The organism is Herbaspirillum sp. C7C2 (assembly GCF_022627865.1).
GTDB classification, from domain to species: Bacteria; Pseudomonadota; Gammaproteobacteria; order Burkholderiales; family Burkholderiaceae_D; genus Herbaspirillum; species Herbaspirillum frisingense.
On the sequence record NZ_JABXGI010000008.1, the window covers coordinates 113147 to 170817 of the forward strand.

Genomic DNA, 57671 nt, shown 5'->3' on the forward strand with positions numbered 1-57671 from the left:
TGTTGCGCTGGTATTGTCCATGGCTGGCACCGCAGCCCATGCAGACGTCACCACACTGACTCTGGTCCACGATCAGGTCGGCTTCAGCGCCTCCCATACTGGCGCTTTCAGCGATACCTACAACTTCACGATCAGCAACCTGTCGGATCTGTCGTCTTCGGTGACGGCTTCCATCGTTACCCGTTCGAACACTGCTCCGACCACGCTGACCAGCTTCTTGCTGACCAGCATTGCAACTGGCGCCACCTACACCAGCTCTGCCAGCACCAGCATCACCACCACCAACGGCGTGAAGAAGTACGAGACGACTTACGGCATTTTGGCCACTTCGCTGGCGGCCGGCCTCTACAAGCTGACCGTCACCGGCAACGGCTCCTATGGCGGCAACCTGACCCTGATCTCCTCGGTTCCCGAAGCATCCACCACCAGCATGATGCTGGGCGGCCTGGCCTTCGTGGGCATGATGGCGTGGCGTCGTCGCCGCGGCGACCAGAAGCTGTCCATGCCCATGGGCATGACTGCCGCCTGATCAGCAGCAAGGCAATACGTAGAGAAAACGCCCGAGCAATCGGGCGTTTTGTCATTTGGGAGCGAGCTTCGCGCAGGTCTGAAGCAAAGGAAATGACGCGTTCCATGCCGGCGGGTCAAAAAGATGCCCCGCATTATCTGCAGGCCAGGCTGAAAGAGCCGCAAGCGAGCGCAGGATCAGACTTCGTCGATCCTTGCAGCAGCTGAAACCACACGGGCCGGGGCCCCCACCACCGTGGCGCCGGCAGGTACGTCGTGCAACACCACCGACATAGCCCCGATCTTGCACCCATCTCCTAGACGGATGCCACCGAGCACCTGCGCATAGGCGCCGAACTCCACATCATCGCCGATCACCGGAGATGGACCACCGGCATGACGATTGCCGATGGTCACGCCCTGTCGCAAGGTGCAGCCTGCGCCAATGACAGCCTGTTCATTGACGAAGATGTTGCCGAAGTGCCAGATACGCAGGCCGGGACCGATCCTGGCGCCACGTGGAAGGCTGATGCCGAAAGCGGTCTCGGTCAGCCGGAACAGCGGCCAATACAGCGCGTTCTGCAGCTTGCGGGCAAGACCGGGCGGTCTTGCCTCGATACGCCGACCCCAGCGATAGACCCAGATGGCCCAGATCGATTGTTCTTTCAGAAACGGACGGCGCAAGTTATAGCGCTCCAGATCGGCCAGCCAGTCAGGGTCCCGCGACATCTTTTTTCCTCTCAAAATCACTGATTATTCAATCTTCTCTCGGCATCAATCAGCATCAAACGCTATCTTGACGTCTTGTCATTATTTGCGAATAAAAGTTCACTCAATGACAACAAAAAGTATGCACCTATTCAGCGCGGCATTTCGGGCAAAAATGCGACTGTGCAGCGCAACAATATGATAAATTTGTCGAACAAGCCAGTAACTGCAAGCAAATGCCGGGAAATTTCCACTCAGCAAATTTTTGCGGAACTTTTTCTTTCGTATTTGAATCTTTGCACCTGGCCAGATAAGAACATCACAGTTCCTCGCCTTGCCTGCCAGGCGGACGTCGGGAACACGTGACCCCGACGTCGCAACGTCCACCATGACAAGAGCAAATGCCGCCAGCTGAAACTGTCGTATCGATGTCACCGACCTGCCCGCCTCTGCGGTTACCGAAATCACGAGCAGTGGCCGCGATCGGCGCACCTGAGCGGCAAGCGAAGCGTCGTTGCTAACCAGGATGACCTCCCTGCGCGGCAGGCACCCAGCCATGGCGCACCGAACTCCCTCACATGAAAGCACTTCCATGACCACCGTATCACACCGCCCCGACATGACGAACACGCTGGCGCCTCGGCCGGCGGCGCTGGGCTGAGGTCCCGCATGCGCTGTATCGCTGTCATTCCGGCACGCTTTGGCTCCAGCCGCCTGCCCGGCAAACCGCTGGCCGACATCCTGGGCAAGCCCATGATCCAGCATGTCTACGAACGCGTGAAGACTCTCGAAGAACTGGCCGATGTGGTGGTGGCCACCGACGATGAACGCATCGTGGCTGCGGTCAACGCCTTCGGTGGCAAGGCCGTCCTGACTTCGCCTGACCATCCTTCCGGTACCGATCGTCTGCGCGAGGTCATGCAACACCATCCGGCCGACCTCTATCTCAACGTGCAAGGTGACGAACCGCTGGTCAATCCGGCGCACCTGCGCAGCCTGCTGCAAGCCATGCTGGGCGCACCGCAGGTGCAGGTCGGCACCCTTTGTCATCCGATCAGTGCCAGCGAGGCGGAGAACCCCAATACCGTCAAGGTCGTACGCAATCGTGCGGGCGACGCGCTGTATTTCAGCCGCGCACGCATTCCCTTTGAACGCGAGTCCACCGGCAAGACGCGCTACTTCAAGCACATCGGGGTCTACGCCTATCGTGCCGAGCTGCTGGCGGCTTTCCCCGAATTGCCGGCCAGCGAGCTGGAGCGCGCGGAAATGCTGGAACAACTGCGCATCATGGATGCCGGCTGGCAGATCCGCGTCATCGAAGTCGATCACGCCGCCACTGGCGTGGATACGCCGGCCTGCCTGGAGCGCGTACGTGCCCTGATGGCTGGCCTGCCCGATCCGGCGCTCAAAGCCGGCAGCCTGGCGGACCTGAAGCTGGTGATCACCGATATCGACGGAGTTCTCACCGACGGCGGCATCTGGTACGACGACAGCGGCGAATGCCTCAAGCGCTTCCACGTGCGTGATGGCATGGGCATCAAGATGCTGCAGGAAGCCGGTGTCAACGTGGCCGTCATCTCCGGCCGCGATTCGGCCACGCTGCGCCGTCGGCTGGCCGATCTGGGCATCACCGTATTCCACCTCGGCGCCAAGGACAAGGCCGCCGCCTGCCAGGACATCATGGCGCAATACGGCGTCGGTCGCGAAGCCACGGCCATGATCGGCGATGACAGCATCGACCTGCCCGGCTTCGCCGCCTGCGACTGGCCGGTGGCCGTCGGCGACGCAGCTGACTACGTCAAGCGCCATGCCCGCATCGTGCTGGCCAAGCCCGGCGGCCACGGCGCTTTCCGGGAATTTTCCGACAGTGTATTGAACGCCCAGAACCGTTCCGCCATCTATGACAGCGTTGCTGGTTATGCCCAGGCCATGAGCCGCATGACGCAGTGACCCGCCCCAACAGAAACAAGTGAGCACACCATGAGAAAAACCGGTATCCGGGTATTCCAGGAACAGGCGCAAGCCCTGAACATGATCGCCGAGCGCCTGGCCGACGAATTCGAACAGGCCGTCGAGCTGATGTACAACACCCGCGGTCGCGTGATCGTCTCAGGCATGGGCAAGTCGGGCATCATCGGCAGCAAGATCGCCGCTACCCTCGCCTCCACCGGCACATCGTCCTTCTTCGTGCACCCGGGTGAGGCCTATCACGGCGACCTGGGCATGTTCACCGAGGCCGATACCGCGATCCTCATCTCCTACAGCGGCGAGACCGAAGAGGTGATCCGCCTGATTCCCTCCCTGCGCCACTTCGGCCTGCGCATCATCGCCATCGTCGGCAAGCGCAATTCGACCCTGGGCAAGAATGCGGATGTGGTCCTGGATGTGTCGGTACCGCGTGAAGCCTGCCCCAACAACCTGGCCCCGACCACGTCCACCACCGCCACCCTGGTGATGGGCGATGCCCTGGCCGTGGCACTGATCGAAAAGCGTGATTTCAAACCCAACGACTTCGCCCGCTTCCACCCGGGCGGCAGCCTGGGCAAGCGCCTGCTCACCCGCGTCAAGGATGTGATGCACACCCAGGTGCCCTGGGTCATGCAAGACACCCCCCTCATCGAGGTGATCGGCCAGATGACCGAAGGTGGCCTTGGTATGGCCCTGGTCAGCGATGACGGCAAGCGCCAGACCCTGAGTGGCGTGATCACCGACGGCGACTTGCGCCGCGCCCTGGCCGCCCGCAAGGACATCTATCACATCACCGCCGCTGACCTGATGAACCGCTCGCCCAAGACCGTCCCGGAAAGCGAAATGTTCGTTGACGCCGAAGCCAAGATGCTGGAACTGAACATCACCGCCCTGGTGGCACTGAACCAGGAACAGCACGTGGTGGGCGTACTCAAGCTGCTGGACGCCAAGCGTCTGTGATTTCGGTGCAAACCGAAGTATTCTCCCCCTCCAGGCGCGACCCGGTCGACGCCGTAATTTGAACAATCACCTCCTGCATGAGGAAACGGAACATGATCAAGATCTTTGATATCGAGGTTGGAAACGAACTGCCCTTCGTCCTTTTTGGCGGCATCAACGTGCTGGAATCCGAACAATTCGCCGTCGATGTCTGCGGTGAATACGTGCGCGTCACCAAGGAACTAGGCATCCCCTATGTGTTCAAGGCCTCCTTCGACAAGGCCAATCGTTCCTCCATCAAGAGCTACCGCGGCCCTGGCCTGGACGCCGGCCTGAAGATCTTCGAAGCCGTCAAAAAGGCACACGGCGTGGCGGTGCTGACCGATGTGCACGAGCCCTACCAGGCCGCCGAAGTGGCCAGCGTCTGCGACGTGCTGCAGCTGCCCGCCTTCCTGGCACGCCAGACCGATCTGGTGATCGCGCTGGCCAAGACCGGCAAGGTGATCAACATCAAGAAGCCGCAATTCGTCAGCCCGCCGCAGATGAAGAACATCGTCGAGAAGTTCGAAGAAGGCGGCAACACCAACGTCATGCTGTGTGACCGCGGCGCCCAGTTCGGCTACGACAACCTGGTGGTGGACATGCTGGGCTTTGGTGTGATGAAGCAGGTCAGCGGCAACAAGCCGGTGATCTTCGACGTGACCCACGCCCTGCAACAGCGCGAATCCGGCGCAGCTGCCTCGGGCGGTCGTCGCGGCCAGGTCACCGAACTGGCCCGCGCGGGCATGGCACTGGGTCTGGCGGGTCTGTTCCTGGAGGCGCATCCCGATCCGTCCAAGGCCCTGTGCGACGGCCCCAGCGCGTTGAAGCTGTCGCAGCTGAAGCCCTTCCTGGAGCAGGTCAAGGCAGTGGACGATCTGATCAAGGGCCTGCCTGAGCTGGATACGCATTGAGCATGGCCGCTCCCATTGAGGCTGCCAAGCCTTCACCGGGCGCGGCGTTGTCGGCGTCCATCGCTGGCCTGCGGGCTTGCCACCTGGCGTTCCGGGGAGCGGCATGAGCGCTGCTTCCAATGTCCGCTGGATCGCGATAACGCAGTTCGTCAAGATTGGCTCCCAGCTGGTCAACATGTTCGTGTTGACGCGGCTGATACCCCCTTCCGAGTACGGCCTCATGGCCATGGCCGGCATCGCGACCAATCTGGCGTTCATCCTGCGCGATATGGGTACCGCCGCCGCCATCATCCAGAAGGCCGAGCTGCACGATAACGACAGCTCGTCGGTGTTCTGGTTGAACATGATCGGCGGAATGGTGCTGATGCTATTGCTGTGGCTGGCGGCGCCTTTCATGTCGTCCACCTTCGGTGAGCCACGCTTGACCCATGTGCTGTGGATACTGGCCATTACCTTCCCGGTGGCGGCCAGTTCGATGGTGCATCAGGCTCTGCTGGAGCGGGTGTCGCGCTTCCGGCTCATTGCCGGGATCGAATCGGCGGCCTCGCTGCTGTCGCTGGCCATCGCGCTGGTCCTGGCCTTCCAGGGCGCCGGCGTATGGAGCCTGACGGCGCAGGCGGTGATCACGGCAGTCTGCACGACCCTGCTGCTATGGCGCTATTCACCGTGGCGACCGAAGATGATCTTCGACCGCGCATCGATTCGCAGCGTCTTTTCCTTCAGCGGGGCAATGGCTGGCAACCAGATGGCAGCCTACGTTTTTCGCAATGCCGACAGCTTCGTGGTCGGCAAGATGCTGGGCGCCTCCGTCCTGGGCAATTACTCGCTGGCCTACAAACTCATGCTGTTCCCGGTACAGAACATCTCCTGGGTGGCGGTGCGCTCGCTGTTCCCGGTCATGAGCCGGCGCCAGGACGATCGCGCCTATCTGTCCAGTCTGTCGCTGCGCTCCCTGAGCCTGATTTCCTTCGTAGCCGCGCCGATGATGTTCGGGGTAGCCAGTCTGTCGCACCTGTTCGTAGCGGTCTTCCTCGGCCCCAAATGGGCACTGGTGGGCGACATCCTGCTGTTCCTGGGCCTGGTCGGTTATCTGCAGGTCATCACCAGTGTGGCTGCTCCGGTCTTCATGGCCCTGGGCAAGACCGGCTGGATGCTTCGCCTGTCGCTGATCGGCACGCCGCTGTATGTACTGGCGTTCGTGCTTGGTGCGCGCCAGGATGGCGTTCAAGGCCTGGCGCTGGCTTACCTTGCGGTGTCGGTGGTGATGGCCTTCCCCACCTTCTATTTCGCATGCCGGCTTATTGCCGTGGGTCTCAAGGATTTTCTGGTTGCGCTGCTGCCGTCGCTGCTTTCCGGCGTGGGCATGATGCTCTTTGTCATGTTCTGCCGCGACCGCATCCCGGCCACGGGAACGCTGCTCTTTACGTTGCTGGCTGGGGCCGGCGCGCTCTTCTGGCTGATCACGGTAGCCCTGTTCCAGCGGGCCGCGGCCAAGGAGTTCTTCCGCCTGGCCTTCAAACGAATCAAGAAATGATCCAACTTCCGAACGGGTATCCTCGATGAAAATTGCCATCTTTGTCCTGGCCGACATGTTCGTGCCGCTGATGCTCAGCACCGGCAACTGCCTGGAACAGCGCCATGGCCACCAGGTACGCTACCTGAATTTCCTGCCGCATGACCACAAGCTGCTATCCAAGAACACGGAGCAGCTCTTCCCGCGCGATCTGGAAACACTCGACGGCAGCGCCCAGGAGCAGAACATTCTGTTCCAGCAGGACGACGTGAAGGACATGGTCAACTTCATGCAACTCAAGCACGGTGGCAGCCTGACCGAGTGGCATGGGCGGGTCAATGCGGTGGCACGTTACGTCCAGCGCTTCATCGATGCAGAGGCGCCTGATCTGTTCGTGGTCTGGAATGGCCAGGATCACATCGGCCAGGTCATCAGCGTCCTGTGCCGACGCAAAGATATTCCGGTGGTCTACCTGGAGAACGGTTACTTCGCCAACACACTGCAAGCCGACCTGGCCGGCGTGAATGCCTCCGCCACCCTGGCGGCGCTGGACTACGATGCCGTTCTTGCACAAGCCCAGTCCCAGCCACCTTCCAGCGCCGATGTCCAGTCGGCTCCGGCGCTCGAGATCCGCCCTCTGACCCGCACGCAACTGGCGGCCATCGCGCTGGCCCATCGCGCCAATCTCGGCTACTACACCCAGTATCCGGAACAACGCGGTTCCAGCCGCATCAAGACCTGGCAGATCAAGCGTGAACGCGCTGCCATCCCGAACGACCAGGTCACGTTGCCCGAACACTTTGCTTTCGTCCCCCTGCAGGTCCACGACGATACCCAGGTGCTGCTCAACTCCAGGCTGGTACATTCGGTGGAGGAGTTCTTCGAGACCGTTCATGCCGCCATTCGCCGGACCTGCGGACCGGACTATCCCATCATCGTCAAGGAGCACCCGGAAGACCTGGGGCGCTACGACTACAGTGAACTACGCCAGAAATACCCGGATGTGATCTGGCTGCGCAAGTTCGACATCGAATTGCTGCTGGATCGTGCCACCATGGTGTTCGTGATCAACTCGTCGGTGGGCTTGCAGGCCGTACGCCGCAAGAAGCCGACCGTGGTGCTGGGGGAGTCCTTCTATTCCAAGCCGGAGATCGCTTTCGTGGTCAAGGACCTGGCCCAGCTTGATGCCAACGTGCAGCGCGCCGCCACCGGCGTGGATGAGATGATGTCGATGCGTATCGATCACTTCCTGGAGGCACTGGATCGCACCCTTTTCGTAAAAGGTACATGGAAGTACCCAGCCTGCATCCAGGCCGGACCAGCGCTGGCTGAGCGACTTGTGGCCCTGCACGCGAGCAGTGCAAGCGCAGAGACCATATCCACCAGGTCCGTTGCCAACAGTTGAATCGGCCCCCTACAGACAACACGGATAGCGAGAACAAAAAAAGGAGAGCACGAATGCTCTCCTTTTTTCATTGCGCGACCGCTACCTCAGGCGCGCTTGTAGACGTCATCGAAGCGCACGATATCATCCTCGCCCAGATAACTGCCTGATTGCACCTCGATCAGGTGCAGCGGCAGCTTGCCCGGGTTTTCCAGACGATGGGTGACGCCGATGGGCAGGTAGATCGATTCGTTTTCGCTGAGCAGCGTCACTTCCTCGCCGCGTGTAACCAGAGCTGATCCACTGACCACCACCCAGTGCTCGGCGCGATGGTAGTGCATCTGCAGCGACAGCTTCTCGCCCGGCTTGACGATGATGCGCTTGACCTGGAAGCGCTCGCCCGAATCGACGCTTTCGTAGCTACCCCAGGGGCGGAAGACGCGCTTGTGATGGACGTGTTCGGTGCGCTTGGCACTCTTGAGCGTGTCCACGAAGGACTTGACGTCCTGTACCTTGTCACGATGCGCCACCAGCACGGCATCGTCGGTCTCCACCACGACCAGGTCTTCCACGCCCAGCACCGCGACCATGCGACTCTCAGCACGCACCAGGGTATTTTTGACCTGGTTCAGGTGCACGTCACCGCGCACCACGTTGCCCTCGGCGTCCGCCGGCAGCACTTCATGCAATGCGCTCCAGGAACCCACATCGCTCCAGCCAATGCTGGCCGGCACCACCACCGCGCGCGAGGTATTTTCCATCACGGCATAGTCGATGGACTCCGAGGGGGATGCAGCAAATGCGGCCTCGTCCAGACGGCAGAAATCGAGATCATTGTAGGCCTTGGCAACGGCGTCCTTGACGGCAGCGCCGATGAGCGGACGGTGCACTTCCAGTTCCGCCAGGTAATCACGGGCCTTGAAGAGGAACATGCCGCTGTTCCAGTAGTACCCACCTTGTTGCAGGAAGCCGGTGGCGGTGGCCAGATCCGGCTTCTCGACGAAACGATCCACCATGAAGTTGCTACTCTCGGCAGCATGCGCAGCACCGCGCAAAATATAGCCGTAACCGGTTTCCGGCTGGGTCGGCTCGATGCCGAAGGTCGCCAGCGCGCCTTGCTGCACCGACACCAGCGCGCGTCGTACAGCTTCGTGGAAAGATAGGACATCGGTAATGACGTGGTCGGCCGGCAGCACCAGCATGACCGCCTCAGGGTCCTGGCGTTGCAGATGCAGTGCCGCGGCAGCGACCGCCGGCGCAGTATTGCGGCCTTGCGGTTCCAGCATGATGCTCAGGGGACGTACCCCGATCTCGCGCATCTGCTCGGCGATCATGAAACGATGTTCGTTGCCGCAGACGATCAGCGGCGCCTGTACTTCGGCCCAACTGCCCACGCGGGCCACGGTCTCCTGCAGCATGGTCTGCTCGCTCACCAGCGGCAGCAATTGCTTGGGGTAAGCCGCGCGCGAAAGCGGCCACAACCGGGTACCCGAACCACCGGACAAAATGACGGGATAGATTTTGGTATTAGACATTAGGCACTCCTTGTTTCCTTGATTTCACTGCGCGGTTTGAGGCGGCGGTCCCGTGCATCGTTCCATTGTTCGTCCGGCTGATCGGACGTATGTTTCATTTCGCCGTCGTGGGTGACACTGTAGGCACCGTAGACGACGCTATTTTCAAACCTGGTGCCGCTGGCTACGCGAGTATATTCGAAGAGCACGCTGCGAATCACTTCCGCGCCACTGCAGATGTGGCTGCCGTGACCGATCCAGGCCGGGCCGACAATCCTGGAGCCGGCCTCGACATGGGAGCCGGCGCCGATGTAGACGGGCCCCTCAATGGTCGTGCCTTCCCAGTCGATGCGGGTATTCAAGCCCACCCAGACGCCTTCCTGGATCTGGGTACCGGGGACGTACATCTGCGCGACTTCGCCCTTGAGCACGCTTTGCAGCACCGACCAGAAGTCGGTGACATTGCCAATATCGATCCAGTTGAAGAAACGCTTCTGGGCGTAGAACGGTAATTTCTTCTCCACCAGCAGCGGGAACAGGTCGGCGCCGATGTCAAAGAACTTGTCCTTGGGGATCAGGTCCAGTGCCGCCGGTTCCATGATGTAGATACCGGTACTGGCGAGATTGGACAGCGCCTCTTCCTGGGTGGGCTTTTCCTGGAAGGACTTGACCTTGCCGTCCGGCTCGGCCACCACGATGCCATAGCTGGACACCTGTTCCATCGGTACTTCCTTGGTGATCACACTCACCAGCGCGCCCTTGCGGCGATGCTCGAACAATGCCGAATGCAGGTCGAGGTCGATCAGGGCATCGCCGCAGATGACCAGGGTGGTTTCGTCGAAGAAGCCACCGAATTCCTGGATCTTCTTCATGCCACCGGCCGAGCCGATCGGATTGGGGAAGACCTGGCCGTCGTCGTCCACATAGCCTTCGAAGGAATAGCCGATGCGCGCACCAAAACGCTGCCCTTCGCCGAAATAATTTTCGATGCGGTCGTGCAGGTAGCTGACATTGACCATGATGTCCTGGACGCCGAACTTCACCAGGTGTTCGATCAGGTATTCCATCACCGGCTTGCCCAGGATGGGGATCATCGGCTTGGGCAGCGCATAGGTCAGGGGGCGAACCCGGGTTCCCTTGCCGGCTGCCAGAATCATTGCTTTCATGAATGCCTCTTCTATTGACGATAGGTGTTCGGTGCTACTCAGGTAGACGACTCCAACAGGTGCCGACCAAGTGCCGGCTACCCGCTGCGCTCGCGGTCTATGCGAAACGGCGACCGCTCATGCCGACGGCTGTAACAGATATTCAGCGCAGTGCAGCCCAAACTGCTTGCGCAGTTCCGGCGACGCACCCAGTACGGCCCACGGTCGTTTGGCGGCATGACATGCGCCATACAACAGCATCAGGGACGCCAGGGCTGCGCTGTCGAGATGGCCCAGACCGGTGCAATCCACCACCAGCGGGCTTGATGAGCGGGCCGCCTCCGGCAGCAGTGCACGCAAGCGTCCGATATTGGCTTGCCCCACGGCGCCGGACAGGCGCAGTATGCAATCGCCCTCCCGTTCTTCCACTGCCATGTGTGCCGCTTCGAACTGGGTGGCCACCGGCGTCTGCCGCCGAGCTGCCATTGCCAGAGGAATGACGCGATCGACCAGCAGCGTGAGCAGGCCGACGCCATCATCCCAATAACGACGCCACAACTTGGGTTCTTCCTTGATGCGCCAGAGCCACTCCAGGCCGGTCTTCTGCGCCCAGACCGGCGCCCGCGAGACGGTACCGGCGACGAAGTTGACGACCGCACCAAGGTGACTGACCAAGGGCACGCGTAACCGGGGCAGATTGTATTGGATCCATGCCTGGCCTTTCTTGGCCCCGAGCGCCACGACCAGGAAGTCGGCACCACTGGCATTGATGCGCTCGATACTGACGGGGTCGCTCATTTCTTCAATGGAGCCGAAGCCGGGGCTGTCGAAGCCGACGGCTGTCATTGACGAGGCACTGGCGTTGAGCTTCTCGCTGGCGGCCTGGGCCACGCCTGGAGGGCCGCCGAAGAAGTACACCCGCAGCGCTTCGCCACCGGCCGGCAGCGCTGCCTGGCGCAGGCTCTGGAATAGCGAGGAGCCGGCGACCCGTTCATTGATCGGCAAGCCGGTAGCACGCGCGATCCAGATCAGCGGCATACCGTCGGCGATGGAGAGATCGCTCTGGATGACCGAGAGGCGGAACTGCGGGTCTTCCAGGCAGGCAATTGCAAAGTTCAGGTTGGGAGTGGACAGGAAGCAGCGCTGTCGCTGTAGCACCGCAGTGCGCGTGATGCGTTCGGCATCGGCCAGGCTGACCCGGTCAAACGGCAGGCCCAGGATACAGAAGACATCACGGTTGAAATCGGGCAGATGCGCGATAGCCGCATGCGAGACCGTGTCCGGTGCGATCTGATAGACGTTATTCTGAGTCACGTTTTGACCTTACCCATGCCACCTGGCGGTTGAAGAGAAATTTGACATACAGAGGCAGCTTGCGCGCTACATAGCCGAACGCACCAAGCAATTCGCCCAGGCCGATGACCTTGCGACCATAGCCCGACCATGCCAGCAAGACCGAGACAGCGATCGACACCACCAGCAGGCTGGCCAGCAGCAAGGGCCATACCAGGCCCCATGCCAGCCAGATAATCGCATTCACCCCCCATGCCAGCACCACCAGCATCACCAGCAATGCCAGCGGCGGCACGCTCAGATCCACCGCCAATGCCGCCAGGGCAGCGTTGCGATGCGTCACAGCGCCACCCAGCAAGCGCGGCACGTAAGACTGGATCACGCTCAGGTGACCATGTTCCCAGCGCGTACGCTGGGTGCTGACTCCGCTGTCGCTGGAAGGGAAGAAACTGTAGACCATGGCTTCGGGACAGAACAGTGGCGGCTGGCCGGCTTCGGCCAGGTCCACGCCCAGTTTCATGTCTTCCACGATATGACCGGTGGCCAGATTGGCCTGGCTGATCTGCTGCCAGGTGAAGGCCATGCCAGTGCCCATCAGCTGGCAAGGCTGGCCCAGCTTCTGGAAACCGAGCGGACGCACCAGATTCTTGACCAGCCAGGCGAACTCGGCGATCTTGCGCATCGGGCCCCCGCCTTCTGGTGCATGCATCAGGTAGAGCGCCTGCACAGGACGATTCGATTGCACGCAGGTGCGCGCAATCGTCTCCAGCGCCTGCGCGCCCAGATAGCAATCGGCATCGACGATGATGACCACGTCCGGCGCATCCTCAGCCAATTGGCGAATACCGTGGTCGAGTGCATAGCCCTTGCCGCGCAATTCATCGTGAAAGCGTTCGGTGACCTCTGCGCCGGCCTCGCGGGCAATGTGAGCGGTATGGTCAGAACAATTGTCTGCGACCACCAGGACCCGGTCGGCGGCAAGCAGCTGACGGCGGATACCGGCTACCACTTCGCCAATTCCACCAGCTTCATTGTGGGCTGGCACCAGCACAGCGATACGCGGTCGCGTCGCACTCAATGCCGCAGAGCGCGGGGCAGCCCAGCGGGCACAGAGGACCTGTACCAGCAACACCAGTACCGGTACAGCCAGGAGTACCAGGCCCGCCAATAGCATCATTTGCAATAGCACGATGATCATCAATATTTCCATTTCCAAGTAAAACCGGAGGCGCGGCGGAAAACATAAGCTCGCATTTCAATTGCCTCGCAGCAAGTTGCAAGGCTGGTCGTTGGGCAAATTGGTTCGCCACAGCGCCCAGTTGCCGGAATTCAATTACCATTGGGCAGCACCGACTGCTCTGCCGCACAGTAACGCAACTCTGCCGACTCTATTATGCGACACGCAATCACAAAATTGCTGCATCGCGACAATTATTATCTGGCTCAGCGCTCAAAAATTTTCCTTCACCTTTTTCGTGGAAATTTTGAAGCAAAAAGCTTGAGCACTTGCGCTTTTTGACAATACTCCGCGGGAATGCTCGCTATACTTTTCAGCTCTTCCATAAAACTACTTACATTTCCAGTTGAGTAGAACTTAATCTTCCGACCCAGATCATCGCTATTCCACCCTCACAGGAGCTGCCCATGCAACGGCCACAAAAAACGCTACGGCGTCTTCAACTTACCCTGGCGATGACCGCCCTGCTTTCGACCTCACCCACCTGGGCGCAGGAATGGGGCAGCTACCTCAAGCCATTCGCTGCAGACTCGCTATGGAACAGCCGCCCGGTCAATCCGGTATTCGATAATTTCGTGATACCGACCGACACGTATTTCCCGGCGGTGACCAACAACACCTATTCCACCGGCATCTTTCTGGCCTCGCCCGATGACCCACCGGTGACCGTCAAGGGGCTCACCGGCAGCAAGGGCCTGTTCAATACCGACGACGAGAATTACCACGACGTCACCATCCCACACTGGCCCGCTGCGGCCCGCGCCGCGCCGGGCACCGACGGCCATGCCGACATCGTCGACCCGACCACAGGCATCGTCCACTCGCTGTTCAAGCTCAAGCAGGAAGGCACCCAGTGGACCGCTGCCATGTATGCCTGGACCAAGATCGACGGCCGCGGCTGGCCGGAACCCGGCCATTACTACCAGGGCGCGCGCGCCACGGGTGTGCCGGCTGCGGCAGGTATCATCCGTACCCACGAAGCAGCGCAGAAGCCTGAGTACTACAAGCACGCCCTGGCCATGTCACTGAGCTATTCGGGGCTGAGCCCCAATCCAGCTTATGTCTTCCCGGCGACCTCGGCCGATACCTATGCCGCCACACGCAACAAAGGCAGTATTCCTGAGGGCAGCCTGGTCATGCTGCCACCGGATTTCGACACCAGCCGTATCAGCAATGCCGAAGTGCGCCGCATCGCCGAGACGCTCAAGCGCTATGGCGCCTATATCGTCGATGCCAACATCGGTACGCCCTTCGTCATCTACGCCGAAATCGGCTCCGACGCCAACCCTTCGCCCAGTGGCTGGAACAACACCGTCGCCAACGAATTGCAGTCCGTGCGAGCTGGCCTGCGCCGCGTGATCAGCGCAGAAAGCTGGGTCGATGGCAACGGCAACAAATTCACGCCTAACCAGAACCTCAACCTGCTTTCCATGCGCGGCAACTGGACTCAGCAGTCGGGAAGCGTCCTGGGCAAGTTCAGTTCCTGGGACCAGGCAGTCGTCTTCCCGGCAACCAGTTCGGTCTCGGAGGTGGTCAACTACAGCAACCGCGGCATGAATGCCGTCACCTGGGCCAAACCGGTCATGGGCGCCAGCTACACGCTCACCGCCCGTACCACCAACGGCGGCAAACTGCGCATGAGCATCTATGACCAGTTGGCGGGCAAAGTCGTTTTCGACAGCGGCTATCTGGCCAACGGCGAAAGCAAGACCTTTACCTGGAATGCAAACTCGCCTCGCCTCGCGCTCTACGCGCAAAGCGGTGTGGGCAACAGCACTGCCGTAGGCGGTCAGCTTCTCAAAGCCAACTGACGAACGCCATGTTCACTCAGCCGCCGTCGTACCGACGGCGGCTTTTCTATTTGGACGACGTTGGCGGCAACAAGCCGTCATGTTGCATCGACTGCAGCAAGTACTTCGATGCAGCCAGGCTGATGTGCTGATCATCGTTGTAGAGATAAGCGCCATCGATCTTGGCCTGGCACTTACCCTGTTTGCAGAACAGGGACACCGGATCGAATACCGTTGCCTTCGGATGCAGCTGGCGTAATTCGGCTACCGCCGCGTCATAAGATTTGCGTATCTGCTCATGCTCGGCCTGTGTGAACGCACATTCGCGCGTGGGCTCGGTACCGAACCGATTGACGCAAGAGTGCGGGTCCAGCTTCAGGTAGGGCACATCAGCGACGAAGACCACACGCTTGCCCTGTGCGATAAAGCTTTCGATCAAGGCTCCGTAGCCTGCCATGAATGCCTCGCGCTGCGAGATAGTATGCCCATTGACCTTGTACTGGGACGGCGAGTCCAGATTGCCGCGTGGATAGGCGCCACTGATAACCACCGTCTGAATGGACGGCAGTCTGGCGCCGACCATGATGGCCTGCTTCGCAATTTCAGTGCAGTTATTGGACCAGCGCCGCACGTTGGCAGCTTCGTAGGGCAAATTGGGATAGACGCGGCAGGCGTGCCCTGCGACCATGATGGAAGGAAGCGCCAACTGCCGGTCGAAGACCGCCGAGTGCAATGCCATCACATGGCTGTCACCGACGAAAAGTACCTCCGGCTGTGCAGAGTTGGATAGACACACCTCTTCGCTGACTTCGCTCAGTTGATTCAGGCGTGCGCAGCTACCATCGGAGTTGCGCGAACCTTCGAATACATCAGCACGTGCCAGATAGTCGAGCTTTTCATTGATCGCCCGCTGCGGGAAACCACCATTGACGTAGATCGCCGCACCTGCGGCGCCGACGATCACATTGACAGCCAGCAAGACCAGTACCACTTTGGTCCCGCGGGCATGGCGCAACGGTCGTTCGATGAAGAGGAAGGTAATCCAGGCCAGTGCTACTGCAGCGACCATCGCGATCAGCCGCCACTCCTGTGGGGCGGTCTCCCCTGCGATAATCGCGGCGAAGGCCAGCAAGGGCCAATGCCAGAGATACAGCGGGTAGCTGATGAGTCCGATCCAGACCATCGGTTTGCTGGCCAACACCTTGCGATTGAACCAGGCGCCCGGACCGGCAGAGAGCAGCAGGAAGGTCCCCACGCACGGCAGTAGCGCCCACCATCCGGGGAAACTGCGCGACGCGTTGAGCAGCACGAACCCCACCGCGAGGAAGATCACGCCCAGCCAGGACTGCACATCCTTGTAGCGGGCATTGAGATCAGCTCTGTGCAGGTTGATATACGCCAAGGCCCCACCCACCATCAATTCCCAGAAGCGGGCGAAGGGCGAATAGAAGGCGGCTGTCTGGTCATGTCCGATCAGATACAGATTGACCACAAAGGATGCCAGTGCGATCACGCCGATGATGCGCAGGAAGCCCCATTTGCGTTTCCACACGAAAGCCAGCAGGAGCGGCCAGAATAGATAGAACTGCTCCTCGATGGCCAGACTCCAGAGATGGAGTAAGGGCTTGGTTTCGGCGGAGTTGTCGAAATAACCGCTCTCGCGCCAGAAAAGGATATTGGAAATGAAGGTAGAGCCACCCAGCAGGTGTTTGCCAAGCTGACGGTATTCATCGGCAAAAAGAATGATGCCACCGACCACCGCGCACAGGACCATCACCGTCATCAATGCCGGGAAAATACGTTTGACACGGCGGATGTAGAAATCGACGATGCTGAAGCGATCATGCTCCAGATTATTGAAGATGATCAGCGAAATGAGGAAACCGGAAATGACGAAGAAGATATCCACGCCAATGAAGCCCCCCTTGAACCACTCCGGAAAGGCATGGAAGATCACTACCGAACCGACGGCGATTGCACGCAGGCCATCGATATCGGCGCGGTATTTGGGGTGCAGCTGGGGCAAGGCGGAACCCGATGTGATGGGAGGCGCAGACAAATCCGCCGCGTCTTTCTCAATAACAGGATTTTCGTTGTGTGTGACCATGTGATGGGCTTTCTCGACCAGTGCCGGACTAACGAAGCCGCGCTCGGAGCACGCGCAATGGAGCATCGACAAAGCGATCTACCGCGATGGCAAACAGGCAGGAAATAATCAGTGCAACGAGGACGTTGACTACAGCGTGACGAGAGATCCAGTCAACGTTGTTGAGCATGACGTAGTGGGCCAGATAGATCGAATAGGAATAGATGCCGATACGGCGTATCCACCCGATATTGAGCCAGCGAAACGGCCAGATCCCAGGATTGTTGACCGAATAATAGAACAGAGGAAGCAGTGCAATACCCTGCAGGGAATAGCGAATGGTCTCGCGAAAAGCATCATTACGCACAACCAGCGAAGCCAACAACAAAATCAGCCCCGACAACACGGCAACATGACGAACCACTGGCCTCTGCAATGTCTGCTGCCAGCGCTCGGATATTTGCACGGTGGCCAGAATGCAGCCGTACAGCATGGAATCGATACGGGTATCGCTGGCGTAATATGTCCGCTCGACCGACACGCCCACACCCAGGACCAGATAGCAGCGCCACGCAAGGAACAACAAGCACGCCACTGCCAGGTAGACCGGGATATGTCTTCGCTGGGCCCGATGCAGCATCAGCAGCAGCAAGGCGGGGAAGAAGAAATAGAAATGCTCTTCCACCGCCAGCGACCAGAACACGCCCGTCCCCAATGGAACCGTATGAGCGGCGTCGAAGAACAAGCCGTAGTAATTGGCAAAATAAAAAAGCTGTGCAAAAAAACCCTGCCAGGTTGCATACCCCTTGAACCACCCCAAGTAGGTCAACAGGTACGTCACCACCAGTACCAGCAGCAAGGGGGGCGTCAAACGGAGCAAGCGGCGCAGATAGAAATGCTTGATGTTGATCGCACCGCTGGCGGCATATTCCCGCAGGAGCAAGGTCGTGATCAGATAGCCACTCAGGAAGAAGAAAATGGTCACACCCAGACCGCCCGGCACGATCTTGCCCAGGCCCGCATGACTGGCTGCGACAATGATGATGGCAACAGCACGCCACCCGTCCAGCGAAGCGATGTCCTGATGCTTGGTATGCACCATGCTCATGCCGCTGCTCCCTGGGAAGCGACTGCTTGCCCGGAATGGCCGGAGAACAAAGCCGCAAGTTTGGCCGCCTCCGTATCAATGGAGTGACGGGCTACTGCACGGACGTGGGCCGCCTCCCCCATGCGTTCCAGTTGTTCAGGCGAAGCTTGCAGGCAGGCCTGCATGGAATTCACCAGGCGCTCCACGTCACCGGCCGGGAACAGCCAGCCGTTCTCTCCATCGATCACCAATTCGGGGATGCCTGCGATGAACGTCGTCAACACAGGCCGGCGCAACGCCATGGCTTCCATCACGACCACCGGCAATCCCTCTGCAAAGCTGGGCAGAACCATGGCACGGGCGGCAAGCAATTCATCGCGCACCTGGCGACTGCTGATCCATCCCGTAATACGGATTTTTTCCTGCAGTCCGTGATGACGGATACGCTCCTCGATCTGCGGGCGCATCTCACCGTCGCCGGCCAGCACCAGCTCGAAGGACAGGCCTTTGCGATGGAGCGCTGCTGCGGCCTCGACCAGCAGCAACTGCCCCTTCTGTTCACATAGGCGTCCGACACACACCAGGCGCGCCGCAGCCTGAGCCTGTGCCGGCGCATCCGAATAGAAACCGCGATCCAGTCCGCAATGAACGATCGCCACCTTGGACCACACGCTCTGCTCCACCCAGCGATACAACTGGCTCTGGCAGAACGAGGTGATGGCCACTGTAAAGGCTGAACGCCGGATCTTCTCGTCCAGGCCCAATGCCAGTGGCTTGTCGAATTCTTCAGGGCCGTGCACGGTGAAACTGTAGGTCGGGCCACCCAGGCAATGCGCCAGCATCACGATCTCAGTGGAATTGGTGCCGAAATGGGCATGGATGTGAGTAGCGCCGAAATCCCGGGTCCATTCAACCACCTGGGCTGCTTCCAGCAAGTACACCAGGTGATAGATCAGCCCACGCTCACCGCGACGCGCCATCTTGAAAGCCAGTCCCAGTGCGGCCAGCGCGCCCTTGGGGTTGCTCAGCACCTGGCGCAGCATCGGCGCCAGCAAGGCAAACACGCCTCGCTTGAGGATATACCGCGTGCGGTCACGTTCAGCGCGATCGTCTTCATCCACCACTTCGGCGTCCCAGCCACGCAGCGCAATGCGGTCGATGGCAAAGCCCTGCAGTTCCACCGCAGCGATTTCACGGCGGATGAAGCTGTGGCTGACCTTGGGATACTGGTTGATGAAATAGGCGATTTTTTTTGTCATGACAGATTCGATGGCGAGTGCATGCCCCGGCGGCGAGGCCGGAGTACGAATATCGATGGTTCGGAATGGAGCGACCGAACCTGGTTTCAGGAAGATACGGCGGGAACCGGTTGCAGCGCGGTGCGTTTCTTCTTCATGGCTTCCTGTTTGCCGGCCTCGCTGTTGGCATAGACCGACCAGCCCATGCCCATCACCAACCAGAAATACCAGTTGAAGGCCAGGTAGGAAAGCATGTTGTCCGACGCCGAAACGACCAGGTATTCAATCAGCGTACAGATCAGGATCACGGCGCCGAGCTTGTCCACCGAGTAATAGCGAAGGAGCACCCGCATGACCTGATAGAAGATGGCGAGATAGGCCACCATACCCACCAATCCCGTATCGAAGAACCACTGCACGAACACGCTGTGCGCCCCCCACTTTACGCCGCCGGCCAGGGGGAAGAACATACCCGAATAGAAGGGAAAGGCTTCGACCCCGTAGCCAAAGATGTAGTGCGAAGGCGTCATCCAGTTCAATCCCGACTGCCAGAGATAAGTTCGCCAGGCGAAGGAATTCAGCTTCGCGTAGGTCGTGACGGTATTGCCCGAATCCAGTTGCAGGATACGCTCCTGCACACTGGGGACCATCAGCGCCAAGGTGCCCAGCACAAGCATGTACACCAGGTAGCGCCGCTCGAACTTCACGCCGTACAGGAAGAAGATCAGGAAACACGCCACCCAGGCGCTACGGGTCTGCGTCAACAACAACAGCAGGAAGAGCACGCCCAGATAGCCCGCCAGTACGAAACGCTTGAACTGGTCGAGCTTGAATTCGGCACTCTTGATCACATACAGGCCCAGCGCGATGACCAGGGTCAGATAGAAAGCGAAGATATTGGGGTGACCGAAGGTGCCTTGCAGACGAAATCCGCTCAGTCCACCGCGTGCATTGAGCGCGGTGCTGACCAGGCCGTAGACTGCAGGAATCAGTGAAGACGCGAGGATCAACAAGACCATCGATCTGAATTCCTCAGGCGTACGCACCAGGTAGAACGCGCAGACGAACACGGCAAAATAGGAGCACAGGCCCAGAACGATCTTGAGTGCCGCCCCCTTGTCGGGCGAGACGGCCATACCCGCAAAGGCGACGACCATCAATATCATCCAGTAGAGCCATGCCTTGCGCGGCAGCACCTTGGGCCTCTCGATAAAGAACAGGAAAGCCATCAGGATGATCAAGCCGTTGATAGCCCCGCCCAGACCCAGCGACAGACTACCGCCGGAACCGACACGCGTGGACTCGAGCACGATGTCCCCGGAAGCACGCAGCAGAAGCACGATCAACAAGAGCAGGCGCTTGTTGAAGAGGAACAGCCCCCCGAAGATCAGCAGTGCCGGCAATGCAGCGAGGCGTGCATAGCTACCTTCCAGAAGGCCGGCTACCACAGGCAGGACCAGACCCGCCATGGCTGCAATGACGCAGGCGGCAAGCAGGAACTTCAGCTCAGAGGGTGGGAGGTTGATTCTTCTCATCATTTCTTCCTTGGCGAATGGCTGCCATACCGGCCATTCGATCAATCATCATGTCTGCCCAGGCAATACGCATCTGCCTCGGTTTCACCGGGACCATCCGCCCATTTGCAATCGGGGCTGGAGCCGCCTGCGAATCAGGAGAAACTCCCCATCGGTCTGACTGCCAGCCAAATTCAGACCGGCACCAAGAGGCCAGGTTGGCCAACACGCACAGCGGCATCCAGGTCTTGCAGGAACTTCTGCTGCAAGGCAAAGGCGTCGGCCTCGTCATCCTTTTCCGCCATCAAACTGGAGGCCCGCACAAGAATGCCGTCCGAGACCCGACCTGCCATGCCATCCTTGAAAATCTTCCATCGCGCAGCCAGGCCCCCATTGGGGAAACCATCACCGATGCGCACCCAATAGCTGACCGCCTCGACACGATTCTTCTGAGTGGCCACGAAACGCGAAGCGGCAATCGGATGATCCTGTCCGCGCATCGGCATCTCAACCCGCTGCTCATCCCTGAGTTTGAATCCCTGGGCGACGTAGCAGACCTCGGGCAGGTGGATCTTGACGTCCTGGGTCTGCTCGTTGGCATAGGCCAGAGCCAGCATGACCATCTGACCGTGGCTGTTGACGTAGGTGCGGCTGAGCACATCGTCGTAAGGTTGATCCGAATTGCGACCGGTCCCGTCATCCAGTCCGACGTCGACCTGCAAGAAAGGCGACGGCATTTCCCGCCAGTCGCCAAATTGCGTCGGCACGACGGCGGACAGCTTGGCGGCCTTCACGGTCTGCATCTCATGGGGTACCAGCAGGCCTGCGACCGCTACCGACACTGCCATGACGATGGCCACCGGTACGGCCAGACGAATGTTCATGACGAACTTGTCGCGGACATCTTCGCTGGTGTCCACCCTCTCGCGTTGCACTGGCATCGGCGCGACCCGCCCCTTCCAGTTCGCATAACGCACAGCGATCCAGCGTAGCAGTCCGTCTAATGCAATGATCAGTCCCAGAGCGACCAGGAACAGCAGCATGCCGGCGAAACCATGCAGGAAGCCCTGCCCTGCGGCATCGCCCAGATAGTAGGTGATCAGTGCCAGCACCATGACGCGCACGGTATTGGCGGTGAAAGAAATCGGCACGATCAGAACCGCCAGCAACACGTTTCGCAGGAGTGACTGATGGCGCACCAGATTCATGTACAACAGTCCCAGTGCCTCGAGCGTAAACAGCGAATTGAGGCCGGCGCAGGCATCGGCGACCAGCAACTGGTACGGGCCGATGTAGAGAATCACACCACTGCGTGCGATGGGGTAGCCGAGCAGGCGCAACACCTGCTCCGACACATAGGACACCCCAATCTTCAATGGCTGCGTCAGGAGATCGACCACCGAGGCTGGCAGCGGCACCATGAAGAGCATGAAGAAAAACGCGAACCACAGCCGACGACAGGTACGCACGCCAAATTGCAGCAGCACGATTCCCATGAGGATAGGAATCAGGGAGCCGGCTTCCAGAAACAGTACCGTCTGCGACCGCCCGAGTACAAAACTGAGTATCCCGATCAACAGAAACGCCATGCCCGGGATTGGCGCAGGGCGGCGTTCGATCAATCCTTCCTGCAACAGTTGGCGGACCCGCACCACCAGGTAGCAGCAGGCGACAGCGAGAACGATCGGACCGTGTGCGTTACGCTCGGTCCCCCACACTCCATGGAACAGATCGATGAAACTTGGAATGTACATCGCCGCCAGACCTGCCGCGATCACCAGCCAGGGCAGGCCGGAAAATCGTGGTTCGGGCATCGGGCGGACGGTCTCTGCAGTCATCTGGACTTTCTCCGGCGGATAAACAGCCGTCAGAATTCGTTGACGACACTGCCGACCACGGCCACATGCGCACTGGTCAGGTTATCCGTCAACGTACGCACCGCAGAAATATGGGTCACATTGGTGCGCACCACCACCAGACTGGCACCGGTGCGGGCCGAGATCATGTTGCCGTCGGCGTATTGGGCGCCAGAGGGCGTGTCCACCAGGATGATGTCGAACTCCTGCGCCAGGTCGGTGAGCATCTGCGTGAAGTTCGGACGTCCCAGCAGCTCCTGCGGATTGGGTGGCGTAGGACCCGCCGGCAGCACCGACAGATCCAGCAGATCCGGCACGCGTTGAAGCGCATCGGCTGCGGAACAACGACCGGCGATCACGCCCGACAGACCATTGCGATTGTCCAGTCCGAACAATTCGTGCTGGCAAGGATGACGCATGTCGGCGTCGATCAGCAAGGTGCGTTCGCCCAGCTGCGAGAACACCACCGCCAGGTTGGAGGCAATGAAACTGCGCCCTTCCCCGCTCTCCGGGCTCACGATCGACAGGGACTTGTGCTTGCCGTCGACGTCGAACCAACGCACCATCAACTGGCTGCGCAGTGCCCGCAGGGCTTCGACCTGCTTGCTGAACGGGTTGTAGGCGGCAACGACTTTCTCGCTGACCTTGCTCTCGCCCTTGAGCAGATAGGGGTAGTCGAACTGGCGCGACAGCGCCTGATCGATATCGGACTGGGTCAGCAGTCCCAACTGGATCGCCGCGTCCCCAAAGCGCAAACCGCGCTCGCGCTGCAGGCGCAGGATACGTTCCGCGTTCTCGGGGGAGAGCTTGCCGCTATCGACCAGGATCGCACCGATGGAGCGGTTCGGCAGGGATGCGCCTTCATTGAAGGTCAACGTTGCAGTAGTCATGTTATTCCCGGGGATTCATATTTTTTATCGATGAACGAGAGCGGTCCGCACTCACACTGGTTTGGAGCGGCCAAAGCCGAACCGGCCGCGACGTGTCGCAGCGACGGGGCGGGTAATGGCACCCAGCACCGGCAGACCCAGTTCTTCAACCAGATCATGTTCCGAACGCACACGACGATTGGTCAGTTCCAGACCCAGGGCTGCCATCACTCCCAGGATGGTACCGACGAAGATCGACAGCACCAGGTTGACAAAAATACGGGGGCTGGACGGATTGGCAGGAGGCACTGCTGCCGACAGCAGGGAAATATCCGACTGGTTGGACTGCCCCTCCAGATTCGTCTGTGCGAAGCGCTGGGTGGTCAACTCGTAGGCGCGCTGAGCACTTTCCAGTTCGCGGGTAAGCACTGACAGTTCGTCCCGGGTGCGATTCATCTCCAGGACCTTGCGCTTCTGCGCTTCGAACTCTGCGCGGATTTCTGCCTCGCGCTTGGCCAGGATGGTCGCATTGCTGCCCACCGAAGCCGAGATCGAGGAAGTGGCGGCTGCCAACTGGGCACGCAGACCATCGCGCTCGGCCTTGGCCGACTGGTAATCCGGATGATTGGTACCCAGTCGCTTGGCGGCTTGCTCGAAGCGTGCTTCCGAGCTGGCAAGATTAGCGCGCAGGTTCTGGATCAAGGCGTTGGAGTTGACGTCCGGCGATTCACCGGCGCCACCACCGCTGGCCTGACGGCGACGGGACTGGGCTTCCGCCAGAGCCCCCTGAGCCATGACCAGTTGGGTCGACAAATCGTTGAGGCGATTATTTTCGACGTCGGTACGGTTGTCCAGGTTGGTGATGCCGTGCTCTTCCTGGTACTTGGACAGCTTGGTTTGAGCCTGCTCATACGCGTCGCGCAGAACCTTGACCTGATCGTTGAAATAGACCGAGGCCTTGCGGGTCGGGTCCAGCTTCAGCTGCATGCTCACATTCTGGTAGGCAGCGGCGAAGGCATTGGAAACGAGCGCGGCAAACTGCGGATCTTCTGCCCTGTAGGTGATATCGATCACGCTGCTCTCCTTGGAGGCAACGGCATCAAGCTTTTTCAGCAGCAGCGCAGCCAGCCAGTTACGGATGTCCAGTTCGCCGTGATCATCGGCCTCATAGGCATCCTTGACGGCCTGCTGCTGCGTCAGCTTGAGGCTGTCGACCACCGCCAGCGCCACCGAGGGGCTGTTGATGATGGCCACCTGCGTCGGCATGAAACCGGGTAGCGCCTGAGGCGAGACCACCAGACCGGTGACCGGGTCCGAAGCCTTGTAGTTGAGCACCACGGACGATGTCGCCTTGTATTGTTTGGGCAGTACAAGGCTAACCGCCAGCGTCACTACCACCGTGACCGCCAGAATGAGCAGGATCACTTTGCGACGCGCCTGAAGGATCAGAAGAAATTGGGATAGGTTCATAGGATCACGCCTCCTGGTTGGCGTATTTCATTCACTAAAAAAACGCACTTCTACGATGTCGGACAGACTGGTTAGAACCAGCTTTCCTTCACATAAACGATGTCGTCGGCCTGGAGCAGGTCGTCCTTCTTGACGGGGACCTCCTGCAGGTTGCCCTCGGGATCACGACGCTTGACCAGCAGACCACGCTCGGTACCCCGTTGGGTCAGGCCGCCACCCACGGATAACGCCTGCAACACGGTGGTGTTGCGTTCCAGCTTGTACATGCCGGGACGTTGCACTTCACCGTAAATGTAGAAGCGCAGTGAACGTTCGACATAGACCACGTCATTGGCGCCGACTTCCGGCAGAGAAGTGGTATCACCACTGTGGGTAATGGTGTAGATATCGACGAGCTGTTTGGTAACACCGCCCTTACCATCCGGGCGCACGATGGTCACGGCATCGCCACCGTCGGGGGTGACGCCGCCAGCCAAGGCAATCACGTCAGCCACGTTGCGTCGGCCATCCAGCGGGTAACGACCCGGCTTGGTCACCTGGCCCAGCACCGAGATCATCTGGCTTTGCGGCACGGTGACCAGAATGTTGACCTGCGGATTGTTCAGGTAGCCACCGTTCTTGAGCAGACTGGCGATCTTGGTCTCCGCCTGCGCCGTGGACAGGCCGCCCACCTTGACTTCGCCCACCAGCGGATAGCTGATCACACCGGCCTCACTGATCCGGGTTTCCAGACTCAGGTCGTCGCTGCCATACACCTTGACGCGAATGACGTCACCCGCACCCAGCAGGATGTCATCGGCCTTGGCAAACAGACTGGTGCTGGCGAGCATCAAGCCGATCAGCAGAAATACCATTTTTCTCATCATTGTCATTACTCCGCAGTACATCAGGTTCTTGATTCAGGCGTCGGACGCCCGGATGTTGATCAAAACTTCCTTACTTGAAACCGGCCACGCCGCGCGATATCGCATCGTTCTTGACGCTCTCGGCAGTCTTCCCGGCATCGTCCTTTTCGGCAGGGCTCGCGACACTCAAATCCTTGAACGATTTCGCCTGCTCGGAATACTCGATCTTGGCCTCGCTCTTGAGACGATCCAGCAATTGTTCAGAGGCCTGATTCTGCTTCTGCGTCATCAGATATTGCACAATCTGAGGTGTCGCCACGGCCAACGATACGGGTGCATTCTTGACGTCCTGCAACGAGGTAAGGATCGAGGTCTGACCTTCGATCACGATGAACAGTGTTCCTCGCTCCATGTTCTTCAGGGTGGCATTCATCTGCGGTGGGAGATCTGCCGAGGTCTTGATGACGTTTTGGCGGACGTACTGGACGCGATGCGCGTCCAGCCAGGCCACGACGTCCTCAAGCCTCTTGCCACGCTGATCCATCAATTCGCGCAGCTCGGGTGTGACACTGGAGCCAGCGACGATCAACTGTGCGAACTCATATTGGCGACGCTGCGCAAACCAGTCCGGGTTTTTGCGATACAGGTCGTCGATGTCCTGATCCAGGGGCCGGGCAGGCGCCTTCACCTTGGTGGCCGCATAGCTTTGGGCAAGCACCAGATTGCGCGCGCGCTCCATGTCGGCCAGCACGGCCGGATCGGTATCGAGCTTGTCCTTCTTGGCAGCATTGATCAATAGCTGGCGCGCGACCAGACCATCAAGCAACTGTTTGGTGACCTGCTGACCACCGGTCTTGGCCAATTCATTGTTGACCTGGTGGATCGTGATTTCCTGACCATCGACGATGGCCACTACCTGACTGGAGGACGCCGCAGCCGGCTTTTTCTCGCCGCAGGCAGCAAGGCCCATCAAAAGCATGGTCGAGACGAGCATCCTGGTCGCCATCTTGTTGTGTTTTATCACCGCTTCGTTCCCGATTTTCATTTCACCAAGCTCTCGATTTTTTCATTCTGATTATTCGCTACCACTTGTTGCCCAGGCGCCAGTACACCTCATACTGAGCGCACTCGCCGGTTATGAAGCATCGCCCATCAATAAGCGTTGTCGCGCTTCACTACCATGCGTACGGTCTGGAAGATGATCCACAGATCGAATACCAGCGACCAGCGACGCAGGTACTCCAGATCGAACTCGATACGGGCTTTCATCTTGTCCAGTGTCTCGGTCTCGCCGCGCAGGCCATTGACCTGGGCCCAGCCGGTGATGCCCGGCTTGACCTTGTGGCGCAGCATGTAGCCCTTGATCTGCTTGCGATACAGCTCGTTGTGGGCCACCGCATGTGGACGTGGTCCGACAATGCTCATACGACCTTGCAGGACGTTGAAGAACTGGGGCAATTCATCAAGGGAGCTGGAGCGCAGGAAGCCGCCGATCTTGGTCAGACGCATATCCCCTTTGGTGGCCTGCGTGACCTTGCCGCCGTCTTCCATCACCGTCATCGAACGGAATTTGTAGACCACGATTTCTTCGCCATCCAGGCCGTAACGGCGCTGCTTGAAGATGATCGGACCCGGCGAGGTAAGCTTGACGCAGATGGCAATGACCATCATCACTGGCAACAACATGAGCAGAATGGCAGAGGCCAGAATCACGTCGCTCACGCGCTTGACCAGATTGTTGGTTCCGGTAAAGGGTGTTTCGCAGATCGCCATCACCGCCATCCCGCCCACATAGTCGAAGCGGGCCTGGATCAGGTTGAAGATGTAGATGTCCGGAATGAAATAGATCGATGCGGTTGTGTCCTGCAATTCGTCGATCATCTGCAGCACGCGCGGCTGGGCGGAGATCGGCATGCTGATGTAGACCATGTTGATGTTGTTCTGACGTACGTAGGCAGCCACGTCCGACATCTTCCCGTGCAGCGGTGTAAAGGTGCCGACCGGCTGGCGGTTCAACTCGCGGTCATCGAAGAAGCCCATGAGCTTGATCATCAGGGAGGGATACTTCTCCATGCGGTCTGCCAGCTTCAGCGCAGCCGGATTGACACCAATGATGATAGCCTTGCGTACCTCGCCCTTGGTATGCAGGTCGCGCAGGACGCGTGATTGCACATGCTGCGAAATGATCAGACCGATGGGCGTGCTGACCACCCAGAAGAAGATCGCACGCATCGAGAAGCTTTGGTAGAACTCGCAGATATAGGCCACCAGGACCAGCACCGCAGCCACTGCCATCCAGTCCAGCACCGGTGCCAGCACGGAGGGGCCTTTGGGATTGCGGCGCAAGCGACGCTGATGTAATTCGGTGAAGAAATAAGACGAGAGGAAAAAGGCCATGATGGCCAGCACCCAATAATCGCCAGTAAAGGTGTGACCATGCAGGCGGACCAGAACCCACAGGTAGGCCACGATCAGCGCAGGCTCGACAAAGCGCTTGAACACCATGGTGATGGTATTAGGCTTGACGTTGACCAACGGCAGGCCATCATGCAGGTCACTCATTTTGGGGGCCTCAGAATTCATAGCGCGAAGTCAGGGAAATGCCGTTGGAGAGGTAGCTGAAGGTATTGATGTTCGACTGCAGGTTTTCTCGATAGATGGACAACATCAACGACAAGGACATGGTCGGCGAATAAGTCAGACTCAGGCTCGCCTTCTCATAGTTGTCCCGCCGATTCGTGGGTGTCACACCAGTCACGATTGAGGCACCGTTGTAGTTGCGCTTTTCATAATCGATCAAACCATCCACGCGCAATTTGGCCGTGGGTAAATAGGTCGTCGCAACGCTGACGCCATTGGTCAGCGCGAAATTCGCATCCACATCGTTCACGCCACCGATCTCACGCCAGAGATTGGCCTTGAAACTGGTCTTGCCAGTGGCCGCCCAGTCTGCAATCAGGCGAGCGTTGAATCCACGATAACCGGCATCAGCGGCTGAATTTCGCTCACGCTGGGTGATACCACCCAGAAACTGAAGTTTGGTCTTGCCGCTGTAAAGCCAGACAATCTTGGCCTTGTAGTCTTCCTGGCTGAACGAGTTATTGATCGTCCCGGTACTGACTACGGAGTCATACGGATAATTACCCGTGGTCTTACGCACCTGCACCCCTGCTATGCTGCCGCTGGCAGGGTTGTAATCCAGTCCGACTTCAGCCAGGTTCTGGGTAAAACTGTTTGCCTTCTGGGTACTCAGGTCATACGCCAAGCCAAACCGCGATGCCTGGACCCGCAACGTCCAATCGGGATGCAATTGCCATGCCAAGTTCGCATATTTCGTACTCATCGTGCGGATGTTCAGATCCAGCACCCGGTAGTTCTGGAAAGGTGTCAACGAACGCGAATACACATAACCGACGTTGCCCGAGAAACGCTCTCCCAGGGCCCAACCCCAGTCTGCTTTCAGATCACGCGCGTCGTTGTCGAACTGCCTGAAATAATCAAACGTGTTCTTGGTCGCACTCGCATCCAGATAGATGTGTTGGCGACTGAGATTCTTGTCGATACGGATCCCGGCCAGCCGGCTCTGCACGTTGTCCGACAATTTGGACGAACCGAGCGCTGCCTGGGCCGCCTCGGGACTATTCAAGCGCAACAGGTTATCGTCATGCAAATAGGTGTACTGCACATACGGAACAACCACCTGACCGGGGTCTGCCGCGTAGGCAAAAGGGCAGGTCACGGACACCAGCAGCGCACATACTTGCACCCGGGTCTTGCGCTTGCTGCTATTGCGAAACTGCCGTGGCATCACGAATCAGCGCCCTTTCTTTTTTTAGTTTTACTTTTAAAACAATGACAATTTTTTGCGTCCGAATTGCTGCATCGCAACACGAAAAAATTTAGAGTCAATCATGCATCATTTTTGATATTTAGGCAAAAATTTGTGCTGGAGATTGCCCTCCAGAAAACAATGCGGTAAGGATACGCACCCCTAGAATCGGGACAATCAGACAATGACGGATGCCTTTGTAGGACAAACGGGATATTTCAATTTTGATAACTATTGCGAGAAAAACCATAAACTATTTATATCGCGACGCAACAAAAACTGAACGTTTATCTCCTATCAAGCGTCACAGCGCTTTCGCAGCCCCCTTCTAGCGGATAAGATCCTCTCCGCACTGCCTTGCAAACCTCCTTGTCTTCCATGAATCTCTCCTGGCATACCATCACCTTCTTCGGCGACAGCGCCATTACCATCCCGGCTGCCTGCATCCTTGCGCTCTGGCTGGGCCTGAACAGGATGTGGCGTCCGATGTTGGCGTGGCTGCTCTGTTTTGGCACGGCAATGTTCATCGTCGTCGTCAGCAAGCTGTTGTTCATGGGGTGGGACATCGCCCCTCCCATGCTCAATTTCACTGGCTTCAGCGGCCATACCGCCTCCTCCAGTGCACTCTATCTGTCCATTGCGCTGGTGCTGACACAAGGTTGCAGCCGCCCTCGCCGCTCGCTGGTGCTCGCATTGACAGCACTGGCGGTCACTGCGATCGGCGTCTCACGCCTGATGATCAAGGTGCACTCTGAATCCGAGGTGTTGCTGGGCCTGCTGCTGGGCGCCAGCGCGGCCTGGGCGTTCAGCCTGTCGCTGCATCGCTCGCCCCCACCCTGGCGCCATCTCTTGCTGCCACTGGGCCTGGCAGCTGCGCTGCTGATGACCGGCTTCGACAAACCGGCACCCACACAGAGCTTCCTGCAGGAACTGGCCAAGAATCTGTCGGGGCGCCCGGAGGTCTATTTCCGTCACGAGCCGTTGTAAGCCTGCACTGCCGGCGCCCTGCCCTTCACCATGAAAAATGCCGTTCAGCAATCCGCTGAACGGCATGTCTTGCGCATCACGTCTATCTGCTAGGTGACTGCGACCCTCAGGCAGCCAGTGCCGCCGGCATCGGGACATTCCTGCGACGCAGCGCTGCCACGCCAATGACGATGGCCAGGCCGGACAGCATCATCAGATATTGCTCGGGCTCCGGGACCGGAGCCACGGCTGCCAGGTTGCCGGTGAAGGACTGCAGGTGCAGTTCGCCATTCTGGGTCAGGCTGTTGACGAAGACACCGCCCTCGATGTTCTGGTTATTGGTCAGGCTGGCATGCGTGGCCAGGATGGAGCCGCCAAACTGGTTGTTGATGGTGAGGCTGCTGGCGTTATAGAAATTCCAGACGATGGACTTGCCCAGCGACTGCGCTTGTCCGCCCAGGAAGTTGGCGCCGATCACGGCCGAACTCACGCTCGAATTGATGATGATGGTGCTGGCGCCATTGGCGGCGAAGGAAAATTCGCCGGCCGAGAACACCGAAGCGCTGGTCGTGTTATCCAGGTTGAAGACGGCCACACCCTTGGCATCGGCAACGGCATTGAAGGTCGCCTTGTTACCACTGAGCGAAACCGTGCTGTTGGCGACTGCGCTCTTGAGGGTGTTGGACAGCGCACCAAGCGTGCTACCGAAATTGGTGGAGCCCGCTGCATCGAAGTTGGTCTGCATCAGCGAGGATGGCGCGGACAGATGGCCGCCATTGAAATTGGTGCTGGTGCTGCCACCAACCACATAGGCCGGTCCGTTCAGATTGCTATTGGAGACGGAGCCGCCGATGTAGCTGGAGCCGGTGTTGACCGTGGAATTGACCAGCGAGCCGCCGATAGTCGAGCCCAGGCCGTTGACGTGGACGTTGGTCGCGGTACCCATGACCGTCAGGCCGGCATAGCTGGAGGCCGGAGTATCGCCGACATGTTGCACGTAATCGCCGCCGGTGAGCGAGCCGCCGATCCAGGCACGACCATCGACGTGCGAATTTGACGTCGCGCTGCCGAGCACGACCAGGTTGAATTGCTGGAGCGCCTCGGCGCCAGTAAGTGAGGTCGTGGCCGCCTGGGCGGCTTCGGACAGACCGAGCGACAACAACGGCGCGATGGCAAACGTGGCCAGGACCGACTTGGAACGGACAAGCATGAAACCCCCGATTCAATGAAGTGACGCCCGGTCAGATCTCCCAACTGGCGCAGGCAAGAATTGATCGCGGCAAACACCGCGTAAATTCACACAAATAGTTGTAAATTTTTTATCAATTCTAAGGGTTTAGTTGTCACTTGATCAAGTAGGAAGATGAAGTATCGCGTCCTTGTGAAAATTTTGCCACATTAACAATAATCAAGTTTCCCACCGCATGGAAGCGGAGTGGTCAACGCAAGGTTCTGGACATGTAGCGAGCGCCAACTCCATAGCTGTAGATTGCATCGGCCGCTTGCAGATGGGCTTGATCATCGCTCTCGAATCCGGCATTGCGCCAGTAGTCTCCCGAATCATGAACGGCCACCAATGTGGCGCGCTGCAGACCAATGGCGCGACCAAGCTGGCAGATTTCCTCCACCAACGCGCGCCCCAGCCCCGAACCGCGGGCTTGCGGCAACAAGGCGACGTCATGCAGATGCAGGCAGTCCGCCCGCTCTTCGAGCTCCAGCAGCAAGCGGTTCAAGGCGGGAGGTTGACCATGGCGGGTCGGATGCATGAAGGCATAACCGATGACTTCCTCGGTACCGGCTGGCGTCATGTGGGCGGCGATGCGGCAGCCTTGCGGAAACAAGGCCAGTCGTTCGGCAAAGACTTCGCGGGCCTCATAGTAACCGGCGTGAACCAGCGCTGCGATCTCCATCACATGCGACAAGTCGTCCGCCTTCATCGCACGCCATTGGTAATGGGTCATGATTGATCTCCCTTGCCATCGGTATCCTCGCGATGGCGGGCCTGAAAGGAAACGCGCCGCACGGTGGTCGATAAAGACCAGCGTGCGGCGCGTTGAATTGCAATGTCAGTCGGAACCGGGATAAGGCTATTGCCGAAGGCAGGACACCCCGATACGAATAGCGTCGCCCATCAGGCTGCCGCACCCGGCTTGAGCGTCTCCAGAACCGCCTGCAGCTCGGCACGCAGGCTGTCGATGGCGGCCTCGTCCAGACTGATGGCGGGCGGTTGCGGCTCTTCCGGTTGTTCGACCTCATGGGTACCATCGAGCTTGTTGCGGGCGCCACTGATGGTGAAGCCCTGCTCGTAGAGCAGTTCACGGATACGACGGATCAGCAGCACTTCATGATGCTGGTAATAACGACGGTTGCCACGTCGCTTCACCGGCTTCAACTGGGTAAATTCCTGCTCCCAATAGCGCAACACATGCGGCTTGACGCCACACAGCTCGCTGACCTCACCTATCGTGAAATAACGCTTGGCCGGGATGGGCGGCAGCACGATAGCCGCCGGCTTGTTGACACGATCGTTCATAGATTAGACGGACATTTCAACGGTGCTACCGCTGGAGAGTTCCACCATTTCCTTCAATTTCTGGCTGGCATGGAAGGTCACGACGCGGCGCGCCGTGATCGGGATTTCCTCGCCTGTCTTGGGATTGCGGCCAGGCCGTTGTGGCTTGTCGCGCAGCTGGAAATTACCGAAGCCGGAAAGCTTGACGGCCTCACCACGCTCAAGCGCGTTGCGTATCTCGTCGAAGAAGGTTTCCACCATGTCCTTGGCTTCGCGCTTGTTCAGACCGACCTGCTCGAACAAAAGTTCGGCCAGCTCGGCCTTGGTCAGCGTCGGCAGGTTCTTGTCGGCCTGCGAGCGTGCCTGCGATTCCATCACGGCACGATGCAGGTCGGCGTCCAGCACGGATTGAAATTCGTTCGAATTCACGTTGTTCATGGCGATGAATGACTGGGCCTCAACCGATTCCGGTCTGTAATTATTTTCGCTCTCGGACATCACGTCAGGCACGCAACCTGGCGCCAAGCCTGCTGCCCGCAGCGGCCACCAGCGCACTCACGGCAAGGTCGACCTTGTCATCCTGAAGGGTGTTTTGAGTATCTTGCAAGGTGCAGCGGAACGCAAGACTTTTTTCGTCGCTTTCCAGACCCTTGCCTTGATATTCATCAAATAAAACAAGGGCTTGCAAGATGGCGCATGCGGGGTTGGCCTCTTTCTCGGCAGCGAAAACATCGAGCAATTGCTGGGCGCCAATCGACTGCTTGACCACCAGTGCGATGTCACGGCTGACGGCCGGGAATTTGGAAATCTCGGTGTAGACCGGCAGGTCGCGCTGCTGCAGCGCATCGGCATCGACTTCGAAGACCACCGGTGCCAACGGCAGCTCGTACTTCTGCTGCCACTTCGGATGCAGCTCGCCGATCACGCCGATGACCTGCTCGCCCAGCAGCACGTGGGCGGTACGGCCGGGGTGCAGCGCTGGGTGTTCTGCCTTCACGAAACGCAGGGTGCGCGGTGCGAACAAGGCTTCCAGATCGGCCTTGACGTCGAAGTAATCGACGTTGCGGCTGGACTGGCCCCATTGTTCCTCGGCCACCGGGCCGTAGGCCAGCGCGGCCACGCGCTTGGGCTGCTCGAAACCGGCCACTGACAGCGGGCCATCGGCAATATCGGCATTCTTGCGGAAGACGGCACCGGCTTCGAAGACGCGGATGCGCGACGCCTTGCGGTTGACGTTGTAGCGCGCATTGGCCACCAGCCCGGCGATCAGCGAAGAGCGCATGACGCTCATCTGGCTGGCAATGGGGTTGAGCAGCTTGATCGGATCGGCGTTGCCGCCGAATTCGGCTTCCCAGGCGCTATCGACGAAGCTGAAATTGACCACTTCCTGGTAGTCCTGGTCCGCCAGCAGACGGCGGATGGCGAACAGCGAGCGGGTGTTCTCGGGCGCGAGGCGCATGGCATTGGCGGCCACCGGCGGCAGCGCCGGGATGTTCTCGAAGCCGTAGACGCGCGCGACTTCCTCAATCAGGTCTTCCTCGATCTCGATGTCGAAGCGATAGGACGGCGGCGTGACCGAGAACAGGCCAGGCTGATAGTCGAAGGACAGGCCCAGGCGCTTGAAGATGTCCGAGACCATCTCATCGGTGATCTCCACGCCGATCACCTTGGCTGCACGCGCAGTGCGCAGCGCGACAGGCTCGCGCTTGGGCAGGTTGACGATCTGGTCGTCGATGGGGCCGACGCGGGTGTCGCTGGTGCCGCAGATTTCGAGCAGCAGCGCAGTAATGCGTTCGATGTGATCGACCACGGTGGCGAAGTCGACACCACGTTCGAAGCGATGCGCCGCATCGGTGGAGAAGTTGTAGCGACGTGCCCGGCCCTGGATCGCCTGCGGGAACCAGAAGGCGGCTTCCAGGTAGATGTTGCTGGTCTCCAGCGAGACTGCAGTGGCGTCGCCGCCCATGATACCGGCCAGGGATTCGATTTCCTTGTCGTCGGAGATCACGCCCACCCACTCATCGACTTCCACGGTATTGCCGTTGAGGAGCTTGAGCGACTCGCCCTTGCGCCCCCAGCGCACATCCAGGCCGCCATGGATCTTGTCCAGGTCGAACACGTGCGAGGGACGACCCAGCTCCAGCATCACGTAGTTGGAGATATCCACCAGTGCAGAAATCGAGCGCTGGCCACTGCGCTCCAGGCGCTGCTTCATCCATTGCGGCGTGGCTGCCTTGGCATTGAGGCCACGGATGACGCGGCCGGCGAAACGGCCGCACAACTCAGGCGCGGAAATGCGCACGGGCAGTTTCTCGTCGAGATTGACCGCCGCCGCCTGATACACAGGCGCCTTCAGGGGGGTTCCGGTCAGGGCCGACACTTCACGCGCCACGCCCAGCACCGACAGGCAGTCCGCCTTGTTGGGGGTGAGCTTGATGGTGAACTTCAGATCGTTCAATTGCAGGTAGTCGCGGAAATTCTGGCCCACCGGTGCATCGTCTGGCAGTTCCAGCAGGCCGCCGTGATCTTCCGACAGTTTCAGTTCGCGCGCGGAGCACAGCATGCCCTGCGATTCCACGCCGCGCAGCTTGCCGACCTTGATTTCGAAGGGCTTGCCATCGGCGCCCGGGGGCAGCACCGCGCCTACCATCGCGCAAGGCACCTTCAGGCCGGCACGCACGTTGGGCGCGCCGCAGACGATGTTGAGGATGGTGCCGGTGTGCACGTTGACGCGGCATACGTTCAGGCGATCCGCATCCGGGTGCTTGGTCACTTCCAGCACTTCACCCACCACCACATTGGTGAAGGGGGGCGCGACCGGTTCGACTTCCTCGACTTCCAGGCCGGACATGGTCAGCAGATGCGACAGTTCATCCGAGGTCATGGTCGGATTGACCATGGTACGCAGCCAGTTTTCAGAGAATTGCATGATTCAGACTTTCAGCTATCAGCCAGAGGCGCGTCGCGACATGGCGCGGCGCCCTTCTTGATCGGATTAATTGAATTGCTTCAGGAAGCGCAGGTCGCCTTCGTAGAACAGGCGCAGGTCATTGATGCCATAGCGCAGCATGGTCAGGCGCTCAAGGCCGGAGCCGAACGCGAAACCGATGTACTGCTCGGGGTCCAGCCCCATGTTGCGCACCACGGTGGGATGCACCTGGCCGGCACCGGAGACTTCCAGCCAGCGCCCCTTGAGGGGGCCGCTGCCGAAGGCGATGTCGATCTCGGCCGAGGGTTCGGTGAAGGGGAAATAGGAAGGACGGAAACGTACCTGCAGGTCGTCGGTCTCGAAGAAGGCCTTGACGAAGTTGAGGTACACGCCCTTCAAGTCGGCGAAGCTGATGTCCTCGGCGATCCACAGGCCTTCGACCTGGTGGAACATCGGCGAGTGCGTGGCATCGCTGTCCACGCGGTAGGTGCGGCCCGGCGCGATCACCTTGATCGGCGGCTTGTTCATGCGGGCGTAGCGCACCTGCATCGGGCTGGTGTGGGTACGCAGCAGCAGGGGCTTGCCCTGGGTGTCGTGACCTTCGATGTAGAAGGTGTCCTGCATCGAGCGCGCCGGATGGTTCTCGGGGCTGTTCAATGCGGTGAAATTGGTCCAGTCGGTCTCGATCTCGGGACCGTCGGCGACATCGAAGCCGATGGAACGGAAGATTTCCTCGACGCGCTGCCAGGAGCGCATCACCGGATGGATACCACCCACGCCGCGACCACGACCAGGCAGGGTGACGTCGATGGCTTCCGCATTCAGGCGCGCCTGCATCTGGGCATTGGCCAGAGCATCGCGGCGTGCGGTCAGTGCGTTTTCGATCTGTTCCTTGGCGACGTTGATGATCGCCCCTTGTACCTTGCGCTCTTCCGGCGCCAGCTTGCCCAGCCCCTTCATCTGCTCGGTGATCTGACCGGTCTTGCCGAGGTACTTGGCCTTGGCGTTTTCCAGTGCGGCGGCGTCCGGCGCGGCGGCGAAATCAGCCTGCGCCTGCGTGACCAGTTGGCCCAGGAGTTGGTCTAGGGGATTCATGCGGTAAGTCTCGCTCCAATCGAAAATCCGACGACGAAGTCGAAAAGGAAAAAAATCCACGAAACCGTGGATCAAAAACATACGGGGCATCGGTGTGACACCTCTGCCCCGCAGGATTTTGCAGCGCCGGCTGCTCGTCTGACTTGCGTCGTGGATGTTGCAGCCGGCTACCGCACATGCGCTGTCGATTTAGGCGGCAGCGATGTTGGCCTTCACCTGGTTGACGATGGCAGCGAATGCAGCCTTGTCGGTGACAGCCATATCGGCCAGGACCTTACGATCCAGTTCGATCGCAGCCTTCTTCAGGCCGTTCATGAACACGCTGTAGGTCACGCCGTGCGAACGCGCAGCGGCGTTGATACGGGCGATCCACAGTGCGCGGAACACGCGCTTCTTGTTACGACGGTCACGGTACGCGTACTGACCAGCACGCATGACTGCTTGCTTGGCGATACGGTAGACGTTTTTGCGACGGCCGCGGTAACCCTTGGCGAGTGCGAGGACTTTCTTGTGGCGGGCACGTGCTGTTACCCCACGTTTGACTCTAGGCATAGTAGCTCCTTAGTGTAGGTGAGGTTAAGCGAACGGCAGCATTGCGCGAACGGAATTCAGGTTCGTCTCATGGACGCCCTCGGTACCGCGCAGTTGACGCTTGTTCTTGGTGGTCTTCTTGGTGAGGATGTGACGCTTGAAGGCTTGACCGCGCTTGACGGTACCGCCCGGGCGCACGCGAAAACGTTTCTTCGCGCTGCTCTTCGATTTCATCTTAGGCATAGCAACTCTGTCCTTCCGGACAGCTCCATTTTTTGATGATTGCAGGTGGCAGCAAATACTCGCTGCTCTTTGATGCCTGCTCTCACTTATTTGACAGCGGGTAATCCCGCTGCTTTTGCCTGGCACAGTCGCCTGCGCCCTGCAAATCCTTTGTCGGCCCTACGCTGCCGCGGCTTTCGCGGCATGGACGACACCGGAGAGATGTCGTCCTGATACGGCTAACTGCTTAAAACTGAACAACAGAAAAAGATTTACTTCTTTTTCTTCGGCGCCAGCACCATGATCATCTGGCGGCCTTCCATCTTGGGAAACTGCTCGACCTGGCCGTAAGGTTCCAGGTCTGCCTTCAGACGCTCCAGCACACGCATGCCGATTTCCTGGTGAGCCATTTCACGGCCGCGGAAACGCAACGTGATCTTGGTCTTGTCACCGTCTTCCAGGAACTTGGTGAGGTTGCGCAGCTTGATGTTGTAATCGCCATCATCGGTACCCGGGCGGAACTTGACTTCCTTGACCTGGATGACCTTCTGCTTGAGCTTGGCCTCGTGCGCCTTCTTCTGCTCCTGGTACTTGAACTTGCCGTAGTCCATCAGGCGGCAGACGGGAGGTTGCGCGGTCGGCGCAATCTCGACCAGATCGACTTCAGCCTCCTCGGAAAGACGTAAGGCTTCAGCCAGGCTGACGATGCCCAGAGGCTCGTTTTCAACACCCGAAAGGCGTACTTCCGGCGCAGTGATCTCGCGGTTGAGGCGATGCGACTTGTCAGTAGCTATTGCAGTTTCCTTTTAAAATCCAATAAATTAAGCCGTGCTCTTGCGCTGGGAGGAAGCCCTAGGCTTCCCCGACTCAGGCTTTGGCGGCAACCTCATCCTTGAGGCGCTCCACCAAGGTGTCGATGGACATCACGCCCAGATCGACATTGCCCCGCGCACGCACGGCCACAGTGTTTGCATCCCGTTCTTTATCGCCGACAACCAAGATATAGGGCGGCTTCTGAATAGAATGCTGCCGTATTTTATAGGTAATCTTTTCGTTGCGCAAATCGGTCTCGACCCTAAACCCTTGTTTTTTCAGCGTTTGCGCAACGTTTTGCACATAATCCGCTTGCGCGTCGGAAATATTCAGGATGACAACTTGTGTTGGCGCCAGCCACAAAGGCATCGCGCCGGCGTGGTTTTCGATCAGGATGGCGATGAAACGCTCCAGCGAACCGACGATGGCCCGGTGCAACATCACTGGCACCTTACGGTTGTTGTCTTCAGTGACATACTCGGCGCCCAGACGGGCCGGCATGGAGAAGTCCACCTGCATGGTGCCGCATTGCCAGGAGCGACCGATGGAGTCCTTCAGGTGGTATTCGATCTTGGGACCATAGAAAGCGCCCTCTCCCGGCAGCTCTTCCCACTCCGAACCGGAGGCACGGATGGCTTCGCGCAGGGCGTTCTCGGCCTTGTCCCAGACTTCCTCGGCACCAATGCGCTTTTCCGGGCGCAGGGCAAGCTTCACCGCCACTTCCTTGAAACCGAAGCAATCGTAGACTTCGCGCACCACGCGGTTGAAGGCAGCCACTTCCTCCTGGATCTGGTCTTCGGTACAGAAAATGTGACCATCGTCCTGGGTGAAGCCGCGCACGCGCATCATCCCGTGCAGCGCGCCCGAGGGCTCATTGCGATGGCACTGACCGAATTCGCCGTAGCGCAGCGGCAGGTCGCGATAGCTGTGCAGACCGGAGTTGAAGATCTGGATGTGGCCCGGGCAGTTCATCGGCTTGAGCGCGTAGGCGCGGTTTTCCGACTCGGTCGTGAACATGTTTTCACGATAGTTTTCCCAGTGACCAGTCTTTTCCCACAGCGAGCGATCCAGGATCTGCGGCGCCTTCACTTCCTGATAGCCGTTGTCCTGGTAGACACGACGCATGTATTGCTCGACCTGCTGCCAGATAGTCCAGCCCTTGGGATGCCAGAAGATCAGGCCCGGCGCCTCATCCTGGAAGTGGAACAGGTCCAGCGCACGGCCCAGCTTGCGGTGATCGCGCTTTTCCGCCTCTTCCAGCATGTGCAGGTAGGCCTCCTGGTCTTCCTTCTTGGCCCAGGCGGTGCCATAGACCCGCTGCAGCATCTCGTTGTTGGAGTCCCCGCGCCAGTAGGCACCGGCCAGCTTCATCAGCTTGAATACCTTGAGCTTGCCGGTGGAAGGCACGTGCGGGCCGCGGCACAGATCGGTAAAGCTACCTTCGGTGTAGAGCGAGACATCCTCGTTCTGCGGAATGGAAGCGATGATCTCGGCCTTGTAGGCTTCGCCGATGGACTTGAAGTAGGCCACCGCTTCGTCGCGAGGCAGCACCTTGCGGGTCACCGGCTCATCCTTCTTGGCCAGCTCCGCCATCTTCTTTTCGATGGCCTGCAGGTCTTCCGGAGTGAAGGGACGCTTGTACGAGAAGTCGTAGTAGAAACCGTTGTCGATGACCGGGCCGATGGTGACCTGGGCGTCCGGGAACAACTCCTTGACCGCGTAAGCCAGCAAGTGGGCGGTGGAGTGACGGATCACCTCCAGGCCATCGGGATCCTTGTCGGTGATGATGGCCAGCTCGGCATCCTTGTCGATCAGGTAGGAAGTATCGACCAGCTTGCCGTCGACGCGGCCAGCCAGGGCCGCCTTGGCCAGACCGGTGCCGATGTTGGCAGCAACCTGCGCTACCGTGACCGGGTTGTCGAACTGGCGTTGCGAACCATCGGGAAGACGAACTGAAACCATTGTGCACTCCATGTCGGCAGCGTGACTGCCTTGCCTATTGAGGGTAAAAGAGGGTCGCCAAGGAAAATGGCGAAAAGACGGACGAAAAAAAACGCGGACCAGCCGCGCTTTTTCAAAGGACGAAAAAGAACCCGACTAGCGTCGCGTGAAAACCTCGGTGGTAGTTCGCGGTGTCATAACCGGATTGCCTTTCTCACTCTTACAGATTGGGATGAATCGATATTCGGGAGGCTACCACTGACAGGTGACCTCGACCGTAGATGGCTATTATAGCAAATTCCCTCGACCATCGACACAACTTACCCTTGCCACAGCGTACGCAGAGGGGCGCCACCGTGCTAGCATCCAAGTCCATAGAGGGAGGCCAGCATCATGTCGGACCAGAAAAATCACACCGAGCACCAGACCGTGATCAACAACCGGGAATACACCCTGCAGAGTCGCACCGTGGAACTGGAGAACGGCGAGCGCCATGAGGAGTACCGCGTACTACTTGACGGAGATATCATCAAATCCTGGACGCGCGGCGATGTGGCCCGCTACTTCGGCCTGGCCTGAGTCCCGCCCCTCCATCCTCCGCACCAAAAACAAAAACGGCATCCGCAGATGCCGTTTTTTGCTCACCGACCACCCACCAGCCTCAGGCCTTGGCCAGACTGGCGCGTCGCGCCAGGATCTTCTCGATCTTGTCCTTCAGCGTCGCCGCATTGAAGGGCTTGACGATATAACCATCGGCTCCCGACTGCGCGGCCTCGACAATGTTTTCCTTCTTGGCTTCGGCCGTGATCATCAGCACCGGCAGATGCGCCATGGACGGCGTGGCGCGAATCTTCTTGAGCAGCGTCAGGCCGTCCATGCCGGGCATGTTCCAGTCGGTCAACACGAACGTGATCGGCATGGCACCTGCTTCCAGGATTTTCAGGGCCGACGTACCGTCGTCAGCCTCCGCCATCTTGGTGTATTCAAGTTCCTTCAGCAGGCCGCTGACAATACGACGCATCGTCGAAAAGTCATCAACCACGAGGAAATACTGATCATCTGCTGCCATAGGAAAATTCGTTCATCCGTAGAGAATATGAGTTTGAGGAGCAAACTCACAAAAAATTCGACGCAAGTGTAAAGCATTTTTAGATGCTTTCGCGAAACATATGTCACGCAAACACGTAAAAACACCCCTCTTCCGCCCTGCTACGCCCAAACAGCGGAACAGCCTTGCCTCAGATCTCCCGCACCATGGGAAAGAAAGACGGGAACAATGGGAGATCTCAATGTGGGGCCACAAAACAAAAAAGGAAGCCGCCGATGCGCTTCCTTTTGCGTTTTTATCTTCGCCAACCCACCCGCACAACACTGCAACGGAAGAATTGGTAGGCACGATTGGACTCGAACCAACGACCCCTACCATGTCAAGGTAGTGCTCTAACCAGCTGAGCTACGCGCCTAACGAAGAAGCGAGAGTATAGGAGGCTTTTCAAAATTTGCCAAGAGGTAAATGATGAAAAATTAAAATAATTTCCATACCTCCTGCCACCCCCTACCCCGCAATCCTTCCCTGCTCGCCCTCCCCTATTGTCGCTTGGCCTCGATCACACCCTTCACATCGCGGATCACCGTCAGGGCTTTCTGCAATTGTTCGGTCGAACCGATCTCGGCGGTAAAGGCCATGCGTGCATGCCCCTTCACGCTTTGCGTGCTCACCCCGATCACATTGATCTTGTCTCGCAGGAAGATATCGGAGATATCGCGCAGCAGACCCTGACGATCACTGGCCAGCACGAAGATATCGACCGGATAGACCGTATCCCGCGCCGGGGCACCCCAGGTGGTCTGGATCACCCGCTCGGGCGCATGCGAGGCCATCTCGGCGAAATTCTTGCAGTTCACCCGATGGATCGACACTCCCTTGCCGCGCGTGACGAAGCCGGCAATCACATCCGGCGGCGCTGGCTTGCAGCAGCGCGCCAGTTGCGTCAGCAAACCATCGGTGCCGACCACCAGCACGCCGGACTTGGCACCCTGCACGATGCTGGAGGCGCGACTCTTGCGGGTAATCAGCGCCTCGTCGTCGATCTCGGGCTTCTTGTCCTGGCCTTCATGCAAAGCCTGCTCGACATGACGCAGGCTGAACTCTTCCTTGGCCAACGACAGGCACAGGTCGTCCACCTTGGCAAAGCCCAGCTTCTGCGCCAGCTCTTCCAGGTTGACAGCCGTCTTGCCCTCGCGCTGCAGGGTCTTTTCCAGCAGGCCGCGACCGACCGACAGGGTCTCCTGCTGCTCGATGGCATTGAACCAGGCGCGGATCTTGGACCGGGTGCGTGAGCTGGCAGCATAACCGGGGCTCAGCCAGTCGCGCGACGGCCCGACACCGGCGCCGCTCTTGGCCGTGATGATCTCCACCGTCTGACCATTCTTGAGCACCGTATTCAACGGCACCATGACCCCGTCTACGCGGGCGCCGCGGCAGCGATGGCCGACATCGCTGTGCAGGTGATAGGCGAAGTCGATCGGCGTGGCGCCGCTGGGCAGCTCGATCACCCTCGCCTGCGGCGTGAGCACGTAGATGCGCTCATCCAGCGTGGCCGACTTGAGCTTTTGCACCCAGTCACGGCGAACCTCTTCCTGATCCACGACGGCGTCGGTGACTTCATTTTTCCAGGCCAGAAGCTGACGCAACCAGGCAATCTTCTCGTCGTATTTCTGTGCCGAGAAATTGGAGCCGCCGCTTTCCTTGTAACGCCAGTGGGCCGCCACCCCGTACTCGGCGAAGTGATGCATCTCGTGCGTGCGGATCTGCACTTCCAGGGCGCGACCGTCCTCGGCCAACACCACCGTGTGCAGGGACTGGTAGCCGTTCTGCTTGGGACGGGAGATGTAGTCGTCGAACTCTTCGGGAATCGGCGTCCAGATATCGTGCACGATGCCCAGCACTGCATAGCAGGTCTTGATGTCGTCGACGATGACACGGAAGGCGCGCACATCATAGAGCTCGGAAAAGTCGATCGACTTGCCGCGCATCTTGTTCCAGATGCTATAGATGTGCTTGGGCCGGCCACTGACCTCGGCCCGGATATCCTGGGCCGCCATTTCCGAGCGCAGGCGCGCAATCGCGCTGGCCACGAAGGCCTCGCGCTCCAGGCGCTTTTCTTCCAGCATCTTGGCGATGCGCTTGTAGGTCTGCGGCTCCAGGAAGCGGAACGACAGATCCTCCAGCTCCCACTTCAGCTGCCAGATGCCCAGGCGGTTGGCCAGCGGCGCATAGAGGTCGAAGGTCTGTCGCGCATACTGGGCGCTGGCCTCGTTCTCCTGCTTGGTTTCGGCAAAGTAGCGCAAGGTCGCCACGCGGGAGGCCAGGCGTACCAGCACCGCCCGCATGTCGGTGGCCATGGCCAGGAGCATCTTGCGCAGTGTTTCCACCTGGGCAGCCGCCTGCTGGGCGGCGTTCTTGCCGCGCAGGACCTCCTGGTTCTGCGGCTGGAAGCTGAGGCTATGGAAGCGCATCAACTGACGCACATTACCCACCAGCTCGGCGATCTCCTTGCCGAAGCGCTCTTCCAGCTTCTCTTCCAGCTCCGGATGCAGCATCTGCGCCTCAAAGGCCAGTCCGGCGATGCGGGTGGCCGCATCGACATTGAGCGCCGTCAGCACGGTGGCCACGGAAACCGCGAATTGCAAGGCGTTCTGCCCGGACAGGATCTGCCTGTCGGCATACAACGGTTCGAGCTCGGCCAGCGCCTGCTCGACCCGCGTCACATCCTCGGGGGCGAGGCCGGCGGTGATCGCCGCCAGGCCTTCGCCCTGTGTACTTGCTACCGAAACCATAAACGATTACTTCTGTGCGGCGACGATGATGATTTCCACCAGCAGTTCAGGACGGGCCAGCTTGGCTTCGACGGTGGCGCGCGGCGGCGCGTTGCCGGGGGCGACCCATTCGTCCCAGACCGAATTCATGCCAGCAAAATCCTTCACATCGGACAGGAAAATCTGGCACGACAGGATCTTGGTCTTGTCGCTGCCGGCCTCGGCCAGCAGACGGTCGATATGACCCAGTACTTCACGCGTCTGGCCTTCGATGTTCTGGGTGGCGTCTTCGGCGATCTGGCCGGCCAGGTAGACGGTGCCGTTGTGGATGGCCACTTCGGAGAGGCGCTTGCCGACGTGCAGGCGTTGAATGGGCATGGGATTTTCCTTATAGGTAAGCCGGCTCAGCAGCAACCGGCACATGACAAAAATTTACCGGATTGAACGTTCAACCCAGCAGGAACTGACGCGCCACCTCGATTTGCGGGGCATGCATGAAGGTCGGCGCATGACCGACCTCGGGGAATTCCACCAGCCTGGCCTGGGGGCCACGACGGGTCATCTCCTGCGCCACTTCGGGCAGCAGCAGATCGGACTGGGCGCCGCGCACCAGCAGCGTCGGGCAAGTGATGGCGTCATAGGCAGCCCACAGCATCTGCTCGGCGGCACTGGCCGCTTCCGGCGTGGTCAGCTTGAACGGCACCGCCAGCGCCAGATCGTAATGGCGCACCCATTTGCCATCCTCGTTCTGACGCAGCACATCCCTGGCCAGCTTGTGCCACTCCTCATCACTATGATGGCCAAAGCTGGCCGAGATGGTACGAATGTACTGCGCAGCTTCCTCGAAACTGTCGAAACGCACATCCTGGCCGATGTAATCGCCGATGCGCGCCAGCGCCGCGCCATTGATGGAGGGGCCGATATCGTTGAGCACCAGGCGCCGGATCGGATTACCCGGCAGCGACGCCAGTGCCATGCCGATCAGTCCGCCCATCGAAGTGCCGAACCAGTCCACGATCTCGGCATCGGCCCGTGCCAGCAGGGTGACCATGTCGCTGACGTATTGCGGCACCGTATAGAACTGCGGATTGGCCAGGCGCCCGGAGCGCCCGCGACCGACCACGTCGGGGCAGATCACGCGATAGGTATCGCAGAGCTCACGGGCCATGCGGTCGAAATCGTCGGAGACCCGGGTCACCCCGTGCACACACACCAGCACATTGGGATTGCGGGCATCGCCCCATTCCTTGTAGGCCATGGTATGCAGCCCGGCGGGCGAAATGCATTGCACTGTCTTGACTACGGCTTCAGTCATGATGACGGCTTTTCTGGTGAAAGAAGTCATCATTCTACTATCTCGAACCGGCTTCTCGTCCGGAAATGGCTCACTTCGTCCCCGGTGAAATGCTCTGGCACCTATCCGAATGGACGGGGTCGGCGTACCGGAAAGGCGCGCCCGGAAAACAGGGACTTTTCCTTAGGAAAAAATCCATATCGCAACATAAGTCGCTGCTATAATGCCTGCCTTTTCGGCGGCCATCGCCGACATCGCTGATGTCTTGGCGATCGTCACGACAGCGCAACTGGCGTGCATGCGCACTGACCGGCTGATGTCGCACCGGGGGTATGGTGAAATTGGTAGACACAAGGGACTTAAAATCCCTCGGCTGCAAGGCCTTGTCGGTTCGATTCCGACTACCCCCACCAGAGGTTCACAGCAACGCGGTTCAGCAATTACTGGCAGTGGACTGAACAGACGCCACCGCTCCCCACAAAATCCCGCCCTCCCATCGCCGGCCATGCGCCAAAGAATGGCAGTACCCACGGCGAGCCTGGCTTTTCTTTTCCGGTCGCGTCCGCCCCGAAAACATTTCCGTTCAGAAATTCGAGTTAATATAGGCAATTATTTTCCATTAAACGGGCCACCAGGAAAGAAAAACCGCCCGATCTCAACATGAATACCGCCGCCCCACCCTCGCCCACCCCACCTGAACTCCATGGGCAAGCCGAGGAGTCCCCGGCACTTCCGCCGATTTCTCCTTCAATGCCGTCAACGCCGTCGGTGGTGCCCATCATGGCTTACGCCGCACTGATCAGCGCGGGGATGATGTGCATCTGGATGCTTCTGCTGGGCCGCTACTACTGGAATGTCGCCACGTCGTCCCTGCCGTTCCCGGTCAGGTCACAGGCCATCATCGCGATCGTGTCCCTGACCCTTTGCCTAATCTACAACCCGCTGCTGGCATGGGGATTCCTGGCTGCGAAAAAGTGGGCGCGCCTCATCTTCTACGTCAGCCTGATCGTATTCCCGCTTCCGTTGCTGGCACCCATGGTGGCTTCGAACCTGAAATGGGCATATATCCTGGCCCTGTGCCCTTTCGTAGCCGGACTGCTCTACCTGATCACGCGCAAGGAGGTCACGCAGTATTTCAATCAGCCTCCCGTGCGTACCACGTCGTCGTACTCCCGCGCAGAAAAAATCAGGCGGGCGCTGCGCAGCAGCCTATACGTGGTCGCCGGCATCATCCTGGTACTGAGCTTTCATGGCATTGCCACTGGATTGGGACATTTCTATCCCCAGCTCCGCAGGATGGAAAACCTGAGCTTCCTGGCGCTGCCGGTCTTGCTGGTTGCCGAGGGACTGGGCGCATCACCTGGCGCCCTGGGTCGCTTGTTCAATTTAAGCGCCAGTCTGACGCTGGCCATGGGGCCGAGCGCCGTCTTGAATGGTTTGATTACCCTGCCGGGAACATCAGCGGCATATCAGCTTCATCAGAGAAACTGGGCATTGGGATTGGCGAGCTTGACGGCCATGCTGTACTACCTGAAGCGCCGCCAACGACGTCGGCCGCCAGCAGCCCCTGAAGGCAGCGAGCACTCTTGATGTCGGCATGATGTGTATGGAAGGAACGATGAGCCGATATGGCCTGCTCGGGCAAGCAGCCCCGCCGGTGCAGTCCGGCGCAAGATCAGCGCTTGAGCAACTCCAGCGCATCCTCGGCCACGCTGCGCAGATTGGTGATGGTGGCATTGAGGTCGGCCAGTTCAGCCGCGGTGGGCGGCTGATCCATGCCATTCTTGACCAGCGAAGCCTTGATGATCGTGGCAGCCATCTGCCACGCAGCCTTATTGTGTGCATCCACCAGTTCCCTCTGGATGCGCGCCAATTCCGCTTTCTGATTTTTATCCATTATCCTTGACGAGGCCGTATGCGAATTTGCCCAGCTCGCTGCGCAGATTCATGATCGTCCCGATGGAAGATCACTCCCGAACGCCACTTTCTTGACTCACCTAACGATACTTTCAGTCAGGCAATTTCACAAGTGATTTTACCTTCACGCAAGGGACTTGCGAATCTCTTCACATCTGTTCTCACTCGATGATAAGCCTTCTGTTACCGATCTTTACCATCTGCCCAAACCCTGCGTCAGGCGAATCCTTTACAATTCAGCCACCATTTTTTGTCGCCGGAGATTAGCTGCATGTCGCGCCCGTGTGTTTATGTCCCGCTCACCCTGGTCCTCGCCCTTGGACTGACCGCCTGCTCCACCGGCAAGACCGCCTTCTACCACCAGGAAGAATTCAGCGATACCAGCGCCTTCTCGCGCAGCTTCCCCGGTAGCGAAAAGGCCGTCTGCGAGGCCGCGCGCCGTGCGTTGCTGGGCCAGGGCTATGTCATCAGCCGCTCTACCGACAACACCATGGATGGCAACAAGAGCTTCCAACCGGCCAGCGACAAGCACATGGAAATCGCTTTTCACGTCGTCTGCGCCTCCAATGGCAACGGCAAGAGTTCGACCATGTTTGCCAGCGCTACCCAGGATGGCTACGGCATCAAGAAGAGCAACAGTTCGGCCAGCCTCGGGGTCAGCGTGTTGGGTTCGGTGTCGATGCCCTTCGCCGCCAGCGACGACTCCATGGTGCGCGTCTCCAGCGAGACCATCCGCTCGCCCGATTTCTATGACCGCTTCTTCGGCGCGGCAGAGCGCTATCTGCTGGTGGACGTCGACGACGAAGCCGCCCCCACCAAGAAGTAAGCCGGGCTCAATCGCGAGGCTTACCACTCCTGCGTAAAGGTTCACATCGCGGATACGACAATGGCGGCCTCGGCCGCCATTTTTTTCGCCGGCACACCTGGCATCACCAGGTACCGCCCGCCCCCTACATCAACGATGCCAGTAACCTGGAGGCGGTGGCGGACGATGCCAGTGACGATGATGGTGCCCACGGTGGTAATACCCCGGCGCCACATAGACCGGCGGCGGACCGTAGTAGACCGGAGCCGGCCGGACATAGACCGGCGGCGGCGGTGCGTACACCGGTGCTGGCTGCACGTAGACCGGCTGCGGAGCCACGTAGGCGCCCGGCACGCCGATGTTCACGCCGATCGAGACATGCCCGGCCATGGCCGGAGCGGCCGACAGGCCGGCTACGGCAGCGAAGACGGCCAGGCCGGCCATCAGGGGAATCGACTTTTTCACGATAGCTCCTCGTTGTTCTGGATTACGTAGCGTGAATATAGCCCGCCAATCCTGACAACTCTAGGCCAAAGCCGTAAGGGTTGTAAGCAAATGCTTCACAATCGTTAAGCAAAATGTGAACGGATATTTGAATCCGCCCCCCCCCCTGCGCGAGCCGCCTGCGCGCCCGGCCGACCTCATTGAGCCCGCTCGCAGCCCACGTTCAGGCCGCGCTCATGCCGCGTTCAGGCTATGCCGCGCAGCCTCCGCAGCCCGCACCTCCGCCAGCTTGGCCACGGTGGTAGCGCATGCCTGTGCCGCTTCCTTGCCCTTGACCAGGAAATGCTCGTGGAAGTACTGGTGGTGCTCGCTATGGGAATGGAAGTGATGCGGGGTCAAGACGGCCGAAAAGACCGGCACTTCGGTATCAAGCTGCACCTGCATCAGCGCCGAAATGACCGACTGTGCCACGAAGTCGTGACGGTAGATGCCGCCATCGACCACCAGGCCGCTGGCGACGATGCCGGCATACTTGCCGGTCTTGGCCAAGACCTTGGCATGCAGGGGAATTTCGAAGGCGCCAGGCAGTTCGAAGAAATCGATGCTGCTGCTCGGCCAGCCGAGTGCGGCCATTTCCGCGGTGAAGGCGATACGGCACTGGTCGACGATATCCTTGTGCCAGCAAGCCTGGATGAAGGCGATACGTTGACCGTGGTGGGAAGACACTGCAGAAAGATGCGATTGCGACATGGTTCAGGACTCCTGTTCGATGATTAAACAGGGCGTTGGAATGCGCGGCCGCAGGCAGACTGCTCGCGCAGGGCTGCCATGCCGGACACTCCGTTCTCTTTCATCCGGACTATGACCGTCGGCCCCGGGATCACACCGGGTCTGCTGACCCCGTCCTGCCGCGATGGCAGGCCGGGCGCTCGCGGGCTACAGATGAGGTCGGGTGACCTCGCCTGATTACCGCCGGTGGGGAGTTTCGCCCCGCCCCGAGAACTTGTTGCTGCGCAGCGGACAGTGAGCCCGCCACAGCAGCAGCCGCGACTTTAGCATGCATGGAAAATTGCTGCAGGCCATCGACGCGTCAACTGAACCGTCAGGCGCCCTGCCCCACCATGTCGAGCATGCCACGGGCGATTTCGCGTTCCCCCATGATGACGCGCTGGGCACCATGTTTTTCCAGGTGCTCGATCTCGGCATCCGAATGGGCCCGCGCCACGACCTGCAGCCCGGCGTTCAGCTCCAGCGCATTCTCGATCACCTGGCCGGCCTCGAATACCTCGGGAATGGCCACCAGCAACCAGCGTGCGCGGTCCACGGCGGCCGCCTTCAACAGTTCGCTCTGGGCGGCATTGCCATACAGGGCCGGCACACCGGCGCTGCGCAGGGCATCCAGATTTTCCCGTTGCGCCTCGATGACCACGAAGGGCCGACCCTGGGCACGCAGCTGCTCGCCGATGCCGCGCCCCACCCGGCCATAGCCGACCAGCACCACATGATCCTGCAGGTCGACGGTCGGTGGCACATTGTCGGCGTCTGGCTCCTTGGGCTGGCGTGCCTCGTAGCGATCCAGCAGCGAGAACAGGAGCGGATTGAGCAGGATGGAGAGGATGGCGCCGCCCAGGATCAGGTCGCGTGCCATCGGCGAGAGCAGGTCCAGCGACAGGCCCAGCGTTGCCAGGATGAAGGAAAATTCACCGATCTGCGCCAGGCTGGCCGAGATCGTCAGGGCGGTCGAATTCGGGTGTCCGAAGACCCGCACGATCATCAATGCCGCCAGCGACTTGCCGATCACGATGATGAGCACTGTCGCCAGTACCAGCAAGGGCTCGCGCACCAGGATGGAAGGATCGAACAGCATACCGACCGAAACGAAGAACAGCACCGAGAAGGCGTCACGCAGCGGCAGGGATTCCTCGGCGGCGCGATGGCTCAACTCGGATTCGGACAGGATCATGCCCGCGAAGAAAGCCCCCAGCGCGAAGGAAACACCGAACACATAGGCCGAACCCAATGCGAAGCCCAGCGCAATGGCCAGCACTGCCAGCCGAAACAGTTCGCGCGAACCGGTATCGGCAATGCGCTCCAGGATCCAGGGAATGACGCGACGACCGACGATGAGCATCACCGCCACGAAGGCCACCACCTTGCCCAGGGTGATCCCCAGCGTCAGCAGCACCGCATTGCCGCTCAGGGCCTCGCCCTTGCCGCCGAGGATGCCCGACAGCGCCGGGATCAGCACCAGCGCCAGCACCATGGCAATGTCTTCGACGATCAGCCAACCGACTGCGATACGCCCACGCTGGGTCTCCACCAGGCGCCGCTCCTGCAGGGCCTTGAGCAGCACCACGGTACTGGCCACCGACAAGGCCAGGCCGAACAGGAAACCTTCACCCACCGGCCATCCCAGCACCCACCCCATGCCCATGCCCAGCAAGGTCGCAATGGCGATCTGCGCGACCGCCCCGGGGATGGCGATGTTCTTGACCGACAGCAGGTCCTTGAGCGAGAAGTGCAGCCCCACTCCGAACATCAGCAGGATCACCCCGATCTCGGCCAGCTCCTGGGCCAGGTCGGCATCGCCCACGAAACCGGGAGTAAAGGGGCCGATGGCGATACCGGCGACCAGATAACCGATCAGCGGCGGCATTTTCAGACGATGGGCCAGGGTGCCGAAGATAAAGGCCAGCACCAGGCCTGCGACAATGGTGGCAATCAGGGGGGTGTGATGGGGCATCAGTCAGGGTTCCTTTCTGTGTGGATGAAATTGATGGAGATGACTGCAGATAAAGCACGAAGGACACCGACGACCACGCAAAGACTAACATGGCCGTCGGCCGACCACGGCGGCGAACTGCGGCGCTTGGCGCGACGCCACTGGTCCGCCGCCTGCGGTCACTGCGCCGTGGCGATCAGCGGGCTGCCTGCAGGGCGGCGATGCGCGACTCCAGCGGCGGATGGCTGGAAAACAGCCCCAGCCAGGCCTCACGCCCCGAAATGCCGGACGCCTGCAGGTTCTGCGGCAGACCGTCGGATTGCAGGCCACCCAGGCGACGCAGGGCATTGATCATCGGCGCGCGGGAACCCATGAGCGTGGCGGCACCGGCATCGGCGCGATACTCGCGCTGACGCGAGAAGTACATGACGATGATGCTGGCCAGGATGCCGAACACGATCTCGCAGACGAAGACGGTCACCATGTAGGCGATGCCAGGGCCGGAATTTTCTTCGTTGTTGCGACGCAGGAAGGAGTCGACGAAGTAGCCGACAATGCGGGCGAAAAACATCACGAAGGTATTGACCACGCCCTGGATCAGGGTCAGCGTCACCATGTCGCCATTGGCGATGTGCGCCACTTCATGGGCCAGCACGGCTTCCACTTCTTCCTTGGTCATGCCCTGCAGCAGGCCGGTAGACACCGCCACCAGCGAATTGCTCTTGCTGGCACCCGTGGCGAAGGCATTGGGCGGGCCGTCATAGACCGCCACTTCGGGCATCGGCAACTGGGCGCGGGCGGCCAGGGTCTGGACGGTCTGCAGCAGCCACAGTTCGGTGGAATTCTGCGGTTGCTCGATCACGCGCGCACCGGTCGACCACTTGGCGATGGTCTTGGACATGAACAGCGAAATGAAGGAGCCACCAAACCCCATCAGGCCGCAGAACACCAGCAGCATGCCGAAGTTGAGGCCATTGGCGGTGAGGTAGCGATTCACCCCGAGCAGACTGGCTGTGACGCTCAGGACCAGCATCACGGCCAGGTTGGTAACGAGGAAGAGAACAATGCGTTTCATGGTTTTTCCTGTAGAACGAAATGAAAGCGTCCGGCACGGGCCGGTCGCCAAGACTGGGGAAACGGGAACACGGGAAATCAAAGAGGGAGCGCACCGCCAGTGGCGGGGCCATCACTGGGGAGGCGGCAAGGCCGCGAGCAGATCAGGCGCGCTCAGGCCACCAATGGTGGCGGCCGCAACTGGTCTCGCAGGTAGGAAGACCAGGCAGGGATTGCCGAAAAGGCGTGGGGAAACGGGTACCAGAGCAGCTCCGGGGTGGCGATGCGCGCCGGCAAGGTGGGGTCTTCCAGCTCACCCTGTAGCGAGGGCCGGTCATCATCATCGTCCACGGGCGCACCGGGCTCGCTGGCGGTCGCGCCGGCCACGCCAGCCACATCAGCCAAATCAGTTACACCCGCCAGCGCCGTCAATGCGTGCCAGCCACGCAGGTCGGGTCCGGCCTGCAGGCAAGAAGCCGCACCAGCAGCGGAGTGCGATGCGTTGTGCAATTCGGTGCGCAACTGCTCGCGAAGCTGTGACTCTCCCGTGGCTGCCAGCAATTGCAGCGGGATCAGCAGAGTCAACAACAGGAGCAGCAATCGGCGCATCAAATCCTTGTCAGGTGGAAAAACGGAGCAAGAGTAGGCCCAACCCACAGGCGTCAAAAAGGAAATATCCGTCAGCATTTCGTCAGCAATGACGGCCCGGCATTATACGCAATATCCCCGCCAGCCCGCTGTCGACCATCTGCCGAGCATTCTCCCCAGAATCAAGCTGGCAGGAAAGTTATCCACAAAAGCTGTGAACAAGCCTGTTGATAAGCACCCTGCCAGCTTCTGACATGCTTGCTGAGCAAGGGTTTCCAATAAATTGCCCTTGTTTTACACAAAGGTGAAGAAATTGGCCTAGGTGATGGAGACCACCTTGTTGCGGCCACCGAGTTTGGCGCGGTAGAGCGCGGCATCGGCCGCTTCCAGCAGCTGACGACCGTCGGTATCGTCCTGCAGTTCACGCGTGCAGACACCGACGCTGATGGTCAGGCGCCGTTCGACGAGTGACTTGTCATGGGGCTCGGCCAGCTGATAGACCGCCTGGCGCAATGCCTCCCCAAGCTCGGCAGCCTGCTGCGGCTGCAGATTGCGGACCAGGAGGATGAATTCCTCGCCACCATAGCGCGCCAGCACGTCATCCGGGCGCTGCAGGTGCGCGCGCAGGGTCTCCGCCACGCGCTTGAGCACGCGATCGCCGCCGCCGTGACCATAGAGGTCGTTGTACTGCTTGAAATAATCGACGTCGATCATGAAGAGGGAGAACATTCCACCCTCTTCCTGCACCCGCTGCAAGGCACGGGCGTAGTTCTCGTCAAAGTAGCGGCGATTGGGGATGCCGGTCAGGCCATCGGTACCGACCTGGCGCTTGAGCACTTCCGAATGGGACAGCAGCATCTTCTCGCGCTTGACCGAATTGCTGGCGTCGGTGACCTGCATCAGGCACAGGCGCTGGCCATCCGGATTATCGATGGGCGTGAGCACCACCGACTGCGCCATCCTCTGGACGCCCTCCCTCTGCCCGCCCGGATGGTGCGGGTAGAGCGGCAAGGGCGAACGGTGCAAGGCGCTGGAGAGCAGTGATGGCAGGCCGTATCTGAGGGTGTTGTCCAGCGCGCGTAACAGGGCTGGCGTGACCTGTCCCGCAAACAGCGCAGCGAAGTCAGCATTGATGGCAGCGCCGGCAGGCACACGGCTGTGGCGCGCCATCCAGGCGTTCCACAGCAGGATGTTCAAGTCCCTGTCCAGCATGACCAGGCCGCAATTGAGCTGGTCGTAGACGTCCTCCAAGCGGAAGCGCCCGGCAACGAAACTGCTCATGTCAACTCGATCTTCCTCAGATAGGCCTGGACATGCTCGACCAGTGCGTGCAAGGAGGTGGAACTGAGCAGGAAGATGAGATGGCCGTCGGTCTGGTGTTTCTCGATGACCAGGTCGATGTGCAGGACCAGCACATAGCGCTCGTCGGACTGCACCTCCGACAGGCGCGAGGAAATCTCCTCCGGGGAGGACACCACGTACTGCGGCAGGGAGCTGTTGAGCGTGATTTCCAGCATGTCCGCCATGGCCGACAGACAGGCATTGAGGATGATGTTGCCCAGTTCGCACATGGCTTCGCGCTCGAACTCGGCCAACTGGTCCAGGCTCATCTGCGACCCCATCATGTCACGCACGATGGACAGCGCCCGGTCTTCGGTGAAGAGCAGGACCGCCTCGGCATCGAAGGGGCCATAGAAATTCTGGCTCACCGTGGCAAAGCGGCCCTGGATACGCGGTAGCAGTAGCTCGTTGATGGCGTCGGTGCGCAAGACCTCCACCGAAGGCACGGTCAGGCGCACTTCATCGCCGACGATTTCCGACAGGCTCTGCGCCGCGCGACCGGCACCGACGTTGAAGATCTCGGTCAGGGCATCGCGTTCGATTTCCGACAGGATGCTCACACCGGTCCCCGGAAATGCAGCAAGGCCTGGGCAATCGACTTTTCCGTGACCGGCTTGGCGACGAACACGGCGCCCAGTTGCTGGGCCCGCGTCTGCGCGGCCTCCTGGATATTGGCCGAGAAGATCGCCACCCGCACGCTCGGTTGCTGCTGCAGGATCTGCTCGGCCGCATCGGTGCCGAGCATGCCAGGCATGTTGATGTCCATCGTGCAGTAATGCGGCACATTCTGCTGCACCACGCGAATCGCCTCTTCCCCGCTGGCCGCTTCCACCACCTGCCAATCCGGGTGCACCGCCAGCACATGGGCCTTGATCACCATGCGCGATACCTTGCTGTCGTCGACGATGAGGAGGGTCTTGCCTGTTGCGTCATTAACCATCTTGAATCACTTTGACTATCAGAAAGCTGAATGCAAGCTGAAAACAAACAGCTGAACGAAAATGTAGAAAAACTGGATAAATGCTGACACCTACTGACAAGTTGTCAGACATTTAAGAATGATAAATCAAAATCAAGCCGGGCCGTATGGGGGAATCCCTGATAAAACGTGCATCTGTCAAAGATGCAACATGAATATTACTCCGGTGGGACCGCTTTCTCACGCCACTGCAGCCGACATCTTGACCTGCGGCAATATCGTGATGCCGGAGCAATGCAGATTTTCGGCGGCGTCGGCAGCCCTTGGGTAGAATCGCGGGCATGAAGCTGCGTCAGAAGATCATTTTCCTTGCCATTGTTCCCCTAGGACTGGCTTTTGCCGCCATTGCGCTGGTGGTGCGCTACCAGGCGGTGGAGCTGGCCCGCCAGCAGCGCGCCACCATCGAAGCGGCCTATCTGGCCAGCAAGAACACCGAATTGCGGCATTACGTGGACCTGGCGCAGCACGCGCTGGCCCATCTCTACGACACCGGGCGCAGCGACGACGCCATCAAGGAAGAGGCGCGTCGCATCCTGGCCGACATGGAGTTCGGCGACGACGGCTATTTCTTTGTCTATGACGACCATGGCCGCAACATCGTCCACCCGCGCCAGCCGGAACTGGTGGGACTGGACATGTGGGACTGGCGCGACGAGTCCGGCAGCCTCACCATCCAGCACCTGATCACGCTGGCCCATCAGGGCGGCGGCTTCGAACATTACCTGTGGCGCAAGCCCTCCAGCAAGGCGGTGGCGCCCAAGCTGGGCTATGTGATCAGCCTGCCTCGCTGGGGCTGGGTGATCGGCACCGGCATCTATCTCGACGACGTCGACAAGGCGCTGGCCCAGGTGGATCACCAGAACTCCGGCCACCTGCGCCGGACCATGCTGCTGATCGCCGCCATTGCACTTTCCAGCGCGCTGGTGGTGGGCCTGGCCGGCGTCCTGCTGAACCTGAGCGAACACCGCGTGGCCGACGCCAAGCTGCGCCAGCTGGCGCAGCGCGTGGTGCGCTCGCAGGAAGAAGAACGCGCCCGCCTCTCACGCGATCTGCATGACGGCATCAGCCAATGGCTGGTGTCGATCAAGCTGCAGATCGAGGCAGCCCTGGAACGCTTGCGCGGCACACCCGAGCAGGCCGCCCAGGCGCGGCTGGGCTTCGAGAAGACCGCGACCCAGATCAATGGGGTGCTGGCCGAAGTAAGGCGCATCTCGCACGACCTGCGTCCGGCCATCCTGGACGACCTCGGCCTGGCGGCGGCACTGGAACATCTCTGCGTTGAATGGCGCGATGCAGTCGGCGACAGCGACGGCGATGGTGTCGGGCGCACGGAAAGCCGCATCACCTTCGTCAGCGAAGGCAACATCGGCGATGGCGCGCCGCTGTCCGACGTGGTCAATACGGTGCTCTTCCGGGTGGCCCAGGAGGCGCTGACCAACATCGCCCGCCATGCGCACGCCAGCCAGATCAGGATGCGCCTCTACGGTGGCCACAACCTGATCATGCTGCAAGTCCAGGACAATGGCTGCGGCTTCGACCTGGGCCAGGTGGATGATCACTCGCGCCACGGCATCGGTCTGCGCAACATGCGCGAGCGCATGGAGTCGGTGGGCGGCGAACTGGCGATCGATTCGTCGGCCGCCGGCACCAGCATCAGCGCCATCATTCCCCGTTCTTCCCTGTTCCTCTCCTCCCATGGCTGAATTCATTCCCATCGCACCGGCACTGACCCGCATCATGCTCATCGACGACCATCCGCTGGTGCGGGACGGCTTGCGGGCACGCCTGGAAATGGTACCCGGCCTGCTGGTGGTGGCCGAAGCCAGCAACGCCGAGGAAGCGCTGGCCGCCGCCAGCGCGCAGCAGATCGACCTCACGCTGATGGACATCAACATGCGCGGCATTAACGGGATCGAGCTGACCGCCCGCTTCCACGCCCTGCATCCGGAAATCGC

At 59.9% G+C, this 57671-nt stretch carries 53 protein-coding genes, 2 tRNA genes and 1 riboswitch (2 of these 56 running past the window's edge); of the genes, 14 read left to right on the forward strand and 41 right to left on the reverse strand.

Annotation, left to right across the window (positions count from 1 at the left end; translation table 11 throughout):
• On the forward strand, window positions 1-529 hold the 3' portion of the coding sequence (locus tag HWE04_RS13295; protein ID WP_006712738.1) for an FxDxF family PEP-CTERM protein. The gene continues 26 nt to the left of window position 1, outside the view; the window shows 529 of its 555 coding nt (coding positions 27-555); its start codon lies off the left edge, out of view; it ends in the stop codon at window positions 527-529.
• A gap of 176 nt (window positions 530-705) precedes the next feature.
• On the opposite strand, the gene HWE04_RS13300 is transcribed toward HWE04_RS13295, so the two are convergent.
• Window positions 706-1236, reverse strand: a complete 531-nt coding sequence (locus HWE04_RS13300; RefSeq protein ID WP_241812675.1) for a serine O-acetyltransferase — start codon at window positions 1234-1236, stop codon at window positions 706-708.
• Window positions 1237-1335: 99 nt separating this feature from the next.
• Window positions 1336-1773 carry a hypothetical protein gene (locus HWE04_RS13305; protein WP_241812676.1) on the reverse strand — a complete coding sequence of 146 codons (438 nt, stop codon included), beginning with the start codon at window positions 1771-1773 and terminating at the stop codon, window positions 1336-1338.
• 111 nt (window positions 1774-1884) lie between these two features.
• On the opposite strand from HWE04_RS13305, the gene kdsB reads away from it, so the two are divergent.
• From kdsB to HWE04_RS13335, 5 genes are all read left to right on the forward strand, one after another.
• Window positions 1885-3165, forward strand: a complete 1281-nt coding sequence (kdsB, locus tag HWE04_RS24470; protein ID WP_274620122.1) for a 3-deoxy-manno-octulosonate cytidylyltransferase — start codon at window positions 1885-1887, stop codon at window positions 3163-3165.
• A gap of 30 nt (window positions 3166-3195) precedes the next feature.
• Window positions 3196-4143 (forward strand): KpsF/GutQ family sugar-phosphate isomerase, encoded by a 948-nt coding sequence (locus tag HWE04_RS13320; RefSeq protein ID WP_241812677.1) that lies wholly within the window; start codon window positions 3196-3198, stop codon window positions 4141-4143.
• 92 nt (window positions 4144-4235) lie between these two features.
• Window positions 4236-5075 carry a 3-deoxy-8-phosphooctulonate synthase gene (gene kdsA, locus HWE04_RS13325; RefSeq protein ID WP_077237022.1) on the forward strand — a complete coding sequence of 280 codons (840 nt, stop codon included), beginning with the start codon at window positions 4236-4238 and terminating at the stop codon, window positions 5073-5075.
• 103 nt (window positions 5076-5178) lie between these two features.
• Window positions 5179-6609, forward strand: coding sequence for a lipopolysaccharide biosynthesis protein (locus HWE04_RS13330; protein WP_241812678.1), 1431 nt, complete (start codon window positions 5179-5181; stop codon window positions 6607-6609).
• A gap of 25 nt (window positions 6610-6634) precedes the next feature.
• The gene (locus HWE04_RS13335; protein WP_241812679.1) at window positions 6635-7993 is read left to right on the forward strand and encodes a capsular polysaccharide export protein, LipB/KpsS family; all 1359 of its coding nucleotides are present in this window, start codon (window positions 6635-6637) and stop codon (window positions 7991-7993) included.
• A gap of 86 nt (window positions 7994-8079) precedes the next feature.
• On the opposite strand, the gene HWE04_RS13340 is transcribed toward HWE04_RS13335, so the two are convergent.
• From HWE04_RS13340 to HWE04_RS13355, 4 genes are all read right to left on the reverse strand, one after another.
• Entirely contained in the window at window positions 8080-9507 is a 1428-nt protein-coding gene (locus tag HWE04_RS13340; protein ID WP_241812680.1) for a mannose-1-phosphate guanylyltransferase/mannose-6-phosphate isomerase, read from the reverse strand.
• Entirely contained in the window at window positions 9507-10643 is a 1137-nt protein-coding gene (locus HWE04_RS13345) for a sugar phosphate nucleotidyltransferase (RefSeq protein ID WP_241812706.1), read from the reverse strand. Before HWE04_RS13345 ends, HWE04_RS13340 begins: the two co-directional genes overlap by 1 nt.
• Window positions 10644-10769: 126 nt before the next feature.
• Entirely contained in the window at window positions 10770-11891 is a 1122-nt protein-coding gene (locus HWE04_RS13350; RefSeq protein WP_077237243.1) for a WecB/TagA/CpsF family glycosyltransferase, read from the reverse strand.
• A gap of 40 nt (window positions 11892-11931) precedes the next feature.
• Window positions 11932-13122 (reverse strand): glycosyltransferase family 2 protein, encoded by a 1191-nt coding sequence (locus HWE04_RS13355; protein WP_241812681.1) that lies wholly within the window; start codon window positions 13120-13122, stop codon window positions 11932-11934.
• A 446-nt stretch (window positions 13123-13568) separates the two neighbouring features.
• Here HWE04_RS13355 and HWE04_RS13360 point away from each other — a divergent pair, with 446 nt between their 5' ends.
• On the forward strand, window positions 13569-14972 hold the full coding sequence (locus tag HWE04_RS13360; RefSeq protein ID WP_233207657.1) for an Atrophin-1 multi-domain protein: 1404 nt from the start codon (window positions 13569-13571) through the stop codon (window positions 14970-14972).
• Window positions 14973-15018: 46 nt separating this feature from the next.
• Here HWE04_RS13360 and HWE04_RS13365 read toward each other — a convergent pair whose 3' ends face one another.
• The 11 genes from HWE04_RS13365 to epsL form a co-directional block, all read right to left on the reverse strand.
• Complete coding sequence (locus HWE04_RS13365; RefSeq protein ID WP_039876323.1) at window positions 15019-17058, reverse strand: acyltransferase family protein; 2040 nt, start codon at window positions 17056-17058, stop codon at window positions 15019-15021.
• 28 nt (window positions 17059-17086) lie between these two features.
• A complete protein-coding gene (locus HWE04_RS13370; RefSeq protein WP_006712714.1) occupies window positions 17087-18145 on the reverse strand; it encodes an acyltransferase family protein in 1059 nt (352 codons plus the stop codon).
• Window positions 18142-19383 carry a glycosyltransferase family 4 protein gene (locus HWE04_RS13375; RefSeq protein ID WP_241812682.1) on the reverse strand — a complete coding sequence of 414 codons (1242 nt, stop codon included), beginning with the start codon at window positions 19381-19383 and terminating at the stop codon, window positions 18142-18144. The genes HWE04_RS13370 and HWE04_RS13375 overlap by 4 nt, the downstream gene beginning before the upstream one ends.
• Window positions 19384-19469: 86 nt before the next feature.
• Entirely contained in the window at window positions 19470-20900 is a 1431-nt protein-coding gene (locus HWE04_RS13380) for an O-antigen ligase family protein (RefSeq protein ID WP_241812683.1), read from the reverse strand.
• Between the two features lie 170 nt (window positions 20901-21070).
• Window positions 21071-22714: an exosortase B gene (xrtB, locus tag HWE04_RS13385; protein ID WP_241812684.1), complete on the reverse strand. Its 1644-nt coding sequence runs from the start codon at window positions 22712-22714 to the stop codon at window positions 21071-21073.
• Between the two features lie 29 nt (window positions 22715-22743).
• Window positions 22744-23622: a chain length determinant protein tyrosine kinase EpsG gene (epsG, locus tag HWE04_RS13390; protein ID WP_039876320.1), complete on the reverse strand. Its 879-nt coding sequence runs from the start codon at window positions 23620-23622 to the stop codon at window positions 22744-22746.
• 51 nt (window positions 23623-23673) lie between these two features.
• Window positions 23674-25071 carry a chain length determinant protein EpsF gene (epsF, locus tag HWE04_RS13395; RefSeq protein ID WP_006712709.1) on the reverse strand — a complete coding sequence of 466 codons (1398 nt, stop codon included), beginning with the start codon at window positions 25069-25071 and terminating at the stop codon, window positions 23674-23676.
• 71 nt (window positions 25072-25142) lie between these two features.
• Complete coding sequence (gene epsE, locus HWE04_RS13400) at window positions 25143-25934, reverse strand: polysaccharide export protein EpsE (protein WP_234296836.1); 792 nt, start codon at window positions 25932-25934, stop codon at window positions 25143-25145.
• Window positions 25935-26007: 73 nt separating this feature from the next.
• Entirely contained in the window at window positions 26008-26961 is a 954-nt protein-coding gene (locus tag HWE04_RS13405; protein WP_234296365.1) for an EpsD family peptidyl-prolyl cis-trans isomerase, read from the reverse strand.
• A 107-nt stretch (window positions 26962-27068) separates the two neighbouring features.
• Window positions 27069-28478, reverse strand: a complete 1410-nt coding sequence (locus HWE04_RS13410) for an undecaprenyl-phosphate glucose phosphotransferase (RefSeq protein ID WP_241812685.1) — start codon at window positions 28476-28478, stop codon at window positions 27069-27071.
• 10 nt (window positions 28479-28488) lie between these two features.
• Entirely contained in the window at window positions 28489-29724 is a 1236-nt protein-coding gene (gene epsL / locus HWE04_RS13415; protein ID WP_241812707.1) for an XrtB/PEP-CTERM-associated polysaccharide biosynthesis outer membrane protein EpsL, read from the reverse strand.
• Window positions 29725-30123: 399 nt separating this feature from the next.
• Between epsL and HWE04_RS13420 the strand changes: the two genes are divergently transcribed.
• Window positions 30124-30732: a phosphatase PAP2 family protein gene (locus HWE04_RS13420; protein ID WP_241812708.1), complete on the forward strand. Its 609-nt coding sequence runs from the start codon at window positions 30124-30126 to the stop codon at window positions 30730-30732.
• 106 nt (window positions 30733-30838) lie between these two features.
• On the opposite strand, the gene HWE04_RS13425 is transcribed toward HWE04_RS13420, so the two are convergent.
• The 10 genes from HWE04_RS13425 to thrS form a co-directional block, all read right to left on the reverse strand.
• Window positions 30839-31921, reverse strand: a complete 1083-nt coding sequence (locus HWE04_RS13425) for a collagen-binding domain-containing protein (RefSeq protein WP_241812686.1) — start codon at window positions 31919-31921, stop codon at window positions 30839-30841.
• Between the two features lie 229 nt (window positions 31922-32150).
• A complete protein-coding gene (locus HWE04_RS13430) occupies window positions 32151-32672 on the reverse strand; it encodes a GNAT family N-acetyltransferase (RefSeq protein WP_241812687.1) in 522 nt (173 codons plus the stop codon).
• Window positions 32673-32842: 170 nt separating this feature from the next.
• Window positions 32843-33244: a MerR family transcriptional regulator gene (locus tag HWE04_RS13435; RefSeq protein ID WP_006712697.1), complete on the reverse strand. Its 402-nt coding sequence runs from the start codon at window positions 33242-33244 to the stop codon at window positions 32843-32845.
• Window positions 33245-33247: 3 nt separating this feature from the next.
• On the reverse strand, window positions 33248-33661 hold the full coding sequence (locus tag HWE04_RS13440) for an integration host factor subunit alpha (protein WP_077237224.1): 414 nt from the start codon (window positions 33659-33661) through the stop codon (window positions 33248-33250).
• 64 nt (window positions 33662-33725) lie between these two features.
• Window positions 33726-36152, reverse strand: coding sequence for a phenylalanine--tRNA ligase subunit beta (gene pheT, locus HWE04_RS13445; protein ID WP_241812688.1), 2427 nt, complete (start codon window positions 36150-36152; stop codon window positions 33726-33728).
• Between the two features lie 66 nt (window positions 36153-36218).
• Window positions 36219-37247, reverse strand: a complete 1029-nt coding sequence (pheS, locus tag HWE04_RS13450) for a phenylalanine--tRNA ligase subunit alpha (protein WP_006712692.1) — start codon at window positions 37245-37247, stop codon at window positions 36219-36221.
• Window positions 37248-37436: 189 nt separating this feature from the next.
• The gene (rplT, locus tag HWE04_RS13455; protein ID WP_006712690.1) at window positions 37437-37799 is read right to left on the reverse strand and encodes a 50S ribosomal protein L20; all 363 of its coding nucleotides are present in this window, start codon (window positions 37797-37799) and stop codon (window positions 37437-37439) included.
• 24 nt (window positions 37800-37823) lie between these two features.
• The gene (gene rpmI, locus HWE04_RS13460; protein ID WP_006712688.1) at window positions 37824-38021 is read right to left on the reverse strand and encodes a 50S ribosomal protein L35; all 198 of its coding nucleotides are present in this window, start codon (window positions 38019-38021) and stop codon (window positions 37824-37826) included.
• A 251-nt stretch (window positions 38022-38272) separates the two neighbouring features.
• On the reverse strand, window positions 38273-38794 hold the full coding sequence (gene infC / locus HWE04_RS13465; protein ID WP_077237003.1) for a translation initiation factor IF-3: 522 nt from the start codon (window positions 38792-38794) through the stop codon (window positions 38273-38275).
• A 73-nt stretch (window positions 38795-38867) separates the two neighbouring features.
• A complete protein-coding gene (gene thrS / locus HWE04_RS13470) occupies window positions 38868-40775 on the reverse strand; it encodes a threonine--tRNA ligase (protein WP_006712685.1) in 1908 nt (635 codons plus the stop codon).
• A gap of 372 nt (window positions 40776-41147) precedes the next feature.
• Between thrS and HWE04_RS13475 the strand changes: the two genes are divergently transcribed.
• Window positions 41148-41333, forward strand: a complete 186-nt coding sequence (locus HWE04_RS13475) for a hypothetical protein (RefSeq protein ID WP_241812689.1) — start codon at window positions 41148-41150, stop codon at window positions 41331-41333.
• Between the two features lie 82 nt (window positions 41334-41415).
• Here the strand turns inward: HWE04_RS13475 and HWE04_RS13480 are convergent, their stop codons facing one another.
• The 5 genes from HWE04_RS13480 to HWE04_RS13500 form a co-directional block, all read right to left on the reverse strand.
• Window positions 41416-41823, reverse strand: coding sequence for a response regulator (locus tag HWE04_RS13480; protein ID WP_006712681.1), 408 nt, complete (start codon window positions 41821-41823; stop codon window positions 41416-41418).
• A gap of 317 nt (window positions 41824-42140) precedes the next feature.
• Window positions 42141-42217, reverse strand: a tRNA-Val gene (locus tag HWE04_RS13485).
• 124 nt (window positions 42218-42341) lie between these two features.
• Window positions 42342-44594, reverse strand: a complete 2253-nt coding sequence (locus HWE04_RS13490; protein ID WP_241812690.1) for a RelA/SpoT family protein — start codon at window positions 44592-44594, stop codon at window positions 42342-42344.
• Window positions 44595-44600: 6 nt separating this feature from the next.
• The gene (locus HWE04_RS13495) at window positions 44601-44951 is read right to left on the reverse strand and encodes a RidA family protein (protein WP_006712677.1); all 351 of its coding nucleotides are present in this window, start codon (window positions 44949-44951) and stop codon (window positions 44601-44603) included.
• Window positions 44952-45021: 70 nt separating this feature from the next.
• A complete protein-coding gene (locus HWE04_RS13500; RefSeq protein WP_234296350.1) occupies window positions 45022-45888 on the reverse strand; it encodes an alpha/beta fold hydrolase in 867 nt (288 codons plus the stop codon).
• 305 nt (window positions 45889-46193) lie between these two features.
• Between HWE04_RS13500 and HWE04_RS13505 the strand changes: the two genes are divergently transcribed.
• Both HWE04_RS13505 and HWE04_RS13510 read left to right on the forward strand, forming a co-directional pair.
• Window positions 46194-46280 (forward strand) — tRNA-Leu (locus HWE04_RS13505).
• Window positions 46281-46527: 247 nt separating this feature from the next.
• Window positions 46528-47457: a hypothetical protein gene (locus HWE04_RS13510; protein WP_241812691.1), complete on the forward strand. Its 930-nt coding sequence runs from the start codon at window positions 46528-46530 to the stop codon at window positions 47455-47457.
• Between the two features lie 85 nt (window positions 47458-47542).
• Here the strand turns inward: HWE04_RS13510 and HWE04_RS13515 are convergent, their stop codons facing one another.
• Window positions 47543-47686 carry a hypothetical protein gene (locus tag HWE04_RS13515; protein ID WP_233207655.1) on the reverse strand — a complete coding sequence of 48 codons (144 nt, stop codon included), beginning with the start codon at window positions 47684-47686 and terminating at the stop codon, window positions 47543-47545.
• Window positions 47687-48055: 369 nt separating this feature from the next.
• On the opposite strand from HWE04_RS13515, the gene HWE04_RS13520 reads away from it, so the two are divergent.
• Complete coding sequence (locus HWE04_RS13520) at window positions 48056-48610, forward strand: DUF2242 domain-containing protein (protein WP_102663985.1); 555 nt, start codon at window positions 48056-48058, stop codon at window positions 48608-48610.
• 129 nt (window positions 48611-48739) lie between these two features.
• Here the strand turns inward: HWE04_RS13520 and HWE04_RS13525 are convergent, their stop codons facing one another.
• From HWE04_RS13525 to HWE04_RS13560, 8 genes are all read right to left on the reverse strand, one after another.
• Window positions 48740-49054, reverse strand: coding sequence for a hypothetical protein (locus tag HWE04_RS13525; RefSeq protein ID WP_241812692.1), 315 nt, complete (start codon window positions 49052-49054; stop codon window positions 48740-48742).
• Between the two features lie 213 nt (window positions 49055-49267).
• Window positions 49268-49783 carry a 6,7-dimethyl-8-ribityllumazine synthase gene (locus HWE04_RS13530; RefSeq protein ID WP_006465597.1) on the reverse strand — a complete coding sequence of 172 codons (516 nt, stop codon included), beginning with the start codon at window positions 49781-49783 and terminating at the stop codon, window positions 49268-49270.
• 88 nt (window positions 49784-49871) lie between these two features.
• Window positions 49872-50040: riboswitch (FMN riboswitch) on the reverse strand.
• A 95-nt stretch (window positions 50041-50135) separates the two neighbouring features.
• Window positions 50136-51776 carry a YbaL family putative K(+) efflux transporter gene (ybaL, locus tag HWE04_RS13535; protein WP_006465598.1) on the reverse strand — a complete coding sequence of 547 codons (1641 nt, stop codon included), beginning with the start codon at window positions 51774-51776 and terminating at the stop codon, window positions 50136-50138.
• A gap of 175 nt (window positions 51777-51951) precedes the next feature.
• Window positions 51952-52830 carry a protease HtpX gene (gene htpX / locus HWE04_RS13540; protein WP_241812693.1) on the reverse strand — a complete coding sequence of 293 codons (879 nt, stop codon included), beginning with the start codon at window positions 52828-52830 and terminating at the stop codon, window positions 51952-51954.
• A 152-nt stretch (window positions 52831-52982) separates the two neighbouring features.
• Complete coding sequence (locus tag HWE04_RS13545) at window positions 52983-53495, reverse strand: hypothetical protein (protein WP_241812694.1); 513 nt, start codon at window positions 53493-53495, stop codon at window positions 52983-52985.
• A 219-nt stretch (window positions 53496-53714) separates the two neighbouring features.
• The gene (locus HWE04_RS13550; protein WP_241812695.1) at window positions 53715-54677 is read right to left on the reverse strand and encodes a sensor domain-containing diguanylate cyclase; all 963 of its coding nucleotides are present in this window, start codon (window positions 54675-54677) and stop codon (window positions 53715-53717) included.
• A complete protein-coding gene (locus HWE04_RS13555) occupies window positions 54674-55297 on the reverse strand; it encodes a chemotaxis protein CheC (RefSeq protein WP_241812696.1) in 624 nt (207 codons plus the stop codon). The genes HWE04_RS13550 and HWE04_RS13555 overlap by 4 nt, the downstream gene beginning before the upstream one ends.
• Window positions 55294-55677 (reverse strand): response regulator transcription factor, encoded by a 384-nt coding sequence (locus tag HWE04_RS13560; protein WP_077236995.1) that lies wholly within the window; start codon window positions 55675-55677, stop codon window positions 55294-55296. Before HWE04_RS13560 ends, HWE04_RS13555 begins: the two co-directional genes overlap by 4 nt.
• 320 nt (window positions 55678-55997) lie before the next feature.
• Here HWE04_RS13560 and HWE04_RS13565 point away from each other — a divergent pair, with 320 nt between their 5' ends.
• A complete protein-coding gene (locus tag HWE04_RS13565; protein ID WP_241812697.1) occupies window positions 55998-57419 on the forward strand; it encodes a cache domain-containing protein in 1422 nt (473 codons plus the stop codon).
• Window positions 57412-57671, forward strand: partial view of a response regulator gene (locus HWE04_RS13570; RefSeq protein ID WP_241812698.1) — the 5' end (the start) only. It continues 394 nt past the right edge of the window; the window shows 260 of its 654 coding nt (coding positions 1-260); it begins with the start codon at window positions 57412-57414; its stop codon lies off the right edge, out of view. The genes HWE04_RS13565 and HWE04_RS13570 overlap by 8 nt, the downstream gene beginning before the upstream one ends.

Bases quoted from the DNA above. Each gene is read 5' to 3' on its own strand.
- HWE04_RS13300 (WP_241812675.1), bottom strand. From the start codon at position 1,236: ATGTCGCGGGACCCTGACTGGCTGGCCGATCTGGAGCGCTATAACTTG.
- HWE04_RS13305 (WP_241812676.1), bottom strand. From the start codon at position 1,773: ATGGCTGGGTGCCTGCCGCGCAGGGAGGTCATCCTGGTTAGCAACGAC.
- kdsB (WP_274620122.1), top strand. From the start codon at position 1,885: ATGCGCTGTATCGCTGTCATTCCGGCACGCTTTGGCTCCAGCCGCCTG.
- HWE04_RS13320 (WP_241812677.1), top strand. From the start codon at position 3,196: ATGAGAAAAACCGGTATCCGGGTATTCCAGGAACAGGCGCAAGCCCTG.
- kdsA (WP_077237022.1), top strand. From the start codon at position 4,236: ATGATCAAGATCTTTGATATCGAGGTTGGAAACGAACTGCCCTTCGTC.
- HWE04_RS13330 (WP_241812678.1), top strand. From the start codon at position 5,179: ATGAGCGCTGCTTCCAATGTCCGCTGGATCGCGATAACGCAGTTCGTC.
- HWE04_RS13335 (WP_241812679.1), top strand. From the start codon at position 6,635: ATGAAAATTGCCATCTTTGTCCTGGCCGACATGTTCGTGCCGCTGATG.
- HWE04_RS13340 (WP_241812680.1), bottom strand. From the start codon at position 9,507: ATGTCTAATACCAAAATCTATCCCGTCATTTTGTCCGGTGGTTCGGGT.
- HWE04_RS13345 (WP_241812706.1), bottom strand. From the start codon at position 10,643: ATGATTCTGGCAGCCGGCAAGGGAACCCGGGTTCGCCCCCTGACCTAT.
- HWE04_RS13355 (WP_241812681.1), bottom strand. From the start codon at position 13,122: ATGATCATCGTGCTATTGCAAATGATGCTATTGGCGGGCCTGGTACTC.
- HWE04_RS13360 (WP_233207657.1), top strand. From the start codon at position 13,569: ATGCAACGGCCACAAAAAACGCTACGGCGTCTTCAACTTACCCTGGCG.
- HWE04_RS13365 (WP_039876323.1), bottom strand. From the start codon at position 17,058: ATGGTCACACACAACGAAAATCCTGTTATTGAGAAAGACGCGGCGGAT.
- HWE04_RS13370 (WP_006712714.1), bottom strand. From the start codon at position 18,145: ATGAGCATGGTGCATACCAAGCATCAGGACATCGCTTCGCTGGACGGG.
- HWE04_RS13375 (WP_241812682.1), bottom strand. From the start codon at position 19,383: ATGACAAAAAAAATCGCCTATTTCATCAACCAGTATCCCAAGGTCAGC.
- HWE04_RS13380 (WP_241812683.1), bottom strand. From the start codon at position 20,900: ATGATGAGAAGAATCAACCTCCCACCCTCTGAGCTGAAGTTCCTGCTT.
- xrtB (WP_241812684.1), bottom strand. From the start codon at position 22,714: ATGACTGCAGAGACCGTCCGCCCGATGCCCGAACCACGATTTTCCGGC.
- epsG (WP_039876320.1), bottom strand. From the start codon at position 23,622: ATGACTACTGCAACGTTGACCTTCAATGAAGGCGCATCCCTGCCGAAC.
- epsF (WP_006712709.1), bottom strand. From the start codon at position 25,071: ATGAACCTATCCCAATTTCTTCTGATCCTTCAGGCGCGTCGCAAAGTG.
- epsE (WP_234296836.1), bottom strand. From the start codon at position 25,934: ATGAGAAAAATGGTATTTCTGCTGATCGGCTTGATGCTCGCCAGCACC.
- HWE04_RS13405 (WP_234296365.1), bottom strand. From the start codon at position 26,961: ATGAAAATCGGGAACGAAGCGGTGATAAAACACAACAAGATGGCGACC.
- HWE04_RS13410 (WP_241812685.1), bottom strand. From the start codon at position 28,478: ATGAGTGACCTGCATGATGGCCTGCCGTTGGTCAACGTCAAGCCTAAT.
- epsL (WP_241812707.1), bottom strand. From the start codon at position 29,724: ATGCCACGGCAGTTTCGCAATAGCAGCAAGCGCAAGACCCGGGTGCAA.
- HWE04_RS13420 (WP_241812708.1), top strand. From the start codon at position 30,124: ATGAATCTCTCCTGGCATACCATCACCTTCTTCGGCGACAGCGCCATT.
- HWE04_RS13425 (WP_241812686.1), bottom strand. From the start codon at position 31,921: ATGCTTGTCCGTTCCAAGTCGGTCCTGGCCACGTTTGCCATCGCGCCG.
- HWE04_RS13430 (WP_241812687.1), bottom strand. From the start codon at position 32,672: ATGACCCATTACCAATGGCGTGCGATGAAGGCGGACGACTTGTCGCAT.
- HWE04_RS13435 (WP_006712697.1), bottom strand. From the start codon at position 33,244: ATGAACGATCGTGTCAACAAGCCGGCGGCTATCGTGCTGCCGCCCATC.
- HWE04_RS13440 (WP_077237224.1), bottom strand. From the start codon at position 33,661: ATGAACAACGTGAATTCGAACGAATTTCAATCCGTGCTGGACGCCGAC.
- pheT (WP_241812688.1), bottom strand. From the start codon at position 36,152: ATGCAATTCTCTGAAAACTGGCTGCGTACCATGGTCAATCCGACCATG.
- pheS (WP_006712692.1), bottom strand. From the start codon at position 37,247: ATGAATCCCCTAGACCAACTCCTGGGCCAACTGGTCACGCAGGCGCAG.
- rplT (WP_006712690.1), bottom strand. From the start codon at position 37,799: ATGCCTAGAGTCAAACGTGGGGTAACAGCACGTGCCCGCCACAAGAAA.
- rpmI (WP_006712688.1), bottom strand. From the start codon at position 38,021: ATGCCTAAGATGAAATCGAAGAGCAGCGCGAAGAAACGTTTTCGCGTG.
- thrS (WP_006712685.1), bottom strand. From the start codon at position 40,775: ATGGTTTCAGTTCGTCTTCCCGATGGTTCGCAACGCCAGTTCGACAAC.
- HWE04_RS13475 (WP_241812689.1), top strand. From the start codon at position 41,148: ATGTCGGACCAGAAAAATCACACCGAGCACCAGACCGTGATCAACAAC.
- HWE04_RS13480 (WP_006712681.1), bottom strand. From the start codon at position 41,823: ATGGCAGCAGATGATCAGTATTTCCTCGTGGTTGATGACTTTTCGACG.
- HWE04_RS13490 (WP_241812690.1), bottom strand. From the start codon at position 44,594: ATGGTTTCGGTAGCAAGTACACAGGGCGAAGGCCTGGCGGCGATCACC.
- HWE04_RS13495 (WP_006712677.1), bottom strand. From the start codon at position 44,951: ATGCCCATTCAACGCCTGCACGTCGGCAAGCGCCTCTCCGAAGTGGCC.
- HWE04_RS13500 (WP_234296350.1), bottom strand. From the start codon at position 45,888: ATGACTGAAGCCGTAGTCAAGACAGTGCAATGCATTTCGCCCGCCGGG.
- HWE04_RS13510 (WP_241812691.1), top strand. From the start codon at position 46,528: ATGAATACCGCCGCCCCACCCTCGCCCACCCCACCTGAACTCCATGGG.
- HWE04_RS13515 (WP_233207655.1), bottom strand. From the start codon at position 47,686: ATGGCTGCCACGATCATCAAGGCTTCGCTGGTCAAGAATGGCATGGAT.
- HWE04_RS13520 (WP_102663985.1), top strand. From the start codon at position 48,056: ATGTCGCGCCCGTGTGTTTATGTCCCGCTCACCCTGGTCCTCGCCCTT.
- HWE04_RS13530 (WP_006465597.1), bottom strand. From the start codon at position 49,783: ATGTCGCAATCGCATCTTTCTGCAGTGTCTTCCCACCACGGTCAACGT.
- ybaL (WP_006465598.1), bottom strand. From the start codon at position 51,776: ATGCCCCATCACACCCCCCTGATTGCCACCATTGTCGCAGGCCTGGTG.
- htpX (WP_241812693.1), bottom strand. From the start codon at position 52,830: ATGAAACGCATTGTTCTCTTCCTCGTTACCAACCTGGCCGTGATGCTG.
- HWE04_RS13545 (WP_241812694.1), bottom strand. From the start codon at position 53,495: ATGCTGACGGATATTTCCTTTTTGACGCCTGTGGGTTGGGCCTACTCT.
- HWE04_RS13550 (WP_241812695.1), bottom strand. From the start codon at position 54,677: ATGAGCAGTTTCGTTGCCGGGCGCTTCCGCTTGGAGGACGTCTACGAC.
- HWE04_RS13560 (WP_077236995.1), bottom strand. From the start codon at position 55,677: ATGGTTAATGACGCAACAGGCAAGACCCTCCTCATCGTCGACGACAGC.
- HWE04_RS13565 (WP_241812697.1), top strand. From the start codon at position 55,998: ATGAAGCTGCGTCAGAAGATCATTTTCCTTGCCATTGTTCCCCTAGGA.